Origin of the sequence: Bradyrhizobium sp. 190 (genome assembly GCF_023073415.1) — a bacterium.
Lineage (GTDB): Bacteria > Pseudomonadota > Alphaproteobacteria > Rhizobiales > Xanthobacteraceae > Bradyrhizobium.
Genome location: NZ_JADPJL010000081.1, coordinates 1 through 55,935 on the forward strand (window position 1 = coordinate 1; position 55,935 = coordinate 55,935).

The window sequence follows — 55,935 nt, forward strand, 5'->3', positions numbered from 1 at the left end:
GCATCGTCCGAACTTACAATGAGACGCCGCGAAAATGCCTCGACTTCAAAACCCCAGCCGAGGCATTCTCTCTCCTCAAATCAACCGTTGCACTTCAAACGTGAGTCCATCTCCCCGCTTTCGGCGATCTGCCGATTGGCGCAAGCCTATTGATTGTCGGAGCTGCGAGCCAGCACCGGGTTGACTGGCAGACCGGCGGAAATGCATCGCCCATGCCCGACCGCGATGCGCTTTAAGTCCCAGCACGCCGACCAGACGTAAGCTGCGCAATGGTGATTTGAGAAAGACGATCCAGCGCGGCGGCGCGGCCACAGGGTGCCCCCCGCGCTCGTTGAACCTTTGGCCTCCGCCAACGACCTACTGACGGGAGGCAGTGTCAATCCAGAGGAGACCGCCGTGAGCCAGTGGCGCGACAGCATGGTCGATCGACCGGAAACGGACGGTGCGGCTTACCTGACTGGCTGGACTGTCAGCGGAGTAGCTGTGCTCGGGGCCATCGTGGCCGTCTGGGTGCTCGGCATCTAGCGACGGTCAAGAAGACCACAACGAATGACAATCGTCGGGACGGCTTGCCCCCGCCCCCGCTGGTTCGCCAACCCTGCGCTCACGCGTTACTTGGCCGCCCGCGGATCGAACAAGCGACGGCTTGGCCGGGTGACGGAACAATTGCATGATGGCCAATGCGCCGCGGCCGCGTTGTTGCCGTGGCAACGGTAACGGGGGTCATCGTTTTCGTCGCCGGCCTGATCTGGCTGGCGTTGCTCTAGGAACTAAAGCTCCCGGCTGTATCGCCCCCAAGCCACGGTCGGGAGTTGGCGGCCCCGGTTTAGCGGTAGGCCCGGGGCCGTTTGCAACCCGCTAGCGTAATGGCGGAACGTAAGTGCCGGATCAACCTACCCTGAGGTTTTCGGCGGATTCTTTCCCGCGGTTGGCCACAACTTCGTAGCTTACCTTCGCACCCTCATTCAGACTGCTCAGACCTGCTCTCTCGACGGCCGAGATATGAACGAACACGTCCTTGCCGCCAGTCTCGGGCTGGATAAATCCATAGCCCTTTGTCGCATTGAACCACTTCACCGTACCTGTTGCCACGTCCATGTCTCCCCATAGATTCGAACACACGAAAGATGGTGACAGAAATCCGGCGAAAGAAAGGGCCCGCCAAGGTGAACCTCGCGAAAAAGCCGCCGCTGGGTTGAGGCAGCGACGGCTCTTGCGCATTACTCTCGCGGCGATGTCGTCCGCGATTACCACGAAGATACAGAGCTGCGGTTAACAAATGCCGAGGCGCGCCAGCGTTTGACCGGCAACAAAGAAGAAGCGCGCGTGAGGCGGATCGCTGATTACGCCGGCAGGTGCTGAACCTGTGGCGGCAACCTTACTCGCCGAAGCCGGTGCGACGGCGCCGGAGATCGCTGAGGCCCTTGTGGAGTGTGGACAAGGCTCAGCGCGTGATCGATGTCTATCCTGCACGGCGCGGCGTCCTGGTGGCGAACGCCATTCAGAAGCTTGAGGACGATCGGGACAAGGCCGCTAAGTCCGGCACACCTTCGTAGGATTATGAAAGAGGCCGCCAACTGAAGCGGCCTTACGTTCGTTTGCCGATCATCCCCAGAAACAAAGCAGGCTCGTAGAACGACCAGCGAACAGAATTGGCAACCAGATGGCAACGGGCGATAGGGTGGAAACCATCCGGTTCGGAAACGGCATTGAAAGTATTTGGAAAATTGGTCGGAGCGAGAGGATTTGAACCTCCGACCCCTAGTCTCCCAGACTAGTGCGCTAACCGGGCTGCGCCACGCTCCGATGCCGTTCCATTAGCTGCGATCAGCGCCCGGCGCAAGGCGCGCGAGCGGCCTCTTTGAGGCCGGCAGCCGGCCAGTTCCGGTCCGCCCGCTCAGCCGTCCTTCATCGCATTGTCCAGCAATTGGCGGCAGGCGACCAGGTCCTGCAGCACCCGTTCGAGGCGCTCACGGTCCGCGTCCGAGGGACCGGGCTTGGCCTTGGCGAACGGCAGCAAAATGCCGTCATCGTCGGTATCGACAAAGCGGTAGTCGATTTCCTTCTCTTCGGTCTCGTAATCCTCGTCGTCGGCATCGACGGTCGGCGTCTCGCCCTCCTCGGGCTCCTGCAGGCTGAGACCGATGGCCTCCTCGACCGCGCCGAAGGTGACGGCGGAAGTCTGGTCGGCAAGGCCTTGCACCGATTTGATGCCGTGCTCTTTGAGGATCCGCTGCACGCCGCGAATGGTGTAGCCCTCGCCGTACAACAGCCGGCGAATACCCTTGAGCAGGTCGACGTCGTCGGGGCGGTAGTAACGCCGCCCGCCGCTTCGCTTCATCGGCTTGATCTGGGCGAACCGCGTCTCCCAGAACCGCAGCACGTGCTGGGGGATATCGAGTTCTTCAGCGACTTCGCTGATGGTGCGGAACGCATCCGGCGCCTTGTCCAAATGCCAGCTCCTCTCAACTCATCTTGTTGGTGAAGACGCAGTACTCGCCTTGTTACTCGTTCTCGTCAGTAGTCTCGCTAGTCAGCCTTGCTAGTCGGCCTTGCCTTCGCCGTTGCCGACCGCGTGGCCGTTGATCCGCTGCTTCAGAATGGCCGACGGCTTGAACACCATCACGCGACGCGGCGAGATCGGCACTTCAGTACCGGTCTTCGGGTTACGTCCGATCCGCTGACCCTTCTTGCGCACCATGAACGAACCGAACGATGACAGCTTCACCGTCTCGCCCTTCTCCAGGCAATCGGTAATCTCTTTCAAAACGAGCTCGACAAACGCAGAGGATTCCGTTCGCGACAGGCCCACCTTCTGGTAGACCGCCTCGCACAAATCGACGCGTGTGACTGTTTTTCCGTTCCCGGTCATCGCCTTGCCCCGCACTCTCGGCGAACAATTTATTCTCTGAAATTATGAGGTTAGCTCGCAATGGTCAACAGTGAGCATCATGCATGCGCATGGAACAAGGCCATAATTTAATCGATCGTTCGACGCCGCGCCTACCAGCGCACGAGCGCGGAACCCCAGGTGAAGCCGCCGCCCATGGCTTCTAGCAGTAGCAGATCGCCTTTCTTGACGCGTCCGTCCTTGACCGCGACCGCCAGCGCCAGCGGAATCGACGCGGCCGACGTATTGCCGTGCAGATCGACGGTCAACACCACCTTCTGCGGTGCAATATGAAGCTTGTGCGCTGAAGCATCGATGATTCGCTTGTTAGCCTGGTGCGGAATGAACCAGTCGATATCGTCGGCCGTCAGGCCGGTGGCGTTGAAGGCATCGACGATTACGTCCGTGATCATGCCGACAGCGTGCTTGAACACCTCGCGGCCTTCCATCCGCAAAAGGCCAACGGTCTGGGTTGAGGACGGACCGCCATCGACATAGAGCTTCGACTTGTGGCGGCCGTCGGAACGCAAATGCGTCGTCAGCACGCCGCGGTCGCTCGATTTGCCCGGCTCCGTCTGCGCCTCCAGCACGACCGCGCCGGCGCCATCGCCGAACAGCACGCAGGTGCCGCGGTCGTTCCAGTCCAGAATCCGCGAAAAGGTCTCGGCGCCGATCACCAGCGCGCGCTTGTAAGTGCCCGCGCGCAGGAAACTGTCGGCGGTCGCCAGCGCAAAGACGAAGCCGGAGCAGACCGCTTGCAGGTCGAAGGCAGCGCCGTGGTTGATGCCGAGGCCCTCCTGCACCGCGACCGCGGTGGCCGGAAAGGTGTTGTCCGGCGTCGAAGTCGCCAGCACGATCAAGTCGATCGCTTGGGCGTCGAGCCTCGCATGATGCAGCGCCGCGCGCGCAGCCTTGATAGCCAGGTGCGAGGTGAACTCGCCCTCGGCGGCGACGTGGCGCTCGCGGATGCCCGTGCGCTGCACGATCCACTCGTCGGACGTATCAATGCGGCTCGCCAATTCGGCATTGGTCAGAATCCGCTCCGGCAAATATGAGCCGCAGCCGAGCACGACCGAACGTATTGCAGTCACGACACAACCTCCTGCGCGATCTGCGCCTGTACCAGCGCACTGATCTTGGTGAGGAGATCGCAGCGGACCATCTCATAGCCAACATCAACTGCGTAGGCAAAGCCTTCGGCGTTGATTCCGCCATGGCTTTTAACAACCACACCTTTCAATCCGAGCAAAACACCACCATTGGATTTGTTCGGGTCGAGCTTGTCACGGAGCGCTTTGAAGGCGCTGCGGGCAAACAGATAGCCGATCTTGGATTGCCAGCTGCTCGCCATCGCATTGCGCAGAAAATCCGCCATCTGCCGCGCGGTTCCTTCGGCGGCTTTCAACGCGATGTTGCCGCTGAAACCTTCTGACACGATCACGTCAGCCGCGCCCGCGCCGATCCCATCGCCCTCCACGAAGCCGATATAGTCGAGTTCGGGCAGGTTCATCGCACGGAGCTGTTCCGAGGCTTTACGAATCTCCTCGCCGCCCTTGACCTCCTCGACCCCGATATTGAGCAGGCCGACAGTCGGACGCTTCAGGCCGAACAGCACGCTCGCCATCGCGCTGCCCATGACCGCGAGCGACACCAGATGATGCGCATCACCGCCGATGCTGGCGCCGAGATCGAGTACGACGGAATCGCCGCGCGCCGTCGGCCATACGCCGGCAATGGCTGGCCGGTCGATGCCGGGCATGGTGTGCAGATGGAAGCGCGCCATCGCCATCAGCGCGCCGGTATTTCCGGCAGAAACCGCCACGTCGGCCTCGCCCTTCTTCACCGCGTCGATCGCAAGCCACATCGACGAGTTCTTGCGGCCGCGACGCAGGGCCTGGCTCGGCTTGTCGTGCATGCTGACGGTCACGTCGGTATGGACGACGCGGGAGGCCTTTTTCAGCGCCGGATATTTGGCAAGCTGCTCGTCGATCTGCTTGCTGTCGCCATAGAGCAGAAATTCGCAGTCGGGATGCCGTTTCAAAGAGATGGCGGCGCCGGGAACGACGACCGATGCGCCGACATCGCCACCCATGGCGTCAAGCGCGATTCGAACCTTATGCGGCATGAACGTCCCGGAAACCTGATCTCTTGCGGCCCTCGTAGAGCGCGACCGCACACTGGAATGGCACCGCCAAAGCGATGCTCGGCAAAGCGCAATACCGCGCCCCCGCCGGGCCGCGACAATAGCGTGTCCCTGTCCCGACACAACCTCTTGACCACGCTCTTTTGGCGAAAGGCAAGCGCTGTGGCCTGAAATCCAGAATACAAAATATCCCGATATAATTCAATATCTTATGGGACATTCTTGGCGGGATATCACAACCACCTCTAACCGCTGGCAGCTTCGCCGGCCACTTTAACTGCCGGCTACTTGCCCTTGGGCTTCCTGGCGCCGGACTTTTTCGGTTTTGCCTTCAACGCCTTGAGCGCGGCGAACGGGTGATCCTCGGGATCAACGGCTTCGACCAGCGGCTCAAATACGGCGCCGGGTTTGCGCGGATATGGATCGACCGCGAGATACAAGGCGTCCGTGGCGACCCGGCCGAGATCGATTATGCCGTTCTCGATCGGCTCCGGGGAGTCGGGTGTCTCCTCGTCGCTCGCCTCGGCCTCATCGACCAGCGCAGCCATCTGTGGGATCTGCTCGGGCGGCGCGAAGATCAGATCGATCGGCTCGTCGATATCGGTCTCGATCTCCTCCAGCGTCACCACGCAGGTCTGTCCGATCCGCGCCCGCACCTGGCCGGCGACGTGGAAGCGGCCGCCGCTCTTTGGCGTGACGTCGAACGAGGCCTGCACCGAGAGCACCTCACGCAGGCCCCCGACATCGGCCACCGCGTTGCGGATGGCCTGATCGGCTTCCATGTCGCGGTGCAGGCCCGTCTCCGGTATCTGCGCCACCGCGACGGGAACGCGCCACGGGTCGGGCTTCTCTGTCGTGCCAGACTTGGTCGTACCAGTTTTGCTCATTGCTGCGCGCCATTCTCCGGCAGGGGGAACCTGGCTGAACCGCTCGCCAGCGTCGCCTCGTCCTGACAGTCGAGAGCAGCCATGGCCGCCTCGGCATAGGCCGCAAGCAGGCGGGCCTTTTCGATGTTCTCGCCGTTCAGGATATTCTTGCACATCGCCTGCGCCAGTGCCTCGCGGCCCTCCGTCAGCGCCATGTCATAGGCCGCCATACGGCCATAGAAGGCCTCGCCGAAGGCCTGCATGCGCTTCGGCACCTTGAGGTCACTAACCGCCATCTCGCGCAGATTATCGTCCATATCGTTGCAAAAATGGTCGAACAGCCCCTGTGACAGGGCTGTGCCGCCCTCCACCGATTTCAGGCGCCGCAAGACCAGCCACAAATGCAGCAGAAGCAGGTCAAAACGGCCGTTAACCGTGTCTGGAACCCCAAAGTCCCGGTAAAACAACGGTTCTCGCGCCTGCGTCACGATCATGCCATAGATGGCCTCGATGGTGCCGCGCAACGGCGTCCGGGGTTTCCTGAAGTGATTGAATGGCCAAAGCATTGTGGGTTCCGCAAGCGAGCCCTCCAGGTTCTTTGCCCGGAGTCCACGCGTGTTGCAATCCAGCGTGCTGCCCGGTACGTCAACGCACCGCGCGATGCAAGAGGACGGGCTAATTCCTGAGATGACCGAGATCAACCACCTGAGCACCTGTGTGCCCTCGCCGCGCCGCCTGACCGTCCGCCGGCGCGGTTTTCGCGCGGCTGCAGCCGTGGCACTGATTTGCGCGGCGCTCGCCGGGTGCACCGGCGAGCAGTTCCAGAAGGGCTATATCCTGCCGCCCAACGCGCTGGAGCAGATCCCGATCGGCGCCAGCCAGGACCAGGTGCTGATCGTGATGGGAACGCCGTCGACGGTCGCGACCCTGAACGGCGAGGTGTTCTATTACATCTCGCAGCGCTCCGAGCGGAAAGTCGCCTTCATGAACCAGCAGGTCGTCGACCAGCGCGTGATCGCGATCTATTTCGACAAGAACCGCCAGGTGCAGCGGCTCGCCAATTACGGATTGCAGGACGGCAAGATCTTCGACTTCATCAGCCGCACCACGCCCACGTCCGGCCAGGAACTCAGCTACCTGACGCCGTTGTTCAAGCTCTTGAGCTTCAACTAGGCCTGTCAGCTCTGATTCACTCTGTTCCGCGACGCGGAAATCCTGCGCCAAGTCGCCCGCTTGCTCTCTGCGCGCGCGCTGCCTACGCTTTCCTGCAAATAATGATTCAGCAGGGAGTGAACTTGTGACGATTAAAGCTATTTCTCGACGCCGCGTTTTGACCGGAGCTGCAGCCGTTTCGGCGGCGGCAATCTTGCCGCGCGCGAGCTACGGCTCCGACTGGCGGCCGACCGAGACCGTGCGTCTCATCGTGCCAGCCGCCGCCGGCGGCAGCACCGACGTGATGGGACGATTGCTGGCCGCGCATCTGCAGACCGCCTGGGGCCAGTCGGCGGTCGTGGAAAACCGCTCGGGCGGCGGCGGCACCATCGGCACTGCCGAAGCCGTGCGGGGCAAGGCGGATGGCCACGTCATCCTGGTCGGCAATCCCGGTCCGAACGCGATCGCCTACAGCATCTTCCGCAACATGACCTACAAGGCCGATCAGTTGCAGCCGGTCAGCAATATGATCCGGATCCCAAACATCGTGTCGGCGCATCCGTCGACCGGCATCAAGTCGATCCCGGAGTTGATCGCCTACATCAAGGCCAATCCGGACAAGCTGACCTACGGCTCCTCCGGCGTCGGGCAGAGCCCTCACCTCACCGGCGCCTGGTTCCTGCAGCTCACCGGCCTGAAGATGGTGCATGTGCCGTTCCGCGGCGCCGGTCCGGCGCTGCAAGCGGCATTGGCGGGCGATATCCAGATCCTGTTCGACAACCTCTATCCCACACTGCCGCAGACCCAGGACGGCAAGCTCACCGCGCTTTGCGTGACCACGCCCGAGCGCAGCCCGGCGGCGCCGAACATCCCGACCATCCGCGAGGGCGTGCCCGAACTTTCGAAGTTCGACGTCTCCTCCTGGTTCGGCATCTTCCTGCCGAAGGCCGCGCCCGCTCCCGCCGTCGAGGCGCTCAACAAGGAGATCAAGGCGATGCTGGCGCGTGATGATGTCAAGAAGACCATCGGCAACATGGGCGCGACCGCCGACTGGGGCACCCCGCAGCAATTTTCCGACTTCGTGCAGGCGGAAACACTGAAATTCGGCGAGATCATCAAGCGCGAAGGCCTGCAGATGGACGCCGGCTGAGGGGGCTCCCGTGCTTCCGGTCAGGATGATTTGTTGATCTTCTTGATCTTGGCATCGGTGGCTTCAATCGACGTCGCCAATTCCAGGATCGCTTTCGACAGCAATTCGGCGGCCTCCTTCTGATCCTGCGACTTGGAGGCGCGGAGCGCATAGTTTCGGGCGGATGACAGCGACATCGATTAATCTCCATGTTGTCCGCCGGTCTCTGCGGATTCGTTGAACATGCTGGTGGTTTAGCTTCAACCTGCACAGAATCAAAAACCCCGCGGCTCGCACCGCGGGGTTTTTCTTTTCGTTCAGCTTCTCGCGCTCAGTGCGCCAGAATCGCCAGCAGCAGCAGCGCCACGATGTTGGTGATCTTGATCATCGGGTTGACGGCGGGACCCGCCGTATCCTTGTAGGGATCGCCGACGGTGTCACCGGTCACCGCGGCCTTGTGGGCGTCGGAGCCCTTGCCGCCGAAGTGGCCGTCTTCGATGTACTTCTTGGCGTTGTCCCAGGCGCCGCCGCCCGAGGTCATCGAGATCGCGACGAACAGACCGGTCACGATCACGCCGAGCAGCATGGCGCCGACGGCGGAGAACGCCGCCGACTTGCCGGCCGCACCACCGCCCGCGATCGCGTAGATCGCGAAGTAGACGAAGATCGGCGACAGCACCGGCAGCAGCGACGGAATGATCATTTCCTTGATCGCCGCCTTGGTCAGCAAGTCGACCGCCTTGCCGTAGTCCGGCTTGTCGGTGCCCTGCATGATGCCGGGCTTTTCGCGGAACTGGCGCCGCACTTCCTCGACGATCGCGCCGGCCGCGCGGCCGACTGCGGTCATGCCCATCGCACCGAACAGGTACGGCAGCAGGCCGCCGAACAAGAGGCCAACCACCACGTAGGGGTTGTTGAGCGAGAAGTCGGGCAGCACACCCTGGAAGTACGGATGCTTGGCAGAGTTGGCGATGAAGAACTTGAGGTCTTCATTGTAGGCCGCGAACAGCACCAGCGCGCCGAGACCGGCGGAGCCGATCGCGTAGCCCTTGGTGACCGCCTTGGTGGTGTTGCCGACCGCATCGAGCGCGTCGGTCGACTTTCGAACTTCCTTCGGCAGGCCGGCCATTTCGGCAATGCCGCCGGCGTTGTCCGTGACCGGACCGAAGGCGTCGAGAGCGACGATCATGCCGGCCAACGCCAGCATCGTCGTGGTCGCAATCGCGATGCCGAACAGACCGGCAAAGCTGTAGGTGATGAGGATGCCGGCGATGATGACGATCGCGGGCATCGCGGTCGATTCCATCGAGATCGCCAGACCCTGGATCACGTTGGTGCCGTGGCCGGTAACCGACGAAGAAGCGATCGATTTCACGGGACGATAGTCGGTGCCGGTGTAATATTCGGTGATCCAGATGATCAGGCCGGTGACGACCAGGCCGACGATGCCGCACCATACCAGCGTTAGTCCGGTGAACGACGCGTTACCAGCGCGCAGCGGCGTGTCAAAACCGATCAGCCAGTAAACGACGGCTGCAACGCCGACCAGCGACAGCACGCCGGTCGCGATCAGGCCCTTGTACAGCGCGCCCATGATGGACTGGCTGGGGCCGAGCTTGACGAAGAAGGTACCGATGATCGAGGTGATGATGCAGACGCCGCCAATGGCAAGCGGCAGGGTCATCATCGGCACCAGCAGCGGCGAGGTCGCGAAGAAGATCGCGGCCAGCACCATGGTGGCGACCGCGGTCACCGCATAGGTCTCGAACAGGTCGGCCGCCATGCCGGCGCAGTCACCGACGTTGTCGCCGACGTTGTCGGCGATGGTCGCCGGGTTGCGCGGATCGTCCTCCGGGATGCCGGCCTCGACCTTGCCGACGAGGTCGCCGCCGACGTCAGCCCCCTTGGTGAAGATGCCGCCGCCGAGACGGGCGAAGATCGAGATCAGCGAGGCGCCGAAGCCGAGCGCCACCAGCGCGTCGACGACGACGCGGTCGTTGGCCTTCAGCCCTATGCCGTGGGTGAGATAGGCGAAATAGATGGTGACGCCGAGCAGAGCGAGGCCGGCGACGAGAAGACCGGTGATCGCACCCGCCTTGAAGGCGAGTTCGAGGCCACCCGCCAGCGAGGTGGTCGCGGCCTGCGCGGTACGCACGTTGGCGCGAACCGAGACGTTCATGCCGATGAAGCCCGCGGCGCCCGACAGCACCGCACCGATCAGGAAGCCGATCGCAACCAGCATGCCGAGGAAGTAGGCCAGAAGGGCGAAAATCACGACGCCGACCATGGCAATCGTCATGTACTGGCGCTTGAGATAAGCCTGCGCGCCTTCGGCCACCGCGGCCGCGATTTCCTGCATGCGCGGGTTGCCGGCGTCCGCTTTCAGAACGGAAGACGTCGCCCAAATGGCGTAGACGATCGAAAGCGCTCCGCAGAGCACAATCACCCATAATGCTGTCATAGAAGTTGCCTCAGATGCTGGTTTTCCGCCCCACGCCATCCCGCGAGCGCGGCCGGCGCTTATTATGGAGGCCTTCCCTGCCCAGAAGGGTGACCTCAAATCGGCGGGACCATGCCAAAATCGTCTCCCCGGCGCAACGCCGCGGAGGTCAGAATCCGTCGATTTTTGAAAGGATTCACCGCTAACCGGGCCGGCCAACTTGTCGTCCGCGTGGCGGCGCGCGCTGGCCTTGAGGTTGGGGCCGGGCCCAAAATACAAGAACCCGCCCAATCCCATCAGGATCGAGCGGGCTCACTAGCCATTCCAGTACATCCGTGAAACGACCGTTTCGAGGCCTTAGACGAGCGACAGGTTTTCCGCGCTCACCTTGCCCCGCATCTTGTCGGTCTTGAGTTCGAACTGAACCTTCTGACCTTCGGCCAGTCCGCCGAGGCCCGCGCGCTCGACGGCCGAGATGTGCACGAACACATCCTTGCTGCCATCGCTCGGCTCAATGAAACCGAAACCCTTTTGACCGTTGAACCACTTCACTGTTCCCGTAGCCATTTTCTCTTCTCCAAAGCACCTAGGCTTTCATTCCGCACGGCGATCGCACGGATTCAAATCCAATATCGACGATGTCTCTGGAAGAAGCTCCTTAGGGAGCGCGTTCGAAAAGGCACGACGGTAATCGAATGGCAATACACCTATAGGTTTTTCGGCGAAATAGCAATGGCGGGCGGGAAATAAAGGCCGAAGCGTTAACGACCCTATCTTCAAAAATGGCTGTAAGAGCGACGATCCAGCGTGATTTCCCTGCCCTGCCCGTCGATGAACTTCGGAACCGCGCTTCCCGCGATTATCGTTCCGATGGAACTCACCGCGACGCCGACGCGATTTGCGTCTTGCGCGAACGCCTCGACGCGATCCTCCGGTAGCGTGCACAGGATCTCGTAATCATCACCGCCGGCGATCAGTGTTTCCAGTCCGACAACGCCGCGCGACACCAGATCCTGCGCCGAGTCGGACCGTGGGATCGACACCAGATCGATCACCGCGGATACGCCGGACACGCCGCAGAGCTTGGTGAGATCGCCGGCGAGACCGTCAGACACATCCATCGCCGCGCTGGCATGGCCGCGAACGATCTCAGCCATTGCCACGCGCGGCTGTGGAACGCGATAGCGTCCGATCAGCGCCTCGCGTACGGCCTTGTCGGATGCGGCGGCATGCACCTTCCCGCCGCGCAGGATGGCAAGCCCCAGTGCGGCGTCGCCGATCGTGCCCGTCACCATCACGCGCTCGCCGGGTTTTGCGCCGCTGCGATGAACCATTCTCCCCGGCGGCACCCGGCCGAACGCGGTGACCGAGACCATCAGCGGTCCGGGCGTCGACACCGTGTCCCCGCCCAGCAGCGGACAAGCGAACTGCGCGGCATCCTCGCCCAGCGCCGCCGCGAACGGCTTTAGCCAGGCCTCGTCGGCGCTGCGTAGCGCCAGCGTCAGCACGAAGCCCGCCGGCGTTGCGCCTTTTGCGGCGAGATCCGAGAGGTTCACCCGCAACGCCTTGCGCGCGACGGCGTCGGGGGGATCGTCGGGCAGGAAATGCACGCCCTCGACGATGGCGTCCGTCGTCACCACGATGTCGGAGCCGTCAGGCTTCAACGCCGCGGCGTCGTCGTCGAGACGAAAGGCGCCCGGGTCAGTTGCAAGCGGCCGGAAGTAGCGCGCGATCAGCGAGTCCTCGCCGGACGCGGGTTTTCCGCTAGCCACGCGCGAACTCTTCGGCGCGGAACTGGCGCGCGATCTGGTCGAGCACGGCATTCACCATGCCGGTCTCTTCCTTTTCGACGAAGGCATGCGCGACGTCGACATATTCGGACACGACCACGCGGCCCGGCACGTCCTTGCGGTGTTCCAGCTCATAGGAACCGGCACGCAGCACCGCGCGAAGGATCGCGTCGATCCGCTTCAGCGGCCAACCCTTCTGGAGCGCATCGTCGATCAAGGGATCGAGCCTGGCCTGGTCGCGCACCACGCCGGCCACCACATCCTTGAAGAACGCAGCCTCCGCCGGCAGATATTTGTCGCCTTCGACCTCGTTGCCGAGCCAGTGGCTTTCGAACTCAGCGAAGATGTCGTTGATCCCGGCGCCCGCGATGTCCATCTGGTACAGCGCCTGCACGGCGGCGAGCCGCGCCGCGCCACGGCGGTTGGCTTTCTTGTCGGGGCTTTTCGCTGGCTTCTTGCTGTCTGCCATCGTCAGGCCTTTGTCAGCCGGCGCTTGATCCGCAGCATCGCCAGCGCCGCGCGTGCGGCGTCGCCGCCCTTGTTCAACTCGCTGGCGCGCGCCCTCGCCCAGGCCTGCGCGTCGGTATTGACTGTTATGATGCCATTACCGAGCGGGAAACCTCTGGCGACCGCGAGGTCCATCAGCGCGCGCGAGGATTCGATCGAGACGATTTCGAAATGGATGGTGTCGCCGCGCACCACGCAGCCGAGCGCGATTGCCGCATCATAAGGCTTGCCGTTGTTTTCGGCAGCATCGAGCGCGATCGCAATCGCGGCCGGAATTTCCAGCGCGCCGGGAACCGTGAGGACGTCATGCGTCACGCCGGCCGCCTTTAGCTCGGCAACCGCGCCTTCCATCAGCGCGTCCTGAATGTCGTCATAGAACCGCGCCTCGACGATCAGGGCGCGCGCGCCTGTGATGTCGGTCTGATCCTTCAGCGGTGCGCGCCGTGCATCTGCCATTAAGCTACTTTCACTGTCATTGCCGGGCTTGACCCGGCAATCCATCTTACCAGAAGCCCACCTTGTTAAGAGGATGGATACGCGGGTCAAGCCCGCGTATGACACATTTGTTGTCGCCGCTACTTCATTTCCGACAGCCGCGCCGCATAGCGAGCCATCAGATCGACCTCGATATTGACCTCGCTGCCTGCGCGCCAGCCGCTCAGCGTGGTGACGCTGAGCGTATGCGGAATGATCAGCACCGAAAACGTGACATCCTCGACCGTATTCACGGTCAGCGACACGCCATCCAGCGTCACCGAGCCCTTGGTGGCGATGAAACGCGCCAGCTCCCGTGTAGTGCGCAATTCGAACCGCGCCATGTCAGGCAGATCGTCACGCTTGACGATGGTCGCAATGCCGTCGGCATGCCCCGCGACAATATGGCCGCCGAGTTCGTCACCGATCTTCAGCGCGCGCTCGAGGTTGAGTTTGGTGCCTTTGACCCAGTGCTTTGCGGTCGTCATGCCAAGTGTTTCGGCGGCGGCGTCGACGTCGAACCAGGTCTTGCCGCCCTCGACGCCGGAAGCGACCACCGTCAGGCAGACGCCATTGCAGGCGATCGATGCGCCATCGGCGATGGTGGCCTGGTCGTAACCGCAGGTAATGCGCATGCGGTGCAACTGGCCCTGCGCCGTTGGCGTCAAGGCTGCGATCTCGCCGATGTCGGTGACAATTCCGGTGAACATTAGGCGCGCTCGTAAACGGTAAGGGTGTCTATGCCGAGGCTTTCGCTAGCACGTGTCTTGAGGGCAGGCGACCCGGTGAGAGCCGACAGCGGCAATGCGTCCAGCGCGGGAATACCGTCAGCCCCGATGGTTTCAGGCCCGCGCAGCAGCCAGACTTCATCGACCAGGCCGCTGGCGACAAAGGACACGGCGACCCGCGAGCCGCCTTCCACCATCAGCCTCGTGATGCCCTTGTCGGACAGCGCGCGCAGCACCGCCGGCAGATCCAGCCCGGGCGGCTGCACGGTCGCCGCAACGCGCATCACCTGCGCGCCGGCCGCGCCGAGTTTCATGGCCGCGGGGGCTTCGGCGAAGTCCGACGTCATGACCCAGAGCGGCGTCTGGCGCGCGGACTGGACCAGTTTGCTGGTGCCCGGCAGCCGCAGCGCGCGATCCAGCACCACCCGCACCGGCGACCGCGCTTCCATCCCCGGCAGGCGGCAGGTCAGTACCGGATCGTCCGCCAGCACGGTGCCGATGCCGACCAGGATGGCGTCGCATTGCGCGCGCAACAGGTGTACGCGTGTCTTCGCTGCTTCGCCCGTGATCGCGACGGGCTTGTGGCCCGCGGCGCCGATCTTGTCGTCGGCGGAGACGGCGAGCTTGAGTATGACATGCGGGCGCTTGTCGCGGATACGGCGGAAGTGCCCGGCATGATCGCGCGCGGCTTCCTGCGAGCCGAGACCGACATCGACCGTAATCCCGGCCGCACGGAGTTTGGCATGCCCCTGCCCGGCCACTTCAGGGTTAGGGTCTTCGATCGCCGATACCACGCGCGCAATGCCTGACGCGATCACCGCATCGACGCAGGGCGGCGATTTGCCAAAATGTGAACAGGGCTCCAGCGTCACATAGAGCGTAGCGCCCCGCGCGGCTTCACCGGCACGTCTCAGCGCTTCGGGCTCGGCATGCGGCCGTCCGCCCGTTTGCGTCCAGCCACGGCCGACGATCACACCGTCCTTCACCACGACGGCACCAACGGCCGGGTTCGGCCAGGTGCGGCCCAGCCCGCGTCGGCCGAGCGCGAGCGCAAGCTGCATGAAGCGCTGATCCGCGGCTTTGGCCTCTTTGAATTTCTGCGCGTACTGGTCTTCCAGAATGCGGAAGATCATTTGCGTAACGTGGCGACCCGTGCGTCGTCTTCCGCGGAGAGTTCGCCGAGCACGGCCTCGAAGTCCTTGGCTTCGCGGAAATTACGATAGACGGAGGCAAAGCGGACATAGGCGACGTCGTCGAGCTGGCGCAGATGCTCCATCACGATCTCGCCGATCGCCTCCGAGGATACTTCCGCCTCGCCGCCGCTTTCGAGCTCGCGCACGATCGCGGAAACCATCTTCTCGACCCTTTCAGGATCGACCGGCCGCTTGCGCAAGGAGATCTGCAGCGAGCGGACCAGCTTGTCGCGGTCGAACGGCACCCGACGGCCGTTGCGCTTGATGACCGTCAACTCGCGCAACTGCACCCGCTCGAAGGTCGTGAAGCGGAAGTTGCAGGCGATACACACCCGCCGCCGCCGGATCACGGCCGAATCCTCGGTCGGACGCGAGTCCTTCACCTGCGTATCGAGACTGTTGCAGCTGGGACAGCGCATCCAATGAGGCCTTTACTGATAAATCGGGAAGCGGGCGGTGAGCGCCTTGACGCGTTCCTTGATCGCGGCTTCCACCAGCGGCGCCTTGCCGTCCTCCGCCTGCGCCAGCGCGTTGAGCACTTCGGCGATCATGCCGCCGACCTGCTTGAACTCGGCGACGCCGAAGCCGCGTGTGGTGGCTGCCGGTGTGCCGAGGCGCAGGCCGGAGGTGACGAACGGCTTTTCGGGATCGAAAGGAATTCCGTTCTTGTTACAGGTGATCGCGGCGCGCACCAATGCCTTCTCGGACACGTTGCCCTTGAGTCCCTTCGGCCGCAGGTCGACCAGCATCAGATGGTTGTCGGTGCCGCCGGAGACGATATCGAAACCGTGACCGCGCAGCGTTTCCGCCAGCGCCTTGGCATTCTCGACCACGTTCTTCGCATAGACCTTGAAGTCGGGCCGCAGCGCCTCGGCGAATGCCACCGCTTTGGCGGCGATGACATGCATCAGCGGACCGCCCTGCAGGCCCGGGAAGATCGCCGAATTCAACTTCTTGGCGATCGCCTCGTCGTTGCACAAGATCAGGCCGCCGCGCGGGCCGCGCAGCGATTTGTGCGTGGTGGTGGTGGTGACGTGGGCATGCGGCACCGGCGAGGCATGGACGCCGCCGGCGACGAGGCCGGCGAAATGCGCCATATCGACCAGCAGATAGGCGCCAACGCTGTCCGCGATCTCGCGGAAGCGCTTGAAATCCCAGGCACGCGAATAAGCCGATCCACCGGCGATGATCAGCTTCGGCTTCACCTGCTCGGCCTGCTTTGCGACCTCATCCATATCGATGATCTGGTCCTCGCGCCGCACCGTGTAATGCGCGGCCTTGAACCACTTGCCGGACATGTTGACGGGCGAGCCATGGGTGAGATGGCCGCCGGCGGCGAGGTCGAGGCCCATGAAAGTGTCGCCGGGCTGCAGCAGCGCCAGAAACGTCGCCTGGTTCATCTGGCTGCCGGAGTTCGGCTGCACGTTGGCGAACTGCGCGCCGAACAGTTTCTTGGCGCGCTCGATCGCCAGCGTCTCGGCGACGTCGACCCATTCGCAGCCGCCGTAATAGCGCGCGCCCGGATAGCCTTCCGCGTATTTGTTCGTCATCACCGAACCCTGCGCTTCCAGCACGGCACGGCTGACGATGTTTTCCGAGGCGATCAGCTCGATCTCATGCCGCTGACGGCCGAGTTCGCCCTTGATCGCGGCAGCGATTTCCGGGTCGGCCTCGGCGAGCGTGGCCGTGAAGAACGAGTCGGGCGCGGAAGCGGTGTTGGAGCTCGAGGACGAGGAGGTCATTGGGCGAAATATCTCCACCGCCGCAAGCCCTTAGGGGCGAAGCGGTCGGCTACGTGTGGCGGTCGAAAGAAGCGTCTGCGAGATACCACATCGGCCGGAATTGGCCAAGCACTTGCGGTACAGGGCTGATATTTATGCCAGATATGGTGGGGATGACGCCCCCCTCCCTCGTCGCCCCGGCCTTGAGCCGGGGTCCATACCCCCGGAAGGTCATTGGGAGACGAAGGCGTCGGCCAGGGTGCCCCTTCCCACGGCCGCGGCGTATGGGTTCCGGCTCGCGCTTCGCTTGGCCGGAACGACGGAGAGTCACGCAAACCGGTAGGGGCCACCCTTGGCAATCGAGTGCTGGAACGCCTGGCGGGCGTGCATCCGTCCCAGCCAGGCCGCGAGGTTCGGGTAGGGCTCCAGCTTCCCGAACACTTTTGCCATCTCGCCGACAAAGCTCATCTGGATGTCGGCACCGGTCAGCGACGGGCCGACAAAGAACTCCCGCCCCTTCAGCGCGCCATCGACATAGCCGAGATGGTTGGCCAGCTCGCTGTCGATACGCGGATGCAGCGGCGCGCCCGCTTCTTTCAGCCGGGACACATAGAGGTTCAGCATCAGCGGCAGCATCGCCGAGCCTTCCGAATAATGCAGCCACTCGTTGTAGGCCTCATAGTCCGCGCTTCCCGGCGCTGGCATCATCGCGCCCTTACCGTAACGGCGGATGATGTAATCGACGATGGCGCCGGACTCCGCGATCGTCGTGTCGCCGTCGGTGATGACGGGCGACTTGCCGAGCGGATGGATCTTTGCGAGTTCGGGTGGCGCGAGCCGGGTCTCGGCGTTGCGCTGATAGCGCTTGATCTCGTGAGGAAGCCCGAGCTCCTCCAGCAGCCACAGAACTCGCTGCGAGCGGGAGTCGTTGAGGTGATGAAGCGTGAGCATGGGGTTTCCTCTGTGTTGTTGTTTGGTGGGCGCGATTTGGTTGAGAGTGTCATTGCTGCCGAAGCGAAGCAATCTTGTAGGATGGGTGGAGCGAAGCGATACCCATCAATGCCGGCGCAGAAGGTGATGGGTTTCGCTTCGCTCTACCCATCCTACGATAGCCGCCTACGATAGCCGCACATTCGCGATCTCGCGACGCCTTGCGCCCGAGGTTTGCATCTTCGTTTGCCCTCTTCAAACTAGAGGGCGCAGGGAAGACCGGGTGCTTGCTGCACCCGCGGTCTCGCGTGCGATTTGCGCTAAAGAAAATGCACACGAGCATACAGGGCAGCGGGAGCATTCCGGCCTTCCCTGCGCAATGGCTTTACGGCTTACTTCGTGCTCTTCCCGGAGAACGGCTCTTTTGCCTCCGTCGCCCCCGAGAAGCTTCGCTTCTCCAGGACTTAGCGCCAGCACCGCGGCGCCCGAACCACACGACTTCGCCGTACGCTTCCGGCGCGTACGTCTATCGCGCCATCTGCGTCCATCGCATCTCACCGCGCGTTCGTGACGATGGCCAACGCCCCTCATCCGCCGTGAGACGGGCGGAGTCATGCCGCTGATTTGCCCGACATGTTAAGCGGAATATTTTTACGAGAGCTGCTGGACACAACACCTAGCTGATTTGCCTGTCGGCCAACGCTTTCGATATCTCTTGACGACAGATGAGCTTTTTTTGCGTCCCGAGACGCGCGGCTCCTGATGTGTCCTGCTTGCAGCATAGTGTGGCACGCTTACCCGCATCAAGCACGCGCAAGCCCGCAGCCTGCGCCGGCTGCGTGGCACGGCATCATTGAAATACGCCCTACGTGATCCAGTTCACAGCGCAATGCTTTTGCTGGGTCCATAAACGCCTGGGGCTGACAGATGGATCTCGCAAATGTCTGAATCACGCTCACATAGCGAACACAAGATTAAATCGAGACGCTTGCTGAGAACGGCCTTCCTGATCTACGGGATGATGGTCGTCGGCCTGCTCGGATACTTTATCGTCTTTCCAGGTACGAGGATCCATGGGACGCAAGGCGAAGGCGCGCCCATCCAAACTGCAGCGAAGGCGGTCAGATATGAGGCCGTGATCGCAAACTGGAACCGGTATCGCAACAAAGACGCGAGGGCGGACGCGCGATAGCGTCTGGACGTGAGCTACGGCTTAATCGAGAAGCAAGCGACCGACAGGCTCAGTGCGATCGCCTCCGCTTCTGACGACGACGATCTCGCCACTGGCCGGCGAGATGCCGGTCAGGGCTTGAATGTTCGCGCCGTGCGTCACGACGAGGAGGTTTCCGCGGGCCGTCCATTTGGCGATCAGCGCGCGGGCGCCCGAGGTCAATGTCTCTCGTTGATCGCGCAGCACCACGACATTGCCGAAGGTCGCCTCGGTTTCGACCGTCCCCAGCTTCAGCAGCTTGGCGGTGTCGATGCAGCGGCACCACGGCGAACTCAGGATTTTTTCGAACACAATCCCTTCCCGCTGGAGCCGCGATCCGATTTTCTCTGCATCCGCCCGCCCCTTTTCGCTGAGATTACGCTGCGTGGCGCAATCGTCGACGTGGAATCCGGGCGGATCGCCGAAGCCGCCCGGCGCATCGGCATGGCGCATCAGGGCGACGTGACCGCCTGCCCGCAACGCCTTCCAGGCGCTCGCCGCGTCGGCGGCGCCGGCGACCTCCGCGGTGCCGCAGAGTCCGAGAAGGAGTATGAGGATGACGAAGCGCATGCGACGCATGGCAGCCTCCATCAGAAATACGCAATCAGGCGACCGGCGCAGATGGCGCAAAGCCACAGCACGAGCGAGATCAGCGCGGTGGCTTTGGCTCCGCCGGGCGCTTCGTCATGCCAGCTTTTAACATGACGCCATGGGCCGGCATGCGCGATCACGACGTTGACCAGTGCCGCCCCAATCAGCAGCAGCTTGCTCTGGAACGCCGGGTTTTTCACGACATGCGACGCATCGGCGCTGAACAGTAGAAATCCCATGCAGATCGCGAGCACAAAGCCCGCGCGCGACAACGGCAACAACAATTGCGCCATCGGCTGGATTGCAATCGCCCGCCCCAGTCCGAGCAGCCGCAAATCGAGCGCCAGGATCGACCCGACCAGCACCACGAAGCCGATGATGTGCAGAATCTCGACCGCGGGATAAAGCGAAGGTGAGCTGCGCATCGCATGACCCAGCGCGCTTTCCTGCAAGGTCAGGAAAATCGATGGGGCTGCCTGATGCTCCACGCCGTCCTACCGCAATTCGATGCGCTTGCCTTCGAGCACGATGTACTCGATGCGCGCCTCGTCCGGCTTGCTGGTATGGGGATAGCCGAACACCGTGCAGGTCTTGCCGGGCGCGATCAGGTCTGCGGTTGCGCCCCTCGCCAGCATGCGCGACGGCGGCGCCAGGACGAAGTGCCAGTGCTTGCCCTCGACCTCCATCTCGATCTCGCAGTGCGGATTCTCGAAGGTCGATTTCAGGATCTTGCCGGTGATGGTGAACGACTTCGACGTATTGTATCCGCCCCAGCCGTGATGGGCGATGGCTGAGGCCGGTGCGAGAGCAACCGCAAGCGACAGGAACACGCGACGGGTAATTGAGGTCATGGCGAGCCTCCGTCGATCGGATCAGCAAATCTATGACGGAGCGCGCGAGCCAGCAAGGCTCCCCTCGGGAGCGCCGCCCTAGCGCCGGCCAAGCCGCGGCCGCAAACGGCCTTTCCGCTAAAGCCCCGTATACCCGGCCTTCACCGGATCGTTGCTGCCGTCGAGCTGACGCAAATATGTCAGCCCGCACACCGTCAGCCGGTGCGGATCCTTCTCGCCTGCCTCGACCAGCGTGGTGAGATATTCCGTCACCTTGGCGCGCGCCTCCTCGCTGGCAGCCGTGCTGCGGTTCACAAGCAGGTCATAGGTATGCATGATGCGGTCGATCGCGGCTTCCATGGATTTCTCCTGAGTTGCGTGATGCGGGTGATGCAGTCAGGCCGGTAGGCGCGCTTCGAATTCAAAAATCGCCTTGTTCGCAAGCCTGAGCCTGTTGAATTCGCCGCGCTGAAACATCTTCACGATGATTTCGAGCAGCCGATCGTCGGTGACGAGGCTGTCGGCAATGGCGCCGGTCTTGCGCAAGTAGTTCGACGCGATGGCATAGGCATCACCCACCACCTCGAAGTTCATGATCTGAATTCCGCGCTCGACCTGCATGCCTCACCTGTTCCGTGACAGGGCTGATAATTCGCAGAAGCGAAGATGGTTCCATGCCAGGGGAACCCGGTCTCGGGAAATCCGGTCGTGCTGGCAACAAAAGCAGGCGTTTCGGCCTGATTTCACCCCGAAATCGGCAGCTCGGTTTCGGGATCGAAGAAATGCAGGCGGCCAGCCTGCGCCGACAGGCGGACTTGATCGCCGCGCGCAATCGCAGTTTCCGCCGGCACGCGGGCGGCGGTGACGCTGGCGCCGCCCACCCTCGTCTCCAGCAAAATTTCGGAGCCGAGCTGTTCGACGACCTCGACGCGGGCATCGAAACCACGGCCCGGGGCGCCCTCGCCGAGCACGAGGTGCTCCGGCCGTACGCCCAGGATCACGCGGCGGCCGCCGTGGGCCGCAAGCGCCGACGCGTCTGCAGGCCCGACCGTGAGCCGCAGGCCTTCTGCCTCGACTGCCGTCACACCCGCTGCACTGCGTACGCTGACGTCGATGAAATTCATCGCCGGTGCACCGATAAAGCCCGCGACGAACTTGTTGGCGGGCTTGCCGTAGACTTGCAGCGGCGTGCCGATCTGCTGAACCCGGCCGTCGCGCATGATCACGACGCGGTCGCCGAGCGTCATGGCCTCGACCTGGTCGTGGGTCACGAACACCGACGTGGTCGGAATCGCCGCATGCAGACGCTTGATCTCGATACGCATCTGCGCGCGCAGCTTGGCATCCAGGTTCGACAGCGGCTCGTCGAACAAGAACACCTGCGGATTGCGCACGATGCAGCGGCCGAGCGCGACGCGCTGCTGCTGGCCGCCGGACAATTGTTTCGGCTTGCGCTGCAACAGTTCGTGCAGCCCGAGCATGCCGGCGGCGCGGTCGATCGCCGCCTTGATCTCGGCCTCCGCCGTTTTCTTGTTGCGCAGGCCGAAGGCCAAATTGTCGTAGACGCTCATATGCTGGTAGAGCGCGTAGTTCTGGAACACCATCGCGATGTCGCGGTCGCGCGGCGGCAGATTGTTCACCAGCCGGTCGCCGATGCGGATGTCGCCGCTGGTGATGTCCTCCAGCCCCGCAATCATGCGCAGCGTCGTCGACTTGCCGCAGCCGGACGGGCCGACCAGCGCCACGAACTCCTTGTCGGCGATTTCGAGATCGACGTCCTTTACGGCGTGGAACAGCGAGCCATAATGCTTGTTGAGCTTGCTGAGTGAAATTGCTGCCATTTACCGCCGTCTCACTGAATTATCCAAAGACAACCCCGCCGCGACAGGCGCGGCGGGGTTTTGAGTTCGGTTACTGCGCCGCCTTGCTGACCAGCGGCGCGCCCTCGGCCAGCACTCTTGCGATGTCTTCGCGCCTGCCGGTAACGGCCCTGGTGACGGTGTCGTTGAACGCTTTGTGCACAGCGGGCCATTGCGGGAAGTAGTAGGCGCCACGCACTTTATCCGGGGAGTCGAGAACCGCTTCCTTCAGCAGCTTCATGAAGGCATCCTGCTCGGCGATCTTCGGCCAGAATGTCGTGTTGGGCGGTGGCGCGCCGGTCGCCTTGAACATTTTGGTCTGGCCTTCCTCGTCAAGCATCATCGCATTCAGCATCTGCTTGGCGAGCTTCTTGCGCTCTTCCGGTATAGACTTCGGGATTGCCCAGCCCCAGATGTCATCCCAGCCGAACGGCTTCTTCCGGTCGGGGCCGAGCGGGAAGCGCGCGGCGGCGACCTTGCCGGCAATCTTCGACTTGTTGGGATCGTTGAACTGCCCCCACCACAGCGTGTCCGCTACCGTGAACGCGGCATCGCCGGCCATGAAGATGGCGTTGGCTTCGTTGCGGTCATACGCCGGCATGCCGCGCGGCGCGATCTTGTGGGTGTTGATCGCATCCCACCAGTATTCGACGGTCTTCTGCATGCAGGGGTCGGTCATGCTCGATTTCCAACCGCCTTCCGCGAGCTTCTTGTTGTCACGCTCGTAGAACGGCATCAGCACGTCGCAATTGTTGCCCCACATCGACCAGAACCAACTGAACCAGGAGTGGTTCATAGACATGCCGCCGACATAGCCGAACTTCGCCTTGCCGTCGGCCTGCAGCTTCTTGCTCATGGTGACGAGTTCTTCCAGCGTCTTCGGCACTTCCTCCGGCTTGACGAGGTCGGAGCGGTAGAAGAATACGCTGAATGTCTGTCCCATCGGCACAACGGTGTTCTGGCCCTGCGCGTTGGCGAACACGAGCGGCGCCATGCTCCACTTGGAGCCGTATTTGTTGGCTTCGACGTCGTCGGTCGGCTCCAGCAGATGCGCCCAGGTCTGACCCCAGTCGTCGTTGTGCCAGATCACGTCATACTGATCCGAGTTCGAGGTCAGCGACGCCGTCATCTTCTCGACATAGACGCCGTAGGAGTTCGGCACCTTGACGATCTTGACGCCGTTCTTGGCGCCCCAGGCCTCGAACATCGCGATCGAGGCGTCCTGGATCGGGCTCGGCTGATAGCCGATCCTCAGCTCCTTCACCTGTGCAGTGGCACCACTGGTCGCAGCCATCAAGGCCGCGGCCGCCGCCATCAACCATCTTGCCAGTCCCTGCATCGCCTTTCCTCCTCTTTTTGTCGTTGTGTCTTTCGTTGCCTCGGCTTGGTCTTTCCTAAAGTTAGATCCTCAGCCCCCTGATCACGTATTTCTGGCCGAACAGCGCGATCAGGAAGGCGGGCAGCAGGGCCATTACGGCGGTCGCGGCCATTAGATTCCAATGCAGGCCCATTTCAGTGACAAACTGCGCCATCACGACTGTAATCACAGGCACGCGGTTGCCGGTCAGGATCAGCGCGAACAAGAATTCATTCCAGGTGAACAGCCAGCACAGCACGGCAAGTGCGGAAATCGCCGGAAGTGCCGAAGGGATGGCGACGCGGATGAACGCGCCCCAGCGGCTGCAGCCGTCAATCATGGCGGCATATTCCATGGAGGGATCGATGCCATCGAAGAACCCCTTCATCAGCCAGGAGAAGAAGCAGATGTGGACGGCGATATGCGGCAGCAGCAGCCCGACATAGGTGTCATAGATGCCCCAGGCCTGCACCACAAAGTAGAGCGGCAGCACCCAGGAAATGTAGGGCACGCAACGGAAGATGTAGATGGTGCCGAACCACATGCGAGTCGCGGGGCCGGTAAAGCGCGACAGCATGTAACCGCTCGATACAGTCACCAACAGCGAAAAGACCGTCGCCAGCGTCGAGATGACAGCACTGTTGATGAAGGCCTCGATGATGCGTTCCTGGCCGAGCACCTCCTTGAAATTGCCCAGAGTGAACTCGGTGCCGCGATGTACGTAATAGACCCCCGACTCCGGGCGCAGCGAGGTCAGGATCAGCCACAGCACCGGGAAGGCGAAAGCAAAGCAGATGGCGGCGAGGGCGAGCGCAAAGAACGTCTTGCGGCTCCAGTTCGGCAGGTCGGGAAGGAATTCGGGGTGCGTCACCATCGGCATGAGCGTCAAGCCTTCGCAATGCGGTCGACGAGACGGTACATCACCACGCCGAGCACGAGGATGATCAACCCGCCGACGATCGCCGCCGCCGAGCCGCGGCCGAGATCGAGATTGAGGAAGGCGAGCACATAGGCATAGAGGCTGAACAACTCGGTCGAGCGGCCCGGGCCGCCGCCGGTCAGCGTCCACACGATGTCGAAGGTGCGGAAGGCATCGATGGCGCGGATCACCACGCAGACCACGATCACCGGCCGCAGCATCGGCAACGTCAGGAAACGAAATACCCGCCAGGTCGTAGTGCCGTCGATGGCAGCGGCCTCGAACGGCTCCTTCGGCAGGCTCTGCAGGCCGGCGAGCAGCAGCAGCGTGAACCATGGCGTCCACAGCCAGATGTCGGTCAGCAGGATGATGCCGAAGGCGCTCCAGCGCTGCACCAGCCATGGCTGCCCTTCGAGGCCAATGGCTTCCAGCACCACATTGACGATGCCGAACTGGTCGTTGAAGATCCAGCGGATCATGATCGCGGCGACGACCGGGGCCACCATCAGCGGCACCAGCAGGATCGTCTGCACCAGCTTTTGTCCGCGAAATGGCCGGTTGAGCAGCAGCGCGAGCGCCAGCCCCGCCACCAGCGCCCCGGCAACGCTGAGCACCATGAACAGGAAGGTGTTCGGCAGCACCACGTAAAGGAACGCCGGATCCGATATCACGGCGACATAGTGGTCGAAGCCGATCCAGGTCTTTTTGGGATTGTAGAGTGCCCAGTCGCGAAAGCTGGCGTTGGCGCCGATGACGATCGGCACGACCTGAAACAACAGCAGCAGCAACGCAGCCGGCGCGATCAGAAGCAGCACGAACCGCTGTTGCTCGCCGAACATGGGACGCCGCGATGCCGACAAGCCCGTTTTCCCCATTTGGGCATCAAGCCGTCACGACTCTTGCGGCCGGTACGTGCGCGAAGCCTGTATTTTCAGGGAGTATGGGCGGGGCGTCGAAGGCTAGTCAATCCGGATTGTGCAAGCGGTACAATCGGATCGTGCGAGAGCACAATCGGTCGTGCGAAGGCAAGCGATCGGGTAGACGCTCGTTGAAAACGTCAACTTGAGGTTATGCAAAAAGCAAAACGCACCGGCCCCCGAAGACCGGGGCCGATGCGCTTTCAGCAGGGCTTACTGCCTTGCCAGTTCATTGTCCGCTGTTGGCTGCCGGTCTTCTCGAGTGGCCGGCTTGGCCGCTAGACGGAAGAGTTTCTTGTTCTGATGCGTTTTCTTTACGCGAACCGGTGTCCACTTCGCTCGAAAACGCTACGTAATTCTCAGAGCCGATACAGGATCTGGTCGGTCCAGAACCGCTCGAGGCGGTGCAGCGACTTGTTCAGCGTCGCGAACTCCTCGTTCGAGATGCCGCCGACCTGCTCCACCGTCTTGACGTGCTTCTGGTAGAGCGCGTCGACGATCTTGCGGATTTCCTGGCCCTGCGCGGTCAAGCGGATGCGGACCGAACGGCGATCGACGCGGGAGCGCTGATGATCGAGGAAGCCGAGCTCGACGAGCTTCTTCAGGTTATAGGAGACGTTGGAGCCGAGATAGTAACCGCGCGTGCGCAGCTCGCCCGCGGTCAGCTCCTTGTCGCCGATGTTATAGAGCAGCAATGCCTGCACCGAATTGATGTCGGCGCGGCCGCGGCGATCGAATTCGTCCTTGATGACGTCGAGCAGCCGGCGGTGAAGCCGCTCCACCAAAGTCAACGCTTCCAGATAGAGCGGCTGCACCGGAGTTTGACCGGCAGAGCGTTCAGCGGTTTCCACCGCCGTTGCAACGGCTTTGATCATGACACTTCCCCTGTCGTCGTTTTTCGACTTATTTCGACGAAACTTCTGTCCCGCCTGATAGCTTCAACTTAAGGGGGCGGTTTGAAGATCCGCTTAAATAAGAGAATAAAGAGATCATGAATTTAACAGAGTGAATTGTCGATTAAGCCCCATGGATCAAGGCTTTTTGCAATATTTCATTGACGGTGAAAGCGTGATGTTCACGCTTCGTCTGCAGGCCCTGTCGCATTCGGAAACAGGTGGGCCTGAAATCGAAACGCTCGCGTAACAGGTGTGGTGGAACCCTTTACGGCCCTTAACGGTGACTGAAACGTTACCGGGAAAATTTTTGAAAATTTTAGGGGTTGGCGTCGCGGTTTCTGCACGCGGATGAATTATGGCGGGAAACTGACACGTTGCGCTTCTCTTCTCCCCGCCCTTGCGGGCCGAGGGGGCGCACCGCAGCAAGGCCCCCTACGGCGGGCGTTCGCGCGCGGCCATCCAGGCGAGCGCGAGATAGGCGCCGAGCATCACGGCCTCAAGCCCCACCACCGTCAGGCTGCCGCCATAGATGCCCGGAAACATCAGTTCGATCACCGCCATCGACACCACGGTGGTGAGCCACACCACCGCGCCCCAGGGCGTCGCAAGCCACAGCCCGACGGCGGCGACGAGTTCGATCACGGCGAAATAGACGGTCGCGGTCTGCCAGGCCATCGACTGGTTCTCGAATGCCTCTTCCTCGCCGCCGATGAATCCCGTGACCTGCGCCCAGTGGTACAGGCCCTTCAGGATCGAGATAACCGCCATGATGCGCAGGAACAGCACCAGCCGCCGCGTCCAGACATTCTCGTCGGGCTCGATCCGCTCCGACGACATCGCCGCCATCGACATCGCGTTGTCTCTGGACTTGTCCCGCCCCTGATCGCGCGCCGAAGCGTCAGACATGGAAGCCGACCTCGGAATCGGGGCTCAACGCGTGCTGGAATGTTCTCATGGTCCCATGTCTTGGCCCGCCGGGACGGTAAAATCAATTGCCGATGAGATGGATCAAGGCTCGGTGACGGGCGACCTTCAAGGTGCTAGAACTGGAACAAATCAAAACTGACCCGCGCCTTCAGGAGTACCCATCACATGGCGATCAAATTCGGGCGTCCGATCGAAATGCGCGACGCGCCGCGGCGACAGACCGCCCTCGCCTCGAGCCCGCTCGACCTGGCCATTCGCCCCCGCCGCAACCGCAAGGCGGAATGGGCGCGGCGGCTGGTGCGGGAAAACGTGCTGACGACCGACGACCTGATCTGGCCGATGTTCGTGGTCGACGGAAACAATGCGCGCACGCCGGTCACCTCGATGCCCGGCGTCGACCGGCTCACCGTCGATCAGGCGGTGCGCGACGCCGAGCGCGCGATGAAGCTCGACATTCCCTGCATCGCGCTGTTCCCCTATACCGAGCCGTCCTTGCGCGACGAGAACGGTTCCGAAGCGCTCAACCCGAACAATCTGGTCTGCCAGTCGGTGCGCGCCATCAAGAAGGAATTCCCTGAGCTCGGCGTGCTCTGCGACGTGGCGCTGGATCCCTTCACCAGCCACGGCCATGACGGTTTGATCGAGGACGGCAAAATCCTCAACGACGAAACGGTGGCGGTGCTGGTGCGGCAGGCGCTGGTGCAGGCGGAAGCCGGCTGCGACGTCATTGCGCCCTCCGACATGATGGACGGCCGCGTCGGCGCGATCCGCGAGGCGCTGGACGATCAAGGTTTTCTCGACGTGCAGATCATGTCCTACGCGGCGAAATATGCGTCCGCTTTCTACGGCCCGTTCCGCGACGCCATCGGCTCGGCAAAAACGCTGACCGGCGACAAGCGCACCTACCAGATGGACAGCGCCAATTCCGACGAGGCGTTGCGCGAAGTCGAACTCGACATCGCCGAGGGCGCCGACATGGTGATGGTGAAACCCGGCATGCCCTATCTCGACATCGTGCGCCGGGTGAAGGACACGTTTTCGATGCCGACCTTCGTCTACCAGGTGTCCGGTGAATACGCGATGATCGCAGGCGCTGCCAACAACGGCTGGATCGACGGCGACCGCGCGATGATGGAAAGCCTGCTCGGCTTCAAGCGCGCCGGCGCGGACGGGATCCTGACGTACTTTGCGCCGAAGGCCGCGGAGAGGTTGAAGGCGGAGAAGTAGTCCGCTGTCGTCCCTGCGAACGCAGGGACCCATACGCCGTGGCCCATCAATAGAACGATGGGGCCCGTTGCCTTTGCTACCACCGGCGGTCATTTGACGAAAAGCGTCGGCCAGTTCGTCTCACTCGAGAGCACAACGCGGTATGGGTCCCTGCGTTCGAACGCAGGGACGACGGAGACATTGTACGCCCCCGCGCCGGCACCCGAATATTGCACGCTGTTAATGGTCGCAGGCCCTTGGCGGCGGCCCGGCTGGTTCCCATGTCACGGTCGGGAATATCGGCCTGGAGGACGAACCATGTCTTATAGCGGCTCTGGCAATACTGGCGGCGCTTCAAATGCTGGCGGCGCCTGGCGGAACGACGGCGGGGTGCCGCCGCATGCGTTCGATCCCGATTTGCAGCCGGAACTGTTTCGCGGCGTGCTGACGCGGCGGGTGTTTGCGTTCCTGATCGACCTCGTCGTGCTGTCAGTTCCTGTCATCCTGGGCTACATCTTCATTGCCGTGTTCGGCGTTATCACGCTCGGCCTCGGCTGGATGCTGTTCTGGCTGGCGTGGCCGGCTACCATCGTGTGGGCGATCGTCTATTACGGCGCCTCGATCGGCGGCCCGCATTCGGCCACCATGGGCATGCGCGCGATGGATCTGGAAGTGCGCACCTGGTACGGCGCGCCGGGCTATTTCGTGCTCGGCGCCTGCCATGCCGTGCTGTACTGGGTCTCGATCTCGTTCCTGACGCCGCTGGTGCTGCTGGTGGGCTTGTTCACCAGCCGCCGCCGGCTGCTGCACGACATCATCCTGGGAACCGTGGTCATCAACAGCTCGGTTCGTACCCAGGTAGCGCCTTCGGCCCGCAGCAGCTACTGAGCGAGCAGCAAACCAATTGACCGTCGGCCCTCGGGGCGCGATGTTAGAGCCGGTCCGGCCCGAAAATGAATCGGGGCCGGACCGGCGCTTTTTCGTTTTGAGGCGTTTTCTTAACGCGAACCGGTGTCTACTTCGCGCGAAAGCGCTATGGTTGATTTGTTTCGGAGGCGTGACGACCCGACGTGACCCAGCACTCGCGTGATACCCCGCAATTTTATCTGACCGCACCCTCGCCCTGCCCTTATCTGCCGGGCCGGCATGAGCGGAAGGTGTTCACGCATCTGGTCGGCGACAAGGCTGGCGACCTCAACGACCTCCTGACCCATGGCGGCTTCCGCCGCAGCCAGTCGATCGCCTACCGCCCGGCCTGCGACCAGTGCCGCGCCTGCGTCTCCGTGCGTGTCGTCGCCAACGAATTCCGCCCCTCGCGCAACTTCAAGAAAGTCCTGGCGCGCAACGCCGACATCGTCGGCGAGCAGCGCAGCGCGGTGCCGACGTCGGAGCAGTACTCCGTGTTCCGCGCCTATCTCGACAGGCGCCACCGCCACGGCGGCATGGCCGACATGACGGTACTCGACTACGCGATGATGGTAGAAGACAGCCATGTCGAAACCCGCATCATCGAATACCGTAAACGCGGCGTCGATACCGGCATCACTGGGCGCGGCGAGGAGCTGATCGCGGTGGCGCTGACCGACGTACTCAGCGACGGGCTGTCGATGGTGTATTCGTTCTTCGAGCCGTCGCAGCAGAGCCGCTCGCTCGGCACCTTCATGATCCTCGATCACATCACCCGGGCGCGCAAGCTCGGGCTGCCTTACGTCTATCTCGGCTACTGGATCGAGGGCTCCAAGAAGATGGACTACAAGGGCCGCTTCCTGCCGCAACAGCGGCTGGCGCCGTCAGGCTGGCTGCGGGTTGACGCATCGGGCGAAATGCTGTCCGAGCCGCAGGATTAGAGCGCACTTGTAGCCCGGATGTAGCGCAGCGAAATCCGGGGCCGCATCAAGATTCCCGGATTGCGCTTCGCTCCATCCGGGCTACGAATCCCGTCTCAGCCGAAGAACGTTTCGAACAAGAGTTTTACGTTCAGCGCGACGATGATGCCGGCGACGATCCACGCCACCGCGGCGACGGAACGGGAGATCGCGAAATCACCCATCTTGCGGCGGTCGGAAACGAACCGCACCAGCGGGATCACCGCGAACGGCAATTGCATCGACAGCACGACCTGGCTGAACACCAGCAACTGGCCGGTGCCGCGCTCGCCATAGAGCGCGGTGACGATCACGACCGGGACGATGGCGATGCCGCGCGTGACCAGCCGCCGTGCCCAGCTCGGCAGGCGCAGGTGCAAAAAGCCTTCCATCACGATCTGGCCGGCCAAAGTCGCCGTGACCGTCGAGTTCAGGCCGGAGGCGAGCAGCGCCACCGCGAACAGGGTGGAAGCGATGCCGAGCCCGAGCAGCGGCGACAGCAGTTCATACGCCTGGCCGATCTCGGCGACCTCGGTGCGGCCGGTCGCATGGAAGGTGGCGGCCGCGACGATCAGGATCGCGGCGTTGATGAACAGCGCCAGCATCAAGGCGATCGTCGAATCCGTCGTCGCCCATTTGATCGCCTCGCGGCGGCCCTTGTCGTTCCGTTCATAGGCGCGGGTCTGCACGATCGAGGAGTGCAGATAGAGATTATGCGGCATCACGGTGGCGCCGATGATGCCGATGGCGATGTAGAGCATTTCAGGATTGGTGACGATCTCGGTCGACGGCAAAAAGCCCTTCAGCACCGCGGCCACCGGCGGCGCGGCGGCCGTGATCTGGATCGCAAAGCAAACTGCGATCACGATCAAGAGCGAGATGACGAAGGCTTCGAGGAAGCGGAAACCCTTGTTCATCAACAGCAGCAGCAGGAAGGCATCGAGCGCAGTTATCAGTGCCCCCCAGATCAGGGGAATGCCGAACAGCAGATTGAGCGCGATCGCGGTGCCGATCACCTCGGCGAGATCGCAGGCGATGATTGCCGCCTCACAGGCCACCCAGAGCAGGAAGTTCACGGGCCGTGAGAAGCTGGCCCGGCAGGCCTGCGCCAGGTCACGGTCGGTGACGATGCCAAGCCGCGCGGCGAGCGCCTGCAACAGGATCGCCATCAGGTTCGACAGCAGGATCACCGACAGCAGCGTGTAGCCGAACTTCGATCCGCCCGCGAGGTCGGTCGCCCAGTTGCCCGGGTCCATATAACCGACGGAGACCAGGTAGCCGGGGCCGAGGAAGGCCAGCAGCCGGCGCGACCAATGCCCGCCAAAGGGCACCGAGATGGTCGAATTGACCTCGGGCAGGCTGCGCTGGGTGCCAGCGGCGGCGTCAGCTCGCCAGCCGGCAGCAGTCGTGTCGGTCATCGGTACACCCTCAATCGGGGTCTTCGGGCCTAATGCGGGCGTTCGGGCGTCCATCTCAGCAAGATGGTCGATATCCATTTTTATTGCAACTCACTTGCAACTGCATCTAGCAATCACGAAAATGATACCGGCAAGCCAACTAGAAAGTACTGAAGAAGTGCTTTATGATTGAAAATATGATCAAGATCCCGGTCGAGACGCCTACGGCCACGCTGCGATACGCCCTCGTCCCCGACGAGGCCGGTATCGCCGCCATTGAGGCGACCTTTGCCGCCTACGACCGGATGATGGCGATCCTCGCCGAAGTTGCGCCGGTTGGCGCCAACCTCGTCGCCCTTCACGCCCAAGCTTACGAAAAGATCCGCATCGAGACCGGCCTGCCGGCCCGTCTGGTAACGCTCGGCCTCCGTGACCGCGCCGGCTACGTGGCGGATACGGCAATGCGCAAGATCCCACTCGACGACAAGTTGTTTGCGATCAAGGGACCAACTTCACTGACAATTAGCACTGTCCATGGACGTGTCTTGGTGCCGTTCGAAATCCCCGGCTACCTTGCCGGCTGGGAAAGTCCCTTCCCGGCTCATCTGGTCTCGGATGGCCGCGCTTACGAAATCCACATCGCCGTCAAATCGAAATCCACAGCACTGGAGGAGAAGACCATGGTTCACGAGGGTATCCTTGCGCGTATGGGTAGACTTCTTGCCGCCATCGCCAGCGAGACGATCGACAATGTCGAGAACAGCAACAAGGTCGCGCTGGTCAAACAGGCGATCCGCGAAATCGACGCCGGCGCCGACGACGCACGCCATGCGCTCGGCAAATCGCGCGCCGAGGAATTCCGCCTCAAGCGCCGTCGCGAGGAACTGGACGCCGAAATTGCCGGGCTGACGGAAAAGATTCGTCTCGCAGTTGCGGAAAGCCGCGAGGATCTCGCGCGCGCCGGCGTCGCACGGCAAATTGATCTGGAATCGCAGGGAACGGCGCTGGAACGTGCGATGGATTTCATCGAACTCGAAATCGACGAGCAGACCAAGGCGTTACAGGCGATGCTTGGCGCGCGGCGTGAAGCCGAAACCCGTCTCGCCGATCTCGAAGCGAGCCTCGAAAAGCATTCGCCGCAGGAAACCGGACGCGCGGCTGGCGCGACTAAAACAGTGAGTCCCGATCGGGCCATGGCGGCGATCGCACGCGTCACCGGCGTGCCGGCGGCCGGCGTGCCCGGCGACAAGGAGCTCGACGAACTCGACCGGTTGCACCGCGAAAAGGAAATCGCGGCCCGCCTTGAAAGGATCAAGTCGCAGCAATGAGTGCCCTGACCGACATCCTGCTAGCGCCGGACGTGCGGCCCTTCGCCGTGGCTGCAGCAATCATGCTGGCGCTCGGCGGCATCGAATTACTGGCAACGCTGGTCGGGTTCTCGATCAGCGAACTGGTCGGCAAGGAAGTCGCCGTCGACTCCGACAGCGGCAACGGATTGGGCGGGCTATTCCTTTGGATCAATGCGGGACGCCTGCCGCTCCTGATCCTCATCATCCTCGCGCTCGGCGTGTTCTCGATCGCGGGTTTCTTCCTGCAGGGGCTGGCCCATGGTGTGGGGATTTCGATCCCTGCCTCGATCGCAGTGCTCGCCGCCGTGGCCGGCAGCATTCCCGTCATCCGGGTCACCAGCCGCGGCATCGCCCGCATCATCCCGCGCGACGAGACCTATGTGGTGGATGAGGCCGATTTCGTCGGTCATGTCGCCGAAGTATCGATCGGCCCGCTCGATCAGGGGCTGCCCGGCCGCGTTCGTCTCAAGGATGTCTTCGGCAACTGGCATTCTCTGGTGGCGCGCGCCAGTCCCGATTCCGTACCGCTCCCGGTCGGCGCCAGCGTGTTGCTGGTCGACCGTGACGCCAAGAGCTTTATCGCCATTTCCGCTCCAACCGACCTCATTGCACAACAACGTTCAGACAGGGCTTAACACATGTGGGAACTTGCAATACCCGTCGCTATTGGCGTCATTGTCATTCTTGTTATCGGTCTCCTGCTTGCAAAGCTCTACCGCCGCTCGACGCGTGACGAGGCCTATGTCCGCACCGGCCTCGGCGGCCAGAAAGTCGTCCTCGACGGCGGCTCGATCGTGCTTCCGGTTTTCCACTCGACCGCCGCGGTCAACCTGAAGACGCTGCGGCTCGAGGTCACGCGCGGCGGCCCGGATTCGCTGATCACCAAGGACCGCATGCGCGTCGACATCGGCGCCGAATTCTACGTCCGCGTCAAACCCGATGCCTCGTCGATCGCGCTCGCCGCGCAGACGCTGGGCAGCCGCACCAACAATGCAGGCGAGCTGCGCGAGCTGATCGAAGCCAAATTCGTCGACGGCCTGCGTTCGGTGGCCGCCACCATGAACCTCGAAGAGCTGCAGGAGCAGCGCGCCACCTTCGTCAAGTCAGTGCAGGAAGCAGTCGGCGCCGACATCCAGAACAACGGCCTCGAGCTCGAATCGGTCTCGCTGACGCGGCTCGACCAGAGCGACATCAAGCATTTCAATCCGAGCAACTTCTTCGACGCCCACGGCCTGACGACGCTGACCAAGATCACCAGGGAACGCGAACAGGAGCGTAACCAGATCGTCCGCACCACCGAGGTCAATATCGCGCAGCAGGACCTGGTCGCTCGCCAAACCACGCTGACGATCGAAGCCACCAAGCGCGAGGCGGAACTGGCGCAGCAGCGCGACATCGCCAACAAGACCGCCGCCATGCGCGCGCAGACCGCGCAGGTCGAGCAGACCGCCGTGCAGAACGAGGCCGAGTATCGGATCCAGCAGGAACTGGCGGTCGCCAACAAGCAGACCGAAGCCAATCAGGCGCGCGACACGCGAAAGATCGAAGCCGATCTCGCGGTGAAGCGCCGAAACACCGAGATGGAACGCGATCTGCAGATCGTCGCCCAGGAAAGCGCGATTGCGGTCGCGACCAAGAGCAAGGAGCAATCGGAAGCGCAGACCGTCGCCGAGACCGCGCGCGCGCTGGCGATCGCGGCTGAAGAAAAGGTCACCACCGCCAAAGCCGTCGAAATCGCCGAACGCGACAAGATCATCAACGTGATCGCGGCGCGCAAGGCCGCCGAGACCGAGGCGATGCCGATCACCGTGATGGCGGAAGCCGAAAACCAGGCCGCCAACAACAAGGCGGAAGCCATCAGCGTGCTGGCCAAGGCCGACGCCGATGCGGCGATCACCCGGGCCACCGGCGTCAAATCGCTCGGCCAGGCCGAAGCCGAGGTGGCGGCATTGAAGGCGGAAGCGCGCAACAAGCTCTCGGCGGAGATGGTCGACTACGATCTCACGCTGGCGCGCATCAATATCATCCCGAACGCGCTGGCCGAAGCGGTCAAGCCGATCGAGAAGATTTCGGACATCCGGATCTTCGACACCGGCGGCATGCTCGGCCGTGGCGGCGGCAACGGCGCCATGAATGGCCATGGCAACGGTATCGGCCTCGGCGACGGCCTTGCGGCGCAGTTGCTGTCGGTCTCGGCGTTCAAGCCGATCATCGACAAGATCCTCGCCGAGGGCGGTTTCGCCGCCGGTCCTGATGCGCTGACCACCCTGACCAACGCGCTGGCCGCACAACGACTGGCAGCTCCCACCGAACCGCCCGCCGCGTTTGATGCAGATGACGATGACGTGGTGACGCCGCCCACGACTATCTCTGGAACGGGCAAGGCAACGCTCGGTCCCACGTCGTAGCTGTCCCGGGGGAACTGCTCCGCCGTTCCAATCGAAATCTAAAGAGGCCCGCCGCAGTTCTCGCAGCGGGCCTTTTTCCTGTTCCTTCCTTCTGCCTTATCGGGAAACGGGTGGGTTGCGTCGTCCTCCGGCCGGACAATGAGGACAGATCGAATCCAAGGGAATTTTGCCATGTCCGCCGCCGACACGCCTCGCCTGCCCGCAACGTTCAATCGCCTGGCCTGGTCGAACCTCGCCGCGCAGTCGGCCGAGCAGATCGCGCTGGCGGCCGCCCCCATCGTCGCGGTGCTGCTGCTCGGCGTCGGCGAAGGCCAGACCGGCCTGCTGCAGACCGCGCTGACGCTGCCCTTCATCCTGTTCGCGATCCCTGCCGGCCTGCTCGCCGACCGCATCTCGCGGCGCTGGGTGATGGCGGCCTCGGAGGCGCTGCGCGCCGCGGCGCTAGCCGGCATTCTGCTGCTGATCTGGCTCGGCCAAATGACGCTGCCGCTGCTCTCGTTGCTCGGCTTCATCGCAGTCTGCGGAACGGTCGCTTACAGCGTCGCCGCACCCGCTTTGGTGCCGTCGCTGGTCACCTCGGAACAATTGCCTGCAGCCAATGCACGGATTGAACTCGCGCGCACGATCGCGTTCGCCAGCGGTCCGGCGCTTGGCGGCGTGCTGGTCGGATGGGTCGGGGCCGCCCCCGCCTTCGGATTCGCGGCGGCGTTGTCCGTAATCGCAGTCGTGCTGCTGTCAGGCATCTATGAACCGCCCCGCGCCCCTGCCCCGCGCCGCCATCCGCTGCAGGAGATCAAGGAAGGCGCCGCGTTCGTGTTGCATCACCCGCTGCTGCGGCCGGTGTTCATCACGCAATTCATCTTCAACACGGCGTCGTTCCTGCTGCTTGCCGTGTTCGTGCCCTACGCCGTGCGCCACCTCGGGCTATCGGCCACCGGCGTCGGCGTGACGCTTGGGATGTATGGCGTCGGCATGGTCGCCGGCGCGCTCGCGGCGACGCGGGTGATGAAGCGGCTCGCCTTCGGAACCGTGATCGGGCTCGGGCCTGTCACCGGCTTCGTCGCCGCAATGGTAATGGCGCTGACGACCATCCTGCCGACGCCATGGCTGGCGTGCCTGAGCTTCTTCCTGCTCGGTGTTGGCCCGATCCTGTGGGTGATCTCGACCACCACCTTGCGGCAATCGGTAACGCCGCCATCGCTGCTCGGGCGCGTGTCCGCCATCAACATCATGAGCTACGGCGCCCGTCCGCTCGGCTCTGCGTTAGGCGCCATCGTCGGCGGGCTTTATGGCGCCGAGGCTTGCCTCTATCTGGCGGCAGCCATTTTCGGCGCGCAGGCGCTGGTGATCCTGCTGTCGCCGGCGGTCTCGCTGGCGCGGCAGCCGGACATGGTGGGAGAAGCGGCGCGCTGCTAGCAGTGCCGAGCTGAAATCATCATTACGAGTGCGGCGAAGCAATCTATTCTTCGCGGAGCCTGTCATCCGGCGGCGCTTCGCGCCCGACCAGGTGGCTCGGATGACGGGGCAAAACAGGACTAGCCCGCCAGATAACGCTCGTATTTGCCCGCCACGACTTCATCCGCAGCGATGTCAGGATCGAGCGTATACAGATCCTGCGCGCGGCCGATGCCGCGCAGGGCGTAGCGGCCGGTGGACACCAGATAGTTTCGCCCGGCGGCGTCGAGGCCTGCGCGAAATGCCGACGACATCAAAAGTTCGCGGTCGACCGAGCGGCACATCGAGGCGATGCGGCTGACCTCGTTGACGGCCGGTCCCACCACGGTGAAGTCGAGCCGGTCATCGCTGCCGATGTTGCCGTAAAACACCTCACCGACATGCAGGCCGACATGGGCCGTGGTAACCGGCCGGTTTTCGGCCGTGCGGCGGGCGGTGAGCGCCTTCATGTTGCGGCGGAAGCGATGTTCGGCGCGAAGTGCTGTCCGTTTTGCCACCGCCATGTTGTCATGGATGAACATCGCCAGCACGCCATCGCCGATCAGCTTCAGCACCTCGCCGCCGGCGTCATGGATGGCGTCGATCGAGGCTTGCGCATAATCGTTGAGGAACGGGATGATCTCGCCGGGATCGATGCTCTCACTGATCGCGGTCGAGCCGCGCAGATCGGAAAACCACAGCACCGTGTTGATGCGCTCGGTGACACCGCGCGCGATCCGCCCGCGCAGCACCTGTTCGGCCGCGTCGCGCCCGAGATAGACGCGGCCGAGCGTCTTGGTGATGTCGGCCTGCGCCGCGGATTTGATCGCCAGCCCCAGCACCGGCACGAGATCGCGCAGCGCCGCCAGGCCCTGCGCGCCAAATCCCTCGTCGTGCCTCGTCACCCAATAGGAGTAGACGCAGTCCATCTGCCCCATGGTGCCGGCCTCGCCGAACTGATGCACATAGGCCACCAGATGCTTGTGACCTTTCTCGGCGAGTTCGTTCACGAACTTGAACCTGTTAGTCTCGCCATCGGCGAGGTCGACCGGCAGTTCCTCATGACCGTTTTCGAGCATGTGGTAGAAGATCGAACTGCGCCATGCCTGCGCGGCTTCGCCCTCGTTGGTCGAACCATATTCGAAGACGTCGCTTTCGTTGGTCTCGGCGTCGTTCCAGCGAAAGCCACGACCCTCAAAAATTGGGTGCAGCGTATCGATGAAGACCATCCCGCGCGATACGGGCAGGCCTTCGGCGCAGCAGCGCTGGCAGAAACCGCGGATCAGATCATTTTCGGGTAGGCCTGTGAGACCCTGGTTGACCAGCCAGTTCATCAGGCGCAGACGGGGCGTGAGTTCCATGCCGCCATTATGCCGCGCAATCGTGACGGGTGAAAGCCTCGCGCCCTTCAACCCTTCGAGCGCGTCACCGCCTCGCCGTCCTCCTTGACGAAGGATTGGATGGGGTTGTCGAGCAGATCAAGCACCAGCTCCGACGGCCGGCACAGCCGCACGCCCTTCGGCGTCACCACGATCGGCCGGTTGATCAGAATCGGGTGATCCAGCATGAAGTCGATCAGCTCGTCGTCGCTCCACTTTGGATCGGCCAGGCCAAGCTCGGCATAGGGCGTGCCCTTTTCGCGCAACAGCTCCCGTGGCGTGAGGCCCAAGGCCTTGATCAGCTCGACCAGCCGGGCGCGGCTCGGCGGCGTCTTCAGGTACTCGATCACCTCGGGCTCCTCGCCGCTCTGCCGGATCATCGCCAGCGTGTTGCGCGAGGTGCCGCAGGCGGGGTTGTGATAGATCGTTACGCTCACGGATGAGCCTCCTTGGTCGTTGCCGCCTCGCCTGCCCCGCGCAGCAGCCAGTTCATGAAGATCAGCGCCACGACCGCGCCGCAGAGTTCGGCCGCGATGAAGCCAGGAAGGTCCGCGGGACGAATACCCGAAAACGTATTGGTCATCGAACGCGCGATCGCAACGGCGGGATTGGCAAACGAGGTCGAGGCCGTGAACCAGTAGGCCGCCGTGATGTAGAGGCCGACCAGCCAGGGCACGGCCGTGCGGTTGAACCTGATGCCGGCGAGGATGGTCGCCACCAGGCCGAATGCGGCGACGCCCTCGGCGAACCATTGCGCGCCGCCGGTTCGCGTTTTCAGCGAGGCGTCAATCAGCGGCAGCGCGAACATCGCATGCGCCACCATGGTTCCCGCGATCCCCCCGGCCACTTGCGCGGCAACGTAACCCAGCGCATCGCGCGGCGTCAGTTCGCCTTTCAAAGCAAAGACCAGCGATACCGCGGGATTGAAATGCGCGCCCGAGATCGGCCCGAGAATGCTGATGAGAACCACCAGGATCGCGCCGGTCGGCAGCGTGTTGCCGAGCAGCGCAAGCGCGACGTCCTTCGTCAAGGTTTCGGCCATGATGCCGGAGCCGACCACGGTCGCGACCAATAGCGCGGTCCCGAGTGCTTCGGCAGCGAGCCGGCGCGGCAGATCGAATTCGGACATCAGCTCGCCTTCTCTTGGCTTGACGTCGAGCCGGCGATGCGGCCGATATCGCGCAACTTCGTCCCAAGCGACAGGCGGTCGATGCTTTCCAGTGGCAGGCTGGAGAAGGCGGCAATTCGATTTTTGAGATAGCGGAAGGCTGCGACGAATGCCGCTTCCTTTTCCATGTCGGTACCATCAACTGCGGCTGGGTCCTCGATCCCCCAATGTGCCGTCATCGGCTGGCCCGGCCAGATCGGGCAGGACTCACCGGCCGCGTTGTCGCAAACGGTAAAAACGAAATCCATCACGGGTGAGTCGCTTCGCGCGAATTCTTCCCAGCTCTTCGAGCGCAATTCGTCCGTGGGATAATCGAGGCGGTTGAGCACCTTGATCGCAAACGGATTGACCGTCCCCTTCGGCTGGCTGCCGGCGGAGAAGGCGCGGAAGTTGCCGCGGCCATCCTTGCGCAGGATCGATTCCGCCAGGATCGAACGCGCGGTGTTTCCGGTACACAGGAAGAGAACGTTGTAGATGCGATCAGACATGCGCTTTCCTCCTTGTCTTTGGCGGACAGCAAGGCGTGAGGTCTTCGATCAGCGGTCCGCAGATCTCGGGCCGCCCGTCGCAGCAATCCCGCAGCATGAACAGCACCACCGCCTGAAAGGCCTTGAGATCGGTACGATAGACGATCGAGCGGCTGATGCGCCGCGCCGTCACCAGTCCCGCCCGGGACAGGATGGCCAGATGCGACGACATGGTGTTTTGCGGCACGGCGAGTGCCTTGGCGATGTCGCCGGCTGCGAGCCCATCCGGTTCGTGCTTCGTCAACAACCGGAACACATCGAGACGGGTCGATTGAGCAAGCGCCGCCAGCGCGAGAATGACTTTTTCTGATTCCATACATCTAGATTTATCGATATATTATCCCCTGTCAACCCGAACGCCAGAAGTTGCCACCGCCAGCTATTTCGATAATTCTAGAAATACCGTTGACGGGCCTGGATTCGTATGAAAGCATGTCCGCATGAAACTCGATGACGCCGCCGCCCATCTCGAAGCGCTGGGCAATCCGACCCGATTGAAAATCTACCGCGCACTGATCCGCGCCGGCGGCGCCGGCCTTGCGGTTGGCCGCCTGCAGGAGAAACTGAAGATCGCGCCCTCCACCCTCTCCCACCACATCAAGGCGCTGGTGGTGGTCGGCCTCGTGACCCAGGTGCGCGATGCGACCACGCTGATCTGCCACGCCAACTACGAAGTGATGCGGGAGCTGGTCGGTTTTCTGGTCGCGGAATGCTGCACTGAAAGCGCCGAAGCCACAGATGCCAAGACCGCGGCCTAGTGAGCCGCGTTCTTTTGGCGATTATTTCGATAGTTCTAGTTTTATGGGAGGACAACATGAGCGAAGCCAAAACCGTCGCGATCATCGGAGCCGGCCCAGTCGGCCTTGCCGCCGCCGCCCATGTGCTGGAGCGCGGCCTGCAGCCGATCGTACTGGAAGCCGGCGAAACTGTCGGCCACGCCATGCGGCAATGGGGCCATGTTCAACTGTTCTCGCCATGGGAATACAATATCGACAAGGCGGCTGCGCGCCTGCTGGCGACGACCGGCTGGAATTCTCTCGAACCCGATCAGTACCCGACCGGCGCGGAGATGGTTGAAAGCTATCTCGAACCGCTCGCAGCCAACACGGCACTCAAGCCCCATATCCGCACGTCGAGCCGCGTCACCGGTATCAGCCGGGTGGGCTTCGACAAGCTCAAGACCAAGGGCCGCGAAACAGCGCCGTTCGAAATCCGGTATCAGAACGGGAAAGGTCCCGAAGTCGTGAAGGCCGATGCGGTCATCGACGCCTCCGGCACCTGGCACTCACCCAATCCGGCCGGCGCCAACGGCCTGTTCGCGATCGGCGAGACGCAGGCCGCGGACAGGATCGCCTACGGCATGCCCGACGTGCTGGGCAAAGGCCGTGCGCGTTATGCCGGCAAGACCGTCGCAGTGCTCGGCGCCGGACATTCCGCGATCGGCACGCTGACCGATCTCGCGAAACTCGCGGAACAGGCGCCGGAGACCCAAGCGATCTGGCTGTTGCGCGGCAACGATCCCGCGAAAGCCTTTGGCGGCGGCGCCAACGACAAGCTTGCCGCCCGCGGCGAGCTTGGCGCGGCGTTTGCTGCATTGGTAGCCGCAGGACGAATCAAGGTTGAGAGCGAATTCCGGGTTTCGCAGCTCACTGCCGACGGCCCTCGCCTCGTCGTCGGCGCGGGCTCGGCCTGTTGCGGCCGCCAAATCGTCGTCGACGAACTCGTCGTGGCGACGGGTTTTCGCCCCGAGCTGGATTTCGTCCGCGAATTGCGCATCCGGCTCGACTCGGCGATCGAATGCCCGGTCGCGCTGGCGCCGTTGATCGATCCGAACGAACATAGCTGCGGCACCGTGAGGCCGCACGGCGCACGGGAATTGGCGCAAGACGAACCGGGCTTCTATTTCGCCGGCATGAAATCATACGGCCGCGCGCCGACCTTCCTGATGCTCACGGGATACGAACAGGTGCGTTCGATCGCCGCCGACATCGCCGGCGACCGCGAGGCCGCGGAGCGGGTCGAACTGGGTCCTGCCGGAGACCGGCGTCTGTAGCCGCTCGCTCGCACCAGATGCCAGCAATTGCTGCGGCGGCCCTGCATTATCGGATGTTGACGCCTGTTGCGTGGCGGATGCACAAGCAAAGCAGGACGGCAAGACTGGATGCGGCTGCGCGTCCCCGTCGTAAGGGAGTGAACGGGATCTCGTTGGAAGGTCGCTCGGCTATCGTCGCGATGTGCGTGGGGCAGCTTGGGAGCTTGCTTCCACACGTCGTCGTGCCTTCCATTCTTGCCGCATTCCTGATTCCGGAATGGCATTTGAGCGGCGCGCAGGCAGGCCTCCTGGCGGGCTCCGGCGCCGCCGGCTACATGCTGACAGTGCCGGTGCTGGCGACGCTGACCGATCGCATCGATGCACGCAAGATTCTGATCGCAGGCTCTGCGCTCAGTGCGCTCGGTACATTGCTGTTCGGCATGTTCGCCACGGGGCTGTGGTCGGGCGCGCTCTGCAACGCGATCGCCGGCGTGGGTTTTGCGGGCGCTTATATGCCGGGCCTCAAGGCGCTCACTGATCGCCTTGCGCCGGGCGATTCATCCCGCGCCATCACGCTCTACACGTCGAGCTTCTCGCTCGGGGTCGGTCTGTCGTTTCTGGTTTCCCAACTTGTTGCGGAGGCCTGGGGCTGGCGTAGCGCATTCTTCGTCACAGCCGCCGGGCCGCTCGTGATGCTCACCGTCTGCTTCCTGCTGCGGCCGGTCGAGCCGACGCCGGCTACGGGACGCCTGCTGGATTTCGCACCGGTGTTCCAGAACCGGAAAGCCATGGGGTTCGTGCTGGGCTACGGCGCGCATTGTTTCGAACTCTACGCCATCAGAACCTGGATCGTGGCGTTCTGGACCTTTGTCTCGCTAAAAAATTCGGACGCTTCGATTTTGACGCCGATCGTGGTCAGCGTCGTGTTTTCGCTGCTCGCTATGCCCGCTAGCATTCTCGGCAATGAATTCGCGCTCAGGTTCGGACGCCAACGCGCCGTCACGGCGGTGATGTTCTCCTCCGCTGCGGTCGCGTTTCTGATCGGCGTCTTCGCCGACAGGTCGCCGTGGCTGTTGCTGCCTTTGATCCTGATCTATGCCATCACGGTTCCCGCCGATTCCGGCGCGCTCACCTCCGGCATGTCGATGGCTGCAGACCCGAGCTATCGCGGCGCGACCATGGCAATACATTCGACCGTCGGCTTCAGCCTGTCCGCGATTGGTGCGTGGGCGCTGGGCGTCGCGCTGGATGCAGCGGGCGGCCCGCAGAATTCATCGGCCTGGATGCCCGCATTTTCGGTGCTGGCGGCAGGGATCCTGTTTGGACCGCTGGCACTCTATTGGTCCAGGAAAGAGACACCGCCGTGAACCGCAGCCAGTTTTCCATCATTGCCGCGCTCGGCACCACGCAGACGCTGGCCTGGGCTTCGAGCTACTACCTGCCGGCAATCCTCGCCGATCCCATCGCACGCGATCTCGGCGTTTCCTCGAACTGGATCTTTGCCGCCTTCTCTGCATCGCTTGTCATCTCTGCCATGCTCGGGCCGCGCATCGGCCGGCAGATCGATCTGGTCGGCGGCCGGTCCGTGTTGTCGATTTCCAACATCGTGCTGGCGGCGGGCCTGGCGTTGCTCGGCCTCACCTATTCGATACCGGTCCTGCTCGCGGCGTGGCTCTTGCTCGGCATTGGCATGGGTGCGGGTCTCTACGACGCCGCCTTCGGCGCGCTGGGCCGCATCTACGGCGACAAGGCACGCCGCTCCATCACCGGCATCACCTTGTTCGCCGGCTTCGCCTCGACCGTCGGATGGCCACTGACCGCGTGGGGGCTGGAGACGATCGGCTGGCGCAACACCTGCTTCGCCTGGGCCGCCGCACACATCCTGATCGGGTTACCGATCAACTGGCTGATGCTGCCGCCGGTCGCGGGCGCAAAGGCCGCCGTTGCCGCCGCCGTCAAGCCGCACATCCCGATCGACCGCACCATGATCCTGCTGGCGTTCGCCTTTGCCGCCGCGTGGACCGTCACCGGCGCGATGGCCGCGCATTTGCCGCGCATCCTGGAATCCGCCGGCGCGACATCGCTGCAAGCGGTCGCGGCCGGCGCGCTGATGGGTCCGGCGCAGGTGGCGGCCCGCATCTTCGAGGCGAGTTTCCTCAGTCGTTATCACCCGCTGGTCTCGGGCCGGCTGGCATGCCTGACGCTACCGATCGGCGCGGCGATCCTCGGCCTGGCGGGCGGCGGCGCGGCCAGCGTTTTTGCGGTCTTCTACGGCGCCGGCAACGGCATTTTGACCATAGCGCGCGGCACGATGCCGCTCGCGATCTTCGGGCCGCAGAACTATGCCTACCGCCTCGGGATCATCGGCGCCCCGGCGCGGATTGCCCAGGCCGGCGCGCCGCTGGCGTTCAGCCTGCTGATCGACGTCATGGGTAGTCGCATCCTGATCGTGTCGTCGGCGCTCAGCCTCGCCGCGCTGTTGGCGCTGTTGTTGCTGCGCGCACCGCCACCTCGAAGCCTGACGAAAGAGAAGGATGTCTGAAATAATCAACCGCATCAATCCGCCCGAACTCGGCTCTCCGCCCGGTTACTCGCAGATCGTCGAGGTGACCGCGGGGCGCATCATCTTCATCGCCGGCCAGACCGCGCTCGATCGCGGCGGCAATGTGGTCGGCAGGAATGATTTTGCAGCCCAGGCGGAGCAGGTGTTTCAGAATCTCTCGATTGCCCTGAAGGCCAGCGGGTGCTCGCCGGCCAATCTGGTAAAGCTCACGGTATTCCTCACCGACATGGATAATCTCGCTCGCTACCGCGAAGCCCGGAACCGCTTCTTCGCCTCGGTGACCCCGCCGGCAGCGCCTGCGGTCACGCTGGTCGAGGTATCGAAACTCTACGGTCCGGATTTCCTGATCGAGATCGAGGCCATCGCGGCGGCGTGAGCGTCACGCATTCAAGGCTTCCTGGCCTCCGACGTTGCGATCCAAATCCCGGCGAACACCGCGACCAGCCCCAGCACAAGATTGGGCGTGATCGGCTCTCCGACCAACTGAGTAGCCAGCAGCCCCGCCGCGAGCGGATTGACGGTCATGGTATTGGCGACACGCGTCGGCGACGCCCGTTCCAGCGCCAGCACCCACAGGATGAACGCCAGCGCGCCGCCGGCAATGCCGAGATAGATGCCGGCGATCCATTGTGGCGTGCTGAACCGGCTCAATGCCGCGACGCTTCCCGTCAACGAGCCGACCAGGACCAGGGCTGCGGCACCCGTTCCCATGCCGACGGTGAGGAAACCAAGCGCGCTCGATCGCTGGATGAAGGGGCGAGACCAGACATTGTAGAACGCCATGCACAAGACAGCCGCGGTCATGATCAGCTCGCCGCGCCAGGCGCCCAGTGGCGCGGCCGACAATCCCGTTGCAAGCGCGGCGGCGACACCGAGCACCGCGACGCAGACCCCGATCGATTTCCTTCTCGTCAGCGGCTCGATGCCGAGTATTGCGCCGACCACCATGGTGTGCAGCGGCAATGTCGCCAGCGCGAGCGAGGCGCGTGCGGCGGTCGTGTAGGACATCGCGATATTGTAGAGAACGAAGAACACGCCGAAGAAGCAAAAGCCCAGCGCGGCGACGGCCGGCAAGTCCCGCTGTTGCGGCCATCGCGCCTTCAGCAACAGCGCCGCCGGCAGCACGCAACAGAAGCCGATCGCCCAGCGCAGAATCGCAAGCGTAATCGGGTCGGTGTTGCCGGCGAGATAGCGCGTGATCGCCGCCGCGGTGCCGCCGAGGCAACTCGAGATCAATGCGATCGCAACGCCGATCCATTCGCCCACGCGGTCCCCCATATCCTGTTAACTTGTTCAGTCCGGTTGTGGCATCTTGCGGATCGGCAAAGCCCCGGCAAACTACCTGGCAGGTACTCATGGCGCATCGGCATGATTTCGCAGCAAGCCTCCGGTTGTGGCGGCGCAAAAGGGGTCTGTCGCAGCTTGAGCTCGCCGGTCGAACCAACATCTCGCAGCGGCACCTGAGTTTTCTCGAACTCGGCCGCGCATCGCCAAGCCGTGACATGGTGATACGGCTCGCCATTGCCCTCGACGTGCCGCTGCGCCAGCATAATTCGATGCTGATGGCGGCCGGCTTCGCGCCGGTGTGGCGGCAGACCAACCTCGCCGCCCCCGAGTTCGTTCAAATTCGCACTGCGCTCGATTTCATGCTGGCCCAGCAAGGACCGTTTCCTGCCGTCGCGGTCGATCGGCACTGGAATCTGCTGCAAAGCAATTCCGGCGCCGTCCGTCTGGTCGAATTCCTGGTCGGGCCTTTGGCGCCGGATGCCGCGATCAATCTGGCCGACGCGTTGGTCGCTCCGGACGTGCTGCGGCCACATCTTTTAAACTGGGTCGAGGTGGTCGGCTATTTCATCCGGAGCGTGGAAGCCGACGCTGCCGCCGACGGATCGGCGGAGACCGCGGCCCTTCTGAATCGATTGCTGGCTTATGAAGGCGTCCAGGCGGCGGTCAATGCGCCGCCGGCCGAACTGGCGATCACGCCGGTGCTGCCAATGCATTTTCGCAAAGGCACGACCGACCTGCGGCTGTTCACGACCATCGCGACGCTGGGCATCCCGCAGGACATTACGCTGCAGGAGCTTCGCATTGAGAGCTTCTTTCCAATGGATGAGGCGACCGCCCGCGTGCTGCGAGGATGGGTCGAACAAGGTGCGGCTGCGACAGTTTCCGGATGAGAGCCCGTCCATCCGATGGCGGCAGATGTCAGTAGCAGGATCGGGCGAATGGCTACGACGTTCTTGCCGCTACGGGCCTGTCGGGCGTAGCCTTGCGAAACCGCAGCCCCCCTCAAATGCAAGCGCCGCTCGCCCTTTTGTCGGGCGGGCACACGGTAATTTTCGCGTCAATCCGTTCCTAAATTTCAATCAATTGCGTCGTTCCTGCATAGCAGGCCGTCAAGAAGTTTTTGTCATGAGGGGTTACCGGAACCCGGGTTCCGGTGGTTTCGAAGCTCCGACAGGTTGGAGCTTCCAGGCTCTGGAATTGGCAATGCAAGAAGCGATCCGCTTACGTGAATTGGAAGCTGAGTGCCGTCAACGCGCGCTGAGCGAACCGGACAAGAAATGGTACTGGCTCGCGCAGGCCGCCAAATACCAGGTGCAGGCAAACCAGAAACTCGCCTTTCGCTCGGAAGAGACCAACGCGCCCGACTCTCCGGAGATCAAGCTGGCGCAAGGGTCGCATGTTCGTGATGAACGACGATTGATGGACCCCCTCCCCGACGGACGGCGATCGCCCTGGTAGTCGCGCGCCACAAAAAATCTAACGCTGCTCCTCCGGCGGCTTGATATGGCGGAACGAGAACAATAACGCGAGATCGTAGGCGATCTTGAGCGTGCCGCAGACCACCAGCGGTAGCCCCGTAAACGACGTCATCAGCAGCGCGCCCGAGATCGCCGGGCTGATTGCGGATGCAAGGCTGCGCGGCACGGCGGTGACGCTGGCGGCCGCGGGCCGTTCGGCCGGCGTCACCACGGCCATGACGTAGGAGGTGCGGGTCGGCACGTCCATCTGGGAAAGCGCCGAGCGCAACAGCAGCAACCCGAGCGCCAGATAGAGGTTCGGCGAGAACGCCGCCATAATCAGGAAGATGCTGGAGGGAATGTGCGTGAACACCATGGTGTTGACGAGCCCGACGCGTTTGGCAATCCAGGCCGCGACCGGATAGGAAAACGCGCTCAGCGTGCTCGACCAGAAGAAAAACAATCCGGCTGCGGACAATGACAGGTCGAAACGCTCGAACAGCCAGAGCACCAGCAATGACTGGGCGACGAAACCGCCGGCAAAGGCATCGATACTGAACAGCGCCGCGAGCTTGTAGACGGTGCCGCGCGACGGCCCGAGTGGGGTTTGCGGCGCCTTCTCCTCGCCGCGCGCATGCGGGACGTAACGATAAAGCGCCGCGCTCAATATCCCGAGCGCAGCGTATGCATAAAACATCAGACGGAACGCGCCGAGCATACTGCTGCCGTGCGAAACCAGCAGATCGGGCAAGGTTGCCGCCAGCGAGCGGGCGGCGGTGCAGAGCGCCCCGATCAGGCTGTAGCGGGCAAACACCTGCGTGCGGCGGTCGTCGGTCGTGCTCTTCGCCAGCACCGCATGCTCGAGCGGAACCAGCACGCCGAGATCACCGCCCGAGGGATTGATGGTACCGATGAACGCCACGAGCACGATCAGGACGAAGTGCTCCACGCCCGGAAATGCAAGGCCGGTCGCCGCCATCAGACCTGCGCCAAAGATCAGGAGCGCGCGCAGGTCGTGACGCGGCGCAATCCAGCCTGTTATCAGTGTGAGCAGCGCCGTGCCGAGCAGCGATGCGGTCGCGACGATGCCGACCGCGATGGCGTCGTAACCGAGCGCCGTCATATAGGCCGGCAGGATGATGACGGCAAAACCGTCGCCGAAACCACGCAAGGCGCGCGCTGCATAGAGCAGCCTGATCAACGCGTTTGCGGTGGAAGGTTTTGTTTCAGTCGCGATATCGGTCATCCCAGCATCCATGCGCCATCCTCGACACGTCGAGAGGTGCGCAGAGCTTGGACGGCGGACCGTCTGACGGGGAGCCTGCTTTGCCCCCGATGGGGGGCAAGCTAGGACCGAAGGCGGTGGGGCGCAAGCACCTCTTGTAGGATGGGTGGAGCGCAGCGATACCCATCAATCAAGCGTACAATCCGACGAAGATGGGTATCGCTTCGCTCCACCCATCCTACGGCACCGCGTGAATCAGTTGACAGACGAAGTCTCTAGGGCTTAATTCGCGCCCATGGGGGTTTTGCGATCCCCCCACGAGGCGACATGCCCAAGTATCGCGTCCCGTTTTTACGAGGGCGCAGCCATGTCATCCTACACCACGATATCTCCGGACAAGCTTTCCAAATTGATCGGCACGGCGAACACGCCTGCCCTGATCGACGTTCGCACCGACGAGGATTTCACCGCCGACCCGCGGCTGATACCCGGTGCTATCAGGCGCAACCACGAGCAAGCCGCCGATTGGGGTGAAGAGTTCTCCGGCCGACCGGCCATCGTCGTCTGCCTGCGCGGCCAGAAACTGGCGCAAGGTACCGCCGCCTGGCTGCGGCATCTCGATGTTTCGGCCGAAGCGCTGGAAGGCGGTTTTGAAGGCTGGAAGGCGGCCAAACTGCCGCTGGTGCCGGCTGAGAAACTGCCCTCACGCGACGCGAAGGGCCGCACCGTCTGGGTCACCCGCGCGCGGCCAAAGATCGACCGCATCGCCTGCCCCTGGCTGATCCGCCGCTTTGTCGATCCGAACGCGGTGTTCCTGTTCGTCTCGCCGCCGGAGGTGCTCGCGGTCGGCGAGCGCTTCAAGGCAGCTCCCTTCGATGTCGAGAACGTGTTCTGGAGTCACCGCGGCGAACTCTGCACCTTCGACGTCATGATCGAGGAATTCGGCCTGGCGACGCCGCCCCTGTTGCGGCTGGCAGCGATGGTGCGCGGCGCCGATACCGGGCGGCTTGATCTCGCACCGGAAGCACCGGGATTGCTCGCCGCCTCGCTAGGCCTGTCGCGCATGTTCGATGACGATCTCGAACAGCTCGAGGCCGGCATGACGCTGTACGACGCGTTCTACCGCTGGTGCCGCGACGCGACCGGCGAGACGCACAACTGGCCGACCAACAAGGCGAAATCGTAATGGATGCCACGATGGACAAGACGACCGAGGCCGGCACAAGGCGCGACCTCGGTCACGGCATCAGCTTCGATGAAGCTTTCCGGGTCTGGCTGCGGGTCGCCGTGCTGAGTTTCGGCGGTCCGGCCGGGCAGATCGCGGTGATGCATCGCATCCTGGTCGAAGAAAAAAACTGGATCTCCGAGAGCCGGTTCCTGCATGCGCTGAACTATTGCATGCTGCTGCCGGGGCCGGAGGCACAGCAACTCGCGACCTATATCGGCTGGCTGTTGCACCGGACCGCCGGTGGCATCATGGCCGGCGGCCTGTTCATCCTGCCCGGCGTCATCGCCATCATGGGGTTGAGCTACGTCTACGCGGCCTATGGCAATGTCGGCTTCGTGGAGGCGGTGTTCTTCGGACTGAAGGCCGCGGTGCTCGCGATCGTGGTGCATGCGGTCGTTCGCGTCGGCAAGCGTGCGCTGCGCAACCGGATGATGATCGCGCTCGCGGCGATCGCCTTTGTCGCGATCTTCTTTTTCAACGTCCCCTTCCCGATCATCATCATCGCAGCCGGCGTGATCGGCTATTTCGGCGCGAAGAGCGGACGGCCGGAATTCGCCGCCATCGAACATGGCGGTGGCGGCAAGAAGACGGCCGCCGTCGACAGCCTGCTCGGCGAAGAATTGCCCGAGCACGTACGCCCGAACGTGGGCCGTGCGCTGCGCGTAAGCTCGGTGTGGCTGTTGCTGTGGGTGGTTCCGGTGGCCGCACTGCTGATCGGGCTCGGGCAGGCCAATGTATTCAGCCAGATCGCGCTGTTCTTCTCCAAGATGGCGATGGTGACGTTCGGCGGCGCCTATGCGGTGCTGGCCTATGTCGCCCAGCAGGCGGTCGAGCATTATCACTGGCTGCAGCCGCGCGAGATGCTTGACGGCCTCGGCATGGCCGAGACCACGCCGGGCCCGCTGATCATGGTGCTGCAGTTCGTTGGCTTCATGGCCGCCTATCGCGATCCCGGCGCGTTGTCGCCGATGGTTGCGGCCACGCTCGGCGGATTGCTGGCGACCTGGGTCACCTTCATTCCCTGCTTCCTCTGGATCTTCCTCGGCGCGCCCTATATCGAGACGCTGCGCGGCAACAAGGGGCTCGCGGGCGCGCTGTCTGCGATCACCGCTGCGGTCGTCGGCGTGATCCTGAACCTCTCGATCTGGTTCGGATTGCACACGCTGTTCCGGCAGACCTCGCCGGTTCGCTCGTTCGGGCTGTCGTTCGACATGCCGGTGTGGGGAAGTCTCGATGTCGCGGCCTTCGTGCTGGCGGCTGCCGCGGCGACGGCGATCTTCCGTCTCAATATCGGGATGCTGTGGGTGCTGGCAGGGTCGTGCGTAGCCGGCGTGGCGCTGCGGTTTGCGGGGATCCTCTAAGCGAAGAATTCGTAGGGTGGGCAAAGGCGCGTGAGCGACGTGCCCACCATTTTTTCCGAAGTCAGAATGGTGGGCACGCTGCGCTTTGCCCACCCTACGGCATCACACCCGCTCCGCCGGGGCCAGCTTGCACACCTCGGCGGCGGCTTCGATCTGCAACGTGGCGTGGTGGATGTTGAAACGGTGCGAGAGTTCCTCGCAGACCCCGTGCAAAAAGGCGTCGTCGCTGCCTCCGGGCCGCACCAGATGCGCGGTCAGCGCGGTCTCATTGGTGCTCATCGCCCAGATGTGGAGGTCATGCACTTCGGTGACGCCCTCCAGCCCGCCGAGATAATCCCTCACCTTCGCAAGCTCGATACCACGCGGCACACCGTCGAGCGCGAGATTGACGCTGTCGCGCGCCAGCCCCCATCCGCTCCAGAACACCACGGCGGCGATCACGAGGCTGATCGTGGGATCGAGCCACAGCCAGCCCGTCAGCATGATGATGAGAGCGGCGACCACCACGCCGAGCGAAACACCTGCGTCCGCCACCATGTGCAGATAGGCGCCGCGAATATTGAGGTCGCCGTGGCGGCCACGCATGAACAATAGCGCGGTGAAACCGTTGATGGCGACGCCGAGCGCTGCGACCACCACGATCGTCCAGCCCGCGACCGGCGCTGGCGCAAACAGGCGATTGACCGCCTCGACGACGATACCGCCGACCGCGACCAGCAACAGCCCCGCATTGAACAGGGCCGCCAGGATCGAAGCTCGGCGATAGCCATAAGTATGCCGCTGCGTCGGCTGCTTCTGCGAAAGCCACGCCGCGCCCCACGCCAGGAGAAGCGCGATCACGTCGGAGAGATTGTGAACGGCGTCCGAGATCAGCGCCAGCGAATTGGCGGCGTAGCCGAAGATCAGCTCGGCAATGACGAAGGCCGTGTTGAGCGCGGCACCGATGGCGAAGGCCCAGCCGAAATTGTCCGGGGCGTGGCTGTGGCCGGCGTGACCATGGGAATGATCATGCCCGTGGGAATGATTGTGATGAGAGTGATCGTGCGCCATTCCGCCTCGTCCGGATCGATGGCGACTTATATAGCGCGCGGATTATCGAATACTATTACAGACAGAATCGTAGCAAGGGTGGGCAAAGCGAAGCGTGCCCACCATTCTCGATGAACACGCCGATAGATGGTGGGCACGGCGCTAGCGCGCCTTTGCCACCCTACATTCTCGCCCTACTTGACCCCGCGCAAAAACTTGTTCGACTTCGGCAGGCCGCCCGCGAGGCGGCCGGCGTCGGCGCGGTTGCCGCGCCAGTCGGACAATTCCTTGGCGCTCATGCTCTGCTCGCGGCCGGCGGAATCCTTCCAGGTCAATCCCGCCTTGAGTTCGAACACGGCGACATCAGACAGCTTGGCGCTGGAATATTTCTGCAAGCGCACGCCGCGGCCGCGCGCCATCTCCGGCACCTGGTCGAGCGGAAACAGCACCATCTTGTGGTTGGTGCCGATCGCGGCAACGGTGTCACCTTGCACGGTCGCAATCGCACAGGCCTCGTTCGGCATGGTGACGTTGAGCACCTGCTTGCCCTTGCGGGTGTTGCCGACGCAATCCTCTTCCTTGACGACAAAACCCTGGCCTTCGCTGCTCGCGATCAGGAATTTGCGTTCGCCCTTGTTGACGAACAGCGAGACGATTGCGGCGTCCTGCTCCATGTCGATGAACATGCGGATCGGCTCGCCATGACCGCGGCCGCCCGGCAGTTTTGCGACATCGAGCGAATAGAATTTGCCGTTGGTGGCAAACACCAGCAGCTTCGACGTGGTCTCGGCGAAGAACGCATGATCGAGCTTGTCGTCGGTCTTGAAGGCGAGCCCCGAGATATCCTCGACATGGCCCTTCAGCGTGCGCACCCAGCCCTTTTCGGAGATCACCACCGTGCACGGCTCGCGCTCGACAAAGGCTTCCTCGATGGCGGCGAGATCGTGCTCGGGCGCATCGGCGAACATCGTGCGGCGCTTGCCGAGCGGTGTTTTCGGCCCGAAGATGTCGCGAACCTTGCGGACCTGCTCGCCGACCCTGGACCATTGTTCGGTCTCGGAACCGAGCAGCGACTTGATGCCCTTCAACTCGCCGCGAAGGTTCTTGTCCTCGGTGCGAATTTCGAATTCCTCGAGCTTGCGCAACGAGCGCAGGCGCATGTTGAGGATGGCGTCGGCCTGGACTTCCGTCAGCTTGAACGCCTTGATCAGCGCCGGCTTCGGCTCGTCCTCGGTGCGGATGATCTTGATCACCTTGTCGATGTTCAAATAGGCGATCAGGTACCCGCCGAGCACTTCGAGCCGGTTCTCGATCTGGGTCTTGCGGTAGTTCGAGCGGCGCACCAGCACGTCGCGCAGATGGTCGAGCCATTCGCGCAGGCACTCCGCAAGCCCCACCACCTTGGGGATCTTGCCCTTGATCAGCACGTTGAGGTTCAACGAAATCTTGCTCTCGAGCTCGGTGAGCCGGAACAGCGATTCCATCATCAGCGCCGGATCGACGGCGCGGGATTTCGGCTCGATCACGAGGCGAACGTCCTCGGCCGATTCGTCGCGGACATCGCCGACCAGCGGCAGCTTCTTCTCGTTCAGGAGCTCGGCGATCTTCTCGACCAGCCGGGACTTCTGCACCAGCCACGGGATCTCGGTGATGACGACGACCCAGGTGCCGCGCGCGCCCTCTTCCTGGGTCCACTTGGCGCGGGTGCGGAACGAGCCGCGCCCGGTCATGTAGGCTTCGGCGATGCTTTCCTTGGAGTCGACAATAATGCCGCCGGTCGGGAAATCTGGGCCCTTGACCCATTTCAGGAGCGACTTCGACTTGGCGTCGGGCTTGTCGATCAGATGCAGCGCGGCGTCGCACAGCTCGGCCGCGTTGTGCGGCGGGATCGAGGTGGCCATGCCGACCGCGATGCCCTGCGCGCCGTTGGCGAGCAGGTTCGGGAAGCCGCCGGGCATCACGACCGGCTCTTTGGTCTGGCCGTCATAGTTGGGTCGAAACTCGACGCCGTCCTCGTCGATACCCTCAAGCAGCAGCCGCGCGACCTCAGTCATGCGCGCTTCGGTATAGCGGTAGGCGGCCGGGTTATCGCCGTCGATATTGCCAAAATTGCCCTGGCCGTCGACCAGCGGATAGCGCGAGGCGAAATCCTGTGCCAGGCGCACCATGGCGTCGTAGATCGCCTGGTCGCCATGCGGATGGAACGAGCCCATCACGTCGCCGACGATCTTGGCTGATTTCTTGAACGGTGTGCCGGGGTCGAGCCGCAACAGGCGCATGCCGTAGAGGATGCGCCGGTGCACCGGCTTCAGCCCGTCGCGGGCGTCCGGCAAAGCGCGATGCATGATGGTCGAGAGCGCGTAGGCGAGATAGCGCTCTTCCAGCGCATCGCGCAGCATCACCTCGTGGATTTCGGCCGGTTCTTCCGGCGGTAGCTGTCGTTTTCCCATGGGGAGGCGTTAAACTTTTCGGCTGAATCGGGCAAGATGCGAATGGGGGCATCCGTCGCCCCTGCGCACGCAGGGGCCCATAACCACAGGTGTTTGTGGCGAAAAACGGCTGGGGCCGCTGCGCTATTGATGGGCCGCGGCGTATGGGTCCCCGCGTTCGCGGGGACGACGTCCGAGGGTGGCGCGTCAACCCGCGGAACTGATTCGCGCCCGATTCCTCGTCACCGCGTTGATGAACCCGTCCCTGGCATCGGAATGCCCCTGCCCGCGCGGTTCCAGCACGTGGCGCAGCAGGAATAGCCCCGTCAGCCGGAAACCGTCCTGCAGGTCCTGGTCCGACCAGCCGTTCGCGCCACCCTCGCCTTCGCGTAAGAAAGCCGGCAGGCGCAGCAGCCGATCCCGGTACGGCTCGCCGGCCCGCCGCGACACCGCGCCACCGGATTTCGGCGAGACGTAAATCAGGTCGGCGGTCTCGCCGCTGGCGGCGCAGTTTTCCAGATCGAGGCCGAAGCCGAGTTCGGCCAGCATCGCGAGTTCGAATCGGATGAGGTGCGCCGCGGCGCCGCCGACATCGTCGAAATCATCCAGCGTGCGGTCGAGCATCTCGTAGATGTCCTCGTGCGGGTCGCGTTCCGGCAGCAGCCGCGCCAGCGAGGCCAGATGGGTCACGCCATAGACCGCATGGGAGGACGCCAGCAGCGTCGCCGCACGCAGGCGCGTGCCTTCGATCGCGTAGGTGCCGAGGTGCTCGTCGAGCCGGGCTCGCCACACGGCAGTGACGCTGTTGCCGGGCTGCAGCAGCGGCCGCATCCGCGAGGAAGCGCCGCCGCGCACCAGGCCGAGATGACGGCCATGCTCCCGCGTCAGCAGCTCGACGATGGCGGAGGATTCGCCATGCCGCCGCACGCCCAGCACGATGCCTTCGTCGGTCCATTCCATGGGGTGGAGTTTACAGGATTTTGGAACATGTAGGGTGGGCAAAGCGGAGCGTGCCCACCAACGATCAACAAACTGTGTCGCCTCGGGATGGTGGGCACGGCGCGAAGTGCGCCTTTGCCCACCCTACGCAGCCCTGACTATCACGCATCGAACCACCCCACC

Annotated in this window: 58 protein-coding genes, 1 tRNA gene and 1 pseudogene (1 of these 60 only partly in view); 18 read left to right on the forward strand and 42 right to left on the reverse strand. The window is 63.3% G+C overall.

What is annotated here, in order from left to right; translation table 11 throughout:
- Positions 1–888: 888 nt before the first annotated feature.
- The 8 genes from IVB22_RS38770 to IVB22_RS38805 all read right to left on the reverse strand — a co-directional run bounded on the left by IVB22_RS38770 (position 889) and on the right by IVB22_RS38805 (position 6,465).
- On the reverse strand, positions 889–1,092 hold the full coding sequence (locus tag IVB22_RS38770) for a cold-shock protein (protein ID WP_108514061.1): 204 nt from the start codon (positions 1,090–1,092) through the stop codon (positions 889–891).
- Between the two features lie 636 nt (positions 1,093–1,728).
- Positions 1,729–1,806 (reverse strand) — tRNA-Pro (locus IVB22_RS38775).
- Positions 1,807–1,897: 91 nt separating this feature from the next.
- Complete coding sequence (locus IVB22_RS38780; RefSeq protein ID WP_247522409.1) at positions 1,898–2,452, reverse strand: MerR family transcriptional regulator; 555 nt, start codon at positions 2,450–2,452, stop codon at positions 1,898–1,900.
- A 90-nt stretch (positions 2,453–2,542) separates the two neighbouring features.
- Positions 2,543–2,872, reverse strand: coding sequence for an integration host factor subunit alpha (locus IVB22_RS38785; RefSeq protein WP_247522410.1), 330 nt, complete (start codon positions 2,870–2,872; stop codon positions 2,543–2,545).
- Between the two features lie 131 nt (positions 2,873–3,003).
- Entirely contained in the window at positions 3,004–3,981 is a 978-nt protein-coding gene (locus IVB22_RS38790; protein WP_247522411.1) for a beta-ketoacyl-ACP synthase III, read from the reverse strand.
- Positions 3,978–5,015 carry a phosphate acyltransferase PlsX gene (gene plsX / locus IVB22_RS38795; protein ID WP_256467518.1) on the reverse strand — a complete coding sequence of 346 codons (1,038 nt, stop codon included), beginning with the start codon at positions 5,013–5,015 and terminating at the stop codon, positions 3,978–3,980. The genes IVB22_RS38790 and plsX overlap by 4 nt, the downstream gene beginning before the upstream one ends.
- A 302-nt stretch (positions 5,016–5,317) precedes the next feature.
- A complete protein-coding gene (locus tag IVB22_RS38800) occupies positions 5,318–5,920 on the reverse strand; it encodes a DUF177 domain-containing protein (RefSeq protein ID WP_247522412.1) in 603 nt (200 codons plus the stop codon).
- Positions 5,917–6,465, reverse strand: coding sequence for a ubiquinol-cytochrome C chaperone family protein (locus tag IVB22_RS38805; RefSeq protein WP_247522413.1), 549 nt, complete (start codon positions 6,463–6,465; stop codon positions 5,917–5,919). Before IVB22_RS38805 ends, IVB22_RS38800 begins: the two co-directional genes overlap by 4 nt.
- Before the next feature lie 121 nt (positions 6,466–6,586).
- Between IVB22_RS38805 and IVB22_RS38810 the strand changes: the two genes are divergently transcribed.
- Positions 6,587–7,072 carry an outer membrane protein assembly factor BamE gene (locus IVB22_RS38810; protein ID WP_374207849.1) on the forward strand — a complete coding sequence of 162 codons (486 nt, stop codon included), beginning with the start codon at positions 6,587–6,589 and terminating at the stop codon, positions 7,070–7,072.
- Positions 7,073–7,196: 124 nt separating this feature from the next.
- On the forward strand, positions 7,197–8,201 hold the full coding sequence (locus IVB22_RS38815) for a tripartite tricarboxylate transporter substrate binding protein (RefSeq protein ID WP_247522414.1): 1,005 nt from the start codon (positions 7,197–7,199) through the stop codon (positions 8,199–8,201).
- 20 nt (positions 8,202–8,221) lie between these two features.
- On the opposite strand, the gene IVB22_RS38820 is transcribed toward IVB22_RS38815, so the two are convergent.
- The 22 genes from IVB22_RS38820 to IVB22_RS38925 all read right to left on the reverse strand — a co-directional run bounded on the left by IVB22_RS38820 (position 8,222) and on the right by IVB22_RS38925 (position 27,448).
- Positions 8,222–8,377, reverse strand: coding sequence for a hypothetical protein (locus IVB22_RS38820; protein WP_247522415.1), 156 nt, complete (start codon positions 8,375–8,377; stop codon positions 8,222–8,224).
- Positions 8,378–8,511: 134 nt separating this feature from the next.
- Entirely contained in the window at positions 8,512–10,641 is a 2,130-nt protein-coding gene (locus IVB22_RS38825) for a sodium-translocating pyrophosphatase (RefSeq protein WP_247522416.1), read from the reverse strand.
- Between the two features lie 336 nt (positions 10,642–10,977).
- Complete coding sequence (locus tag IVB22_RS38830) at positions 10,978–11,187, reverse strand: cold-shock protein (protein ID WP_028345703.1); 210 nt, start codon at positions 11,185–11,187, stop codon at positions 10,978–10,980.
- Positions 11,188–11,396: 209 nt separating this feature from the next.
- Positions 11,397–12,392, reverse strand: a complete 996-nt coding sequence (gene thiL / locus IVB22_RS38835) for a thiamine-phosphate kinase (RefSeq protein ID WP_247522417.1) — start codon at positions 12,390–12,392, stop codon at positions 11,397–11,399.
- Positions 12,385–12,879, reverse strand: coding sequence for a transcription antitermination factor NusB (gene nusB, locus IVB22_RS38840; protein ID WP_212423089.1), 495 nt, complete (start codon positions 12,877–12,879; stop codon positions 12,385–12,387). The genes thiL and nusB overlap by 8 nt, the downstream gene beginning before the upstream one ends.
- 2 nt (positions 12,880–12,881) lie before the next feature.
- The gene (gene ribH / locus IVB22_RS38845) at positions 12,882–13,373 is read right to left on the reverse strand and encodes a 6,7-dimethyl-8-ribityllumazine synthase (protein WP_247522418.1); all 492 of its coding nucleotides are present in this window, start codon (positions 13,371–13,373) and stop codon (positions 12,882–12,884) included.
- Positions 13,374–13,492: 119 nt separating this feature from the next.
- The gene (locus IVB22_RS38850; protein ID WP_247522419.1) at positions 13,493–14,101 is read right to left on the reverse strand and encodes a riboflavin synthase; all 609 of its coding nucleotides are present in this window, start codon (positions 14,099–14,101) and stop codon (positions 13,493–13,495) included.
- Positions 14,101–15,252, reverse strand: a complete 1,152-nt coding sequence (gene ribD / locus IVB22_RS38855) for a bifunctional diaminohydroxyphosphoribosylaminopyrimidine deaminase/5-amino-6-(5-phosphoribosylamino)uracil reductase RibD (RefSeq protein WP_247522420.1) — start codon at positions 15,250–15,252, stop codon at positions 14,101–14,103. Before ribD ends, IVB22_RS38850 begins: the two co-directional genes overlap by 1 nt.
- Entirely contained in the window at positions 15,249–15,731 is a 483-nt protein-coding gene (nrdR, locus tag IVB22_RS38860) for a transcriptional regulator NrdR (protein WP_108513565.1), read from the reverse strand. Before nrdR ends, ribD begins: the two co-directional genes overlap by 4 nt.
- 12 nt (positions 15,732–15,743) lie before the next feature.
- On the reverse strand, positions 15,744–17,054 hold the full coding sequence (gene glyA, locus IVB22_RS38865; protein WP_247522421.1) for a serine hydroxymethyltransferase: 1,311 nt from the start codon (positions 17,052–17,054) through the stop codon (positions 15,744–15,746).
- 306 nt (positions 17,055–17,360) lie between these two features.
- Positions 17,361–17,984: a glutathione S-transferase family protein gene (locus IVB22_RS38870; protein ID WP_247522422.1), complete on the reverse strand. Its 624-nt coding sequence runs from the start codon at positions 17,982–17,984 to the stop codon at positions 17,361–17,363.
- Positions 17,985–19,176: 1,192 nt separating this feature from the next.
- A complete protein-coding gene (locus IVB22_RS38875) occupies positions 19,177–19,752 on the reverse strand; it encodes a histidine phosphatase family protein (RefSeq protein WP_247522423.1) in 576 nt (191 codons plus the stop codon).
- Between the two features lie 11 nt (positions 19,753–19,763).
- The gene (locus IVB22_RS38880; protein WP_247522424.1) at positions 19,764–20,189 is read right to left on the reverse strand and encodes a hypothetical protein; all 426 of its coding nucleotides are present in this window, start codon (positions 20,187–20,189) and stop codon (positions 19,764–19,766) included.
- 69 nt (positions 20,190–20,258) lie between these two features.
- A complete protein-coding gene (locus tag IVB22_RS38885; RefSeq protein ID WP_247522425.1) occupies positions 20,259–20,615 on the reverse strand; it encodes a DUF6152 family protein in 357 nt (118 codons plus the stop codon).
- A 117-nt stretch (positions 20,616–20,732) separates the two neighbouring features.
- Entirely contained in the window at positions 20,733–20,954 is a 222-nt protein-coding gene (locus IVB22_RS38890; protein WP_247522426.1) for a hypothetical protein, read from the reverse strand.
- A gap of 36 nt (positions 20,955–20,990) precedes the next feature.
- Positions 20,991–21,215 (reverse strand): hypothetical protein, encoded by a 225-nt coding sequence (locus IVB22_RS38895; protein WP_247522427.1) that lies wholly within the window; start codon positions 21,213–21,215, stop codon positions 20,991–20,993.
- A gap of 122 nt (positions 21,216–21,337) precedes the next feature.
- Entirely contained in the window at positions 21,338–22,435 is a 1,098-nt protein-coding gene (locus tag IVB22_RS38900) for an ABC transporter ATP-binding protein (protein WP_247522428.1), read from the reverse strand.
- 70 nt (positions 22,436–22,505) lie between these two features.
- Complete coding sequence (locus tag IVB22_RS38905) at positions 22,506–23,792, reverse strand: ABC transporter substrate-binding protein (protein ID WP_247522429.1); 1,287 nt, start codon at positions 23,790–23,792, stop codon at positions 22,506–22,508.
- Between the two features lie 61 nt (positions 23,793–23,853).
- The gene (locus IVB22_RS38910; protein ID WP_247522430.1) at positions 23,854–24,690 is read right to left on the reverse strand and encodes a carbohydrate ABC transporter permease; all 837 of its coding nucleotides are present in this window, start codon (positions 24,688–24,690) and stop codon (positions 23,854–23,856) included.
- Positions 24,691–24,695: 5 nt separating this feature from the next.
- Positions 24,696–25,589, reverse strand: a complete 894-nt coding sequence (locus tag IVB22_RS38915; RefSeq protein WP_247522431.1) for a carbohydrate ABC transporter permease — start codon at positions 25,587–25,589, stop codon at positions 24,696–24,698.
- A 416-nt stretch (positions 25,590–26,005) separates the two neighbouring features.
- Positions 26,006–26,521, reverse strand: a complete 516-nt coding sequence (gene ldtR / locus IVB22_RS38920; protein WP_028345688.1) for a transcriptional regulator LdtR — start codon at positions 26,519–26,521, stop codon at positions 26,006–26,008.
- 453 nt (positions 26,522–26,974) lie between these two features.
- Positions 26,975–27,448 (reverse strand): DUF6163 family protein, encoded by a 474-nt coding sequence (locus IVB22_RS38925; protein ID WP_247522432.1) that lies wholly within the window; start codon positions 27,446–27,448, stop codon positions 26,975–26,977.
- 186 nt (positions 27,449–27,634) lie between these two features.
- Here IVB22_RS38925 and hemB point away from each other — a divergent pair, with 186 nt between their 5' ends.
- The 3 genes from hemB (at position 27,635) to IVB22_RS38940 (ending at position 30,522) form a co-directional block, all read left to right on the forward strand.
- Positions 27,635–28,696, forward strand: coding sequence for a porphobilinogen synthase (gene hemB / locus IVB22_RS38930; RefSeq protein ID WP_247522433.1), 1,062 nt, complete (start codon positions 27,635–27,637; stop codon positions 28,694–28,696).
- Positions 28,697–28,993: 297 nt separating this feature from the next.
- Positions 28,994–29,563, forward strand: coding sequence for an RDD family protein (locus IVB22_RS38935; RefSeq protein WP_247522434.1), 570 nt, complete (start codon positions 28,994–28,996; stop codon positions 29,561–29,563).
- A 182-nt stretch (positions 29,564–29,745) separates the two neighbouring features.
- A complete protein-coding gene (locus IVB22_RS38940; protein ID WP_247522435.1) occupies positions 29,746–30,522 on the forward strand; it encodes an arginyltransferase in 777 nt (258 codons plus the stop codon).
- 95 nt (positions 30,523–30,617) lie between these two features.
- On the opposite strand, the gene IVB22_RS38945 is transcribed toward IVB22_RS38940, so the two are convergent.
- Positions 30,618–32,012: an Nramp family divalent metal transporter gene (locus tag IVB22_RS38945; RefSeq protein ID WP_374207851.1), complete on the reverse strand. Its 1,395-nt coding sequence runs from the start codon at positions 32,010–32,012 to the stop codon at positions 30,618–30,620.
- A gap of 110 nt (positions 32,013–32,122) precedes the next feature.
- Here IVB22_RS38945 and IVB22_RS38950 point away from each other — a divergent pair, with 110 nt between their 5' ends.
- The 4 genes from IVB22_RS38950 (at position 32,123) to IVB22_RS38965 (ending at position 37,110) form a co-directional block, all read left to right on the forward strand.
- Positions 32,123–33,265: a PspA/IM30 family protein gene (locus tag IVB22_RS38950; protein ID WP_247522437.1), complete on the forward strand. Its 1,143-nt coding sequence runs from the start codon at positions 32,123–32,125 to the stop codon at positions 33,263–33,265.
- On the forward strand, positions 33,262–33,921 hold the full coding sequence (locus IVB22_RS38955) for an OB-fold-containig protein (protein ID WP_247522438.1): 660 nt from the start codon (positions 33,262–33,264) through the stop codon (positions 33,919–33,921). The genes IVB22_RS38950 and IVB22_RS38955 overlap by 4 nt, the downstream gene beginning before the upstream one ends.
- 3 nt (positions 33,922–33,924) lie before the next feature.
- Positions 33,925–35,694: a flotillin family protein gene (locus IVB22_RS38960; RefSeq protein WP_247522439.1), complete on the forward strand. Its 1,770-nt coding sequence runs from the start codon at positions 33,925–33,927 to the stop codon at positions 35,692–35,694.
- Positions 35,695–35,865: 171 nt separating this feature from the next.
- Positions 35,866–37,110, forward strand: coding sequence for an MFS transporter (locus tag IVB22_RS38965; RefSeq protein WP_247522440.1), 1,245 nt, complete (start codon positions 35,866–35,868; stop codon positions 37,108–37,110).
- Between the two features lie 119 nt (positions 37,111–37,229).
- Here IVB22_RS38965 and IVB22_RS38970 read toward each other — a convergent pair whose 3' ends face one another.
- From IVB22_RS38970 to IVB22_RS38990, 5 genes are read right to left on the reverse strand one after another with little or no spacing between them, the layout of a single operon-like run.
- Positions 37,230–38,489 (reverse strand): adenylate/guanylate cyclase domain-containing protein, encoded by a 1,260-nt coding sequence (locus IVB22_RS38970; protein WP_247522441.1) that lies wholly within the window; start codon positions 38,487–38,489, stop codon positions 37,230–37,232.
- Between the two features lie 47 nt (positions 38,490–38,536).
- Complete coding sequence (arsC, locus tag IVB22_RS38975) at positions 38,537–38,944, reverse strand: arsenate reductase (glutaredoxin) (protein WP_247522442.1); 408 nt, start codon at positions 38,942–38,944, stop codon at positions 38,537–38,539.
- Complete coding sequence (locus IVB22_RS38980) at positions 38,941–39,636, reverse strand: MIP/aquaporin family protein (RefSeq protein ID WP_247522443.1); 696 nt, start codon at positions 39,634–39,636, stop codon at positions 38,941–38,943. Before IVB22_RS38980 ends, arsC begins: the two co-directional genes overlap by 4 nt.
- Positions 39,636–40,163, reverse strand: coding sequence for an arsenate reductase ArsC (locus tag IVB22_RS38985; RefSeq protein WP_247522444.1), 528 nt, complete (start codon positions 40,161–40,163; stop codon positions 39,636–39,638). The genes IVB22_RS38980 and IVB22_RS38985 overlap by 1 nt, the downstream gene beginning before the upstream one ends.
- Positions 40,156–40,518, reverse strand: a complete 363-nt coding sequence (locus IVB22_RS38990; protein ID WP_247522445.1) for a helix-turn-helix transcriptional regulator — start codon at positions 40,516–40,518, stop codon at positions 40,156–40,158. The genes IVB22_RS38985 and IVB22_RS38990 overlap by 8 nt, the downstream gene beginning before the upstream one ends.
- A gap of 124 nt (positions 40,519–40,642) precedes the next feature.
- On the opposite strand from IVB22_RS38990, the gene IVB22_RS38995 reads away from it, so the two are divergent.
- From IVB22_RS38995 to IVB22_RS39015, 5 genes and pseudogenes are all read left to right on the forward strand, one after another.
- On the forward strand, positions 40,643–40,960 hold the full coding sequence (locus IVB22_RS38995; RefSeq protein ID WP_247522446.1) for a helix-turn-helix transcriptional regulator: 318 nt from the start codon (positions 40,643–40,645) through the stop codon (positions 40,958–40,960).
- Between the two features lie 56 nt (positions 40,961–41,016).
- Positions 41,017–42,388 (forward strand): annotated as a pseudogene (locus IVB22_RS39000) (NAD(P)-binding domain-containing protein).
- A gap of 46 nt (positions 42,389–42,434) precedes the next feature.
- Positions 42,435–43,601, forward strand: coding sequence for an MFS transporter (locus tag IVB22_RS39005; protein ID WP_247522472.1), 1,167 nt, complete (start codon positions 42,435–42,437; stop codon positions 43,599–43,601).
- The gene (locus IVB22_RS39010) at positions 43,598–44,776 is read left to right on the forward strand and encodes an MFS transporter (RefSeq protein WP_247522447.1); all 1,179 of its coding nucleotides are present in this window, start codon (positions 43,598–43,600) and stop codon (positions 44,774–44,776) included. Before IVB22_RS39005 ends, IVB22_RS39010 begins: the two co-directional genes overlap by 4 nt.
- Positions 44,769–45,173 (forward strand): RidA family protein, encoded by a 405-nt coding sequence (locus IVB22_RS39015; RefSeq protein ID WP_247522448.1) that lies wholly within the window; start codon positions 44,769–44,771, stop codon positions 45,171–45,173. The genes IVB22_RS39010 and IVB22_RS39015 overlap by 8 nt, the downstream gene beginning before the upstream one ends.
- A gap of 11 nt (positions 45,174–45,184) precedes the next feature.
- On the opposite strand, the gene IVB22_RS39020 is transcribed toward IVB22_RS39015, so the two are convergent.
- Positions 45,185–46,063: a DMT family transporter gene (locus IVB22_RS39020; RefSeq protein ID WP_247522449.1), complete on the reverse strand. Its 879-nt coding sequence runs from the start codon at positions 46,061–46,063 to the stop codon at positions 45,185–45,187.
- An 89-nt stretch (positions 46,064–46,152) separates the two neighbouring features.
- On the opposite strand from IVB22_RS39020, the gene IVB22_RS39025 reads away from it, so the two are divergent.
- Both IVB22_RS39025 and IVB22_RS39030 read left to right on the forward strand, forming a co-directional pair.
- Positions 46,153–46,974 (forward strand): helix-turn-helix domain-containing protein, encoded by an 822-nt coding sequence (locus IVB22_RS39025; RefSeq protein WP_247522450.1) that lies wholly within the window; start codon positions 46,153–46,155, stop codon positions 46,972–46,974.
- A 313-nt stretch (positions 46,975–47,287) separates the two neighbouring features.
- Entirely contained in the window at positions 47,288–47,542 is a 255-nt protein-coding gene (locus IVB22_RS39030; protein WP_247522451.1) for a hypothetical protein, read from the forward strand.
- An 18-nt stretch (positions 47,543–47,560) separates the two neighbouring features.
- Here the strand turns inward: IVB22_RS39030 and IVB22_RS39035 are convergent, their stop codons facing one another.
- A complete protein-coding gene (locus IVB22_RS39035) occupies positions 47,561–48,787 on the reverse strand; it encodes an MFS transporter (RefSeq protein WP_247522452.1) in 1,227 nt (408 codons plus the stop codon).
- A gap of 346 nt (positions 48,788–49,133) precedes the next feature.
- Here IVB22_RS39035 and IVB22_RS39040 point away from each other — a divergent pair, with 346 nt between their 5' ends.
- Together IVB22_RS39040 and chrA are read left to right on the forward strand one after the other, a co-directional pair.
- Positions 49,134–49,952, forward strand: coding sequence for a chromate resistance protein ChrB domain-containing protein (locus IVB22_RS39040; protein ID WP_247522453.1), 819 nt, complete (start codon positions 49,134–49,136; stop codon positions 49,950–49,952).
- A gap of 11 nt (positions 49,953–49,963) precedes the next feature.
- Positions 49,964–51,355 carry a chromate efflux transporter gene (gene chrA / locus IVB22_RS39045; protein ID WP_247522454.1) on the forward strand — a complete coding sequence of 464 codons (1,392 nt, stop codon included), beginning with the start codon at positions 49,964–49,966 and terminating at the stop codon, positions 51,353–51,355.
- Between the two features lie 102 nt (positions 51,356–51,457).
- Here chrA and IVB22_RS39050 read toward each other — a convergent pair whose 3' ends face one another.
- The 4 genes from IVB22_RS39050 to IVB22_RS39065 form a co-directional block, all read right to left on the reverse strand.
- Positions 51,458–52,405 carry a cation diffusion facilitator family transporter gene (locus IVB22_RS39050; RefSeq protein ID WP_247522455.1) on the reverse strand — a complete coding sequence of 316 codons (948 nt, stop codon included), beginning with the start codon at positions 52,403–52,405 and terminating at the stop codon, positions 51,458–51,460.
- Between the two features lie 173 nt (positions 52,406–52,578).
- Positions 52,579–54,834: a DNA topoisomerase IV subunit A gene (parC, locus tag IVB22_RS39055; protein ID WP_247522456.1), complete on the reverse strand. Its 2,256-nt coding sequence runs from the start codon at positions 54,832–54,834 to the stop codon at positions 52,579–52,581.
- Positions 54,835–55,020: 186 nt separating this feature from the next.
- Entirely contained in the window at positions 55,021–55,773 is a 753-nt protein-coding gene (gene recO, locus IVB22_RS39060; RefSeq protein ID WP_247522457.1) for a DNA repair protein RecO, read from the reverse strand.
- Between the two features lie 140 nt (positions 55,774–55,913).
- Positions 55,914–55,935, reverse strand: partial view of a hypothetical protein gene (locus tag IVB22_RS39065; protein ID WP_247522458.1) — the final stretch only. It continues 359 nt past the right edge of the window; 22 of the gene's 381 nt are visible here — the last part of the coding sequence; the start codon falls outside the window, past its right edge — the gene reads right to left on this strand; the stop codon is at positions 55,914–55,916.

Excerpts from the sequence above, each read along its gene's own strand:
- IVB22_RS38785 (WP_247522410.1), bottom strand. The coding sequence starts at position 2,872 with ATGACCGGGAACGGAAAAACAGTCACACGCGTCGATTTGTGCGAGGCG.
- plsX (WP_256467518.1), bottom strand. The coding sequence starts at position 5,015 with ATGCCGCATAAGGTTCGAATCGCGCTTGACGCCATGGGTGGCGATGTC.
- IVB22_RS38800 (WP_247522412.1), bottom strand. The coding sequence starts at position 5,920 with ATGAGCAAAACTGGTACGACCAAGTCTGGCACGACAGAGAAGCCCGAC.
- IVB22_RS38805 (WP_247522413.1), bottom strand. The coding sequence starts at position 6,465 with ATGCTTTGGCCATTCAATCACTTCAGGAAACCCCGGACGCCGTTGCGC.
- IVB22_RS38810 (WP_374207849.1), top strand. The coding sequence starts at position 6,587 with ATGACCGAGATCAACCACCTGAGCACCTGTGTGCCCTCGCCGCGCCGC.
- IVB22_RS38820 (WP_247522415.1), bottom strand. The coding sequence starts at position 8,377 with ATGTCGCTGTCATCCGCCCGAAACTATGCGCTCCGCGCCTCCAAGTCG.
- IVB22_RS38825 (WP_247522416.1), bottom strand. The coding sequence starts at position 10,641 with ATGACAGCATTATGGGTGATTGTGCTCTGCGGAGCGCTTTCGATCGTC.
- IVB22_RS38830 (WP_028345703.1), bottom strand. The coding sequence starts at position 11,187 with ATGGCTACGGGAACAGTGAAGTGGTTCAACGGTCAAAAGGGTTTCGGT.
- nusB (WP_212423089.1), bottom strand. The coding sequence starts at position 12,879 with ATGGCAGACAGCAAGAAGCCAGCGAAAAGCCCCGACAAGAAAGCCAAC.
- ribH (WP_247522418.1), bottom strand. The coding sequence starts at position 13,373 with ATGGCAGATGCACGGCGCGCACCGCTGAAGGATCAGACCGACATCACA.
- IVB22_RS38850 (WP_247522419.1), bottom strand. The coding sequence starts at position 14,101 with ATGTTCACCGGAATTGTCACCGACATCGGCGAGATCGCAGCCTTGACG.
- ribD (WP_247522420.1), bottom strand. The coding sequence starts at position 15,252 with ATGATCTTCCGCATTCTGGAAGACCAGTACGCGCAGAAATTCAAAGAG.
- nrdR (WP_108513565.1), bottom strand. The coding sequence starts at position 15,731 with ATGCGCTGTCCCAGCTGCAACAGTCTCGATACGCAGGTGAAGGACTCG.
- glyA (WP_247522421.1), bottom strand. The coding sequence starts at position 17,054 with ATGACCTCCTCGTCCTCGAGCTCCAACACCGCTTCCGCGCCCGACTCG.
- IVB22_RS38870 (WP_247522422.1), bottom strand. The coding sequence starts at position 17,984 with ATGCTCACGCTTCATCACCTCAACGACTCCCGCTCGCAGCGAGTTCTG.
- IVB22_RS38875 (WP_247522423.1), bottom strand. The coding sequence starts at position 19,752 with ATGCGTCGCATGCGCTTCGTCATCCTCATACTCCTTCTCGGACTCTGC.
- IVB22_RS38880 (WP_247522424.1), bottom strand. The coding sequence starts at position 20,189 with ATGCGCAGCTCACCTTCGCTTTATCCCGCGGTCGAGATTCTGCACATC.
- IVB22_RS38885 (WP_247522425.1), bottom strand. The coding sequence starts at position 20,615 with ATGACCTCAATTACCCGTCGCGTGTTCCTGTCGCTTGCGGTTGCTCTC.
- IVB22_RS38890 (WP_247522426.1), bottom strand. The coding sequence starts at position 20,954 with ATGGAAGCCGCGATCGACCGCATCATGCATACCTATGACCTGCTTGTG.
- IVB22_RS38895 (WP_247522427.1), bottom strand. The coding sequence starts at position 21,215 with ATGCAGGTCGAGCGCGGAATTCAGATCATGAACTTCGAGGTGGTGGGT.
- IVB22_RS38900 (WP_247522428.1), bottom strand. The coding sequence starts at position 22,435 with ATGGCAGCAATTTCACTCAGCAAGCTCAACAAGCATTATGGCTCGCTG.
- IVB22_RS38905 (WP_247522429.1), bottom strand. The coding sequence starts at position 23,792 with ATGCAGGGACTGGCAAGATGGTTGATGGCGGCGGCCGCGGCCTTGATG.
- IVB22_RS38910 (WP_247522430.1), bottom strand. The coding sequence starts at position 24,690 with ATGCCGATGGTGACGCACCCCGAATTCCTTCCCGACCTGCCGAACTGG.
- ldtR (WP_028345688.1), bottom strand. The coding sequence starts at position 26,521 with ATGATCAAAGCCGTTGCAACGGCGGTGGAAACCGCTGAACGCTCTGCC.
- IVB22_RS38925 (WP_247522432.1), bottom strand. The coding sequence starts at position 27,448 with ATGTCTGACGCTTCGGCGCGCGATCAGGGGCGGGACAAGTCCAGAGAC.
- hemB (WP_247522433.1), top strand. The coding sequence starts at position 27,635 with ATGGCGATCAAATTCGGGCGTCCGATCGAAATGCGCGACGCGCCGCGG.
- IVB22_RS38935 (WP_247522434.1), top strand. The coding sequence starts at position 28,994 with ATGTCTTATAGCGGCTCTGGCAATACTGGCGGCGCTTCAAATGCTGGC.
- IVB22_RS38945 (WP_374207851.1), bottom strand. The coding sequence starts at position 32,012 with ATGGACGCCCGAACGCCCGCATTAGGCCCGAAGACCCCGATTGAGGGT.
- IVB22_RS38950 (WP_247522437.1), top strand. The coding sequence starts at position 32,123 with ATGATTGAAAATATGATCAAGATCCCGGTCGAGACGCCTACGGCCACG.
- IVB22_RS38955 (WP_247522438.1), top strand. The coding sequence starts at position 33,262 with ATGAGTGCCCTGACCGACATCCTGCTAGCGCCGGACGTGCGGCCCTTC.
- IVB22_RS38960 (WP_247522439.1), top strand. The coding sequence starts at position 33,925 with ATGTGGGAACTTGCAATACCCGTCGCTATTGGCGTCATTGTCATTCTT.
- IVB22_RS38965 (WP_247522440.1), top strand. The coding sequence starts at position 35,866 with ATGTCCGCCGCCGACACGCCTCGCCTGCCCGCAACGTTCAATCGCCTG.
- IVB22_RS38970 (WP_247522441.1), bottom strand. The coding sequence starts at position 38,489 with ATGGAACTCACGCCCCGTCTGCGCCTGATGAACTGGCTGGTCAACCAG.
- IVB22_RS38980 (WP_247522443.1), bottom strand. The coding sequence starts at position 39,636 with ATGTCCGAATTCGATCTGCCGCGCCGGCTCGCTGCCGAAGCACTCGGG.
- IVB22_RS38985 (WP_247522444.1), bottom strand. The coding sequence starts at position 40,163 with ATGTCTGATCGCATCTACAACGTTCTCTTCCTGTGTACCGGAAACACC.
- IVB22_RS38990 (WP_247522445.1), bottom strand. The coding sequence starts at position 40,518 with ATGGAATCAGAAAAAGTCATTCTCGCGCTGGCGGCGCTTGCTCAATCG.
- IVB22_RS38995 (WP_247522446.1), top strand. The coding sequence starts at position 40,643 with ATGAAACTCGATGACGCCGCCGCCCATCTCGAAGCGCTGGGCAATCCG.
- IVB22_RS39005 (WP_247522472.1), top strand. The coding sequence starts at position 42,435 with ATGTGCGTGGGGCAGCTTGGGAGCTTGCTTCCACACGTCGTCGTGCCT.
- IVB22_RS39015 (WP_247522448.1), top strand. The coding sequence starts at position 44,769 with ATGTCTGAAATAATCAACCGCATCAATCCGCCCGAACTCGGCTCTCCG.
- IVB22_RS39025 (WP_247522450.1), top strand. The coding sequence starts at position 46,153 with ATGGCGCATCGGCATGATTTCGCAGCAAGCCTCCGGTTGTGGCGGCGC.
- IVB22_RS39030 (WP_247522451.1), top strand. The coding sequence starts at position 47,288 with ATGCAAGAAGCGATCCGCTTACGTGAATTGGAAGCTGAGTGCCGTCAA.
- IVB22_RS39035 (WP_247522452.1), bottom strand. The coding sequence starts at position 48,787 with ATGACCGATATCGCGACTGAAACAAAACCTTCCACCGCAAACGCGTTG.
- IVB22_RS39040 (WP_247522453.1), top strand. The coding sequence starts at position 49,134 with ATGTCATCCTACACCACGATATCTCCGGACAAGCTTTCCAAATTGATC.
- chrA (WP_247522454.1), top strand. The coding sequence starts at position 49,964 with ATGGACAAGACGACCGAGGCCGGCACAAGGCGCGACCTCGGTCACGGC.
- IVB22_RS39050 (WP_247522455.1), bottom strand. The coding sequence starts at position 52,405 with ATGGCGCACGATCACTCTCATCACAATCATTCCCACGGGCATGATCAT.
- parC (WP_247522456.1), bottom strand. The coding sequence starts at position 54,834 with ATGGGAAAACGACAGCTACCGCCGGAAGAACCGGCCGAAATCCACGAG.
- recO (WP_247522457.1), bottom strand. The coding sequence starts at position 55,773 with ATGGAATGGACCGACGAAGGCATCGTGCTGGGCGTGCGGCGGCATGGC.